This is a genomic window from Nocardia jiangxiensis NBRC 101359 (assembly GCF_000308615.1).
Lineage (GTDB): Bacteria > Actinomycetota > Actinomycetes > Mycobacteriales > Mycobacteriaceae > Nocardia > Nocardia jiangxiensis.
On record NZ_BAGB01000061.1, the window covers coordinates 1 to 57671 of the forward strand.

Below are 57671 nucleotides of genomic sequence, written 5' to 3' on the forward strand. Positions count from 1 at the left end.
ATCTTCCGCCGACTCGATGACCGAGGTGCCGACCCCGGTGTGCACTCGCAGCCCCAGATCGGTGACCAGCTTCTCCAGGATCGCGCCGCCACCCTGGTCGACCTGCACCGGCATCAGCCGCGGCGCGAATTCGACCACGTGCGGGGTCACCCCCATCAGACGCAGCGCGTTGGCCGCCTCGAGCCCCAGCAGGCCGCCACCGACCACGACACCCACCGCTCCCGGCCCGGCACCCTGCGCCGCCGCCCGGATGCCGTCGAGATCCTCGATGGTGCGGTACACGAAACATTCCGGCCGATCGTGCCCCGGCACCGGCGGGACGAAGGCGTACGAGCCGGTCGCCAGCACCACCGCGTCATAGGCGATGGCATCGCCGTCGGAGGTGAAGACCTTGCCCGCGCCGCGATCGATCGACTCGGCACGCACACCCAGCCGCAGATCCACCAGCTCGTCACCGGCGTACTCGTTACCGGGCAGTGCCAGCCTCGCCGGATCCCAGACGCCCACGTAGGAGGACAGGGCGACGCGGTCGTACGCGGCGCGCGGCTCCTCGCTCAGCACCACGATCTGCCACTGGTTCTCGGCGTCACGCGACCGCAGCGCCTCGACGAAGCGATGGCCGACCATGCCATGGCCGACGACCACAACGGTGCGCTGGGCGGGGATGCGCGGCATGCTCACGGGGAACCTCCTGAATTCCGGATGTCCCCACGGTAGGAAACGGGTATTGCGGCGATGCTGCGCGAAATGACCGTCAAATCAACGGTTGCTCACGTGCGTGGCGATCAGCCCGTGAGATACCGCTCCGTCAGCTCCAGGTGTCCTCGAGCATCCGCGGCTTGCACGCCTGCCAGGCGCCGGCCAGCATCACCAGCACCGCCAGGGCCAGCAGGGCGAACGGCACGGTCCAGCCGCCGGTCACGGTGTGCAGCACGCCGAACAGCAGCGGCCCCACACAGGCGGCGCTGTACCCGACGCCCTGGCCGAATCCGGACAACGCCGCCGAACCCGCCTGCGTACGACTGCGCAGATTGATCAGCGTCAACGACATCGGGAAGGTACTGGGCCCCAGGCCCAGCAGCAGCACCCACAGCACCGGCGCACTCATCGGAGCCCACAGCAGTCCGGCGAACGCCACGAAATAGCAAACGGCACAACCGATCACGATCGGGAACGGATTGCGCACCCGGGCGGTCACACTCGGCGCCGCCAGCGCCGCGCCCAATCCGATGAACGAGAACACCCCGACCATGGTGCCGCCGAAGGCCGGACTCGCCCCGGCGTCGGTGAAGATCTTGGGCAGCCAGGTGAACATGGCATAGGTGGTCAGCGAGGTCATCCCGAACATTCCGGCCATCCCCCACGCCACCGGCGACTTCCACGCCTTACCGTCCGCCTGCTCGGGTATCGCGGTCCGATCGACGACGTCGCGGCCGCGGCGATCGCGCAACACCCACAGCCACGGCACCGCGGCGACCAGGGGCAACAGCGCCCACACGCCCAGCGAGACGCGCCAGCCGTCCGCATCCGCGACCGGCACCGCGATCAGGGCGGGCACCACGGTGCCCAACTGCACCATCGTGATGTACACGGCGCTGAGCGTCGCGAGACGATCGGAGAAATACCGTTTCACCAGCGGCGGAACGACGACGTTGCCGATACCCATACCGGCCAGTGCCAGCGCCGAGAACACCAGCAGCTCCCAGGTCGCCGGAACCAGCGCACGCACCGCCTGCCCGACCGCGGCCGCCAGCATGGCCACCAGCGCGGTGCGCTCGAGCCCGAGCCGACGCACCAGAATCGGGGTGAGCACGCCCGCGGCGGCGAACATCACGGTCGGAATCATGCCGAAGACGCCCACGACGGTCGTCGAATAGCCGACATCCGCGCCGATCCGCTCGGCCAGCGGGGTGAACGCCGTCACCGCCAGTCGCAACGTGAACGCCGAGACGGCGATCGCGGCGAACACCAGCAGCCGCCCTTCCAGCAGGGAGCGGCGACGTTCGGCGGTGGTGCGGACGTCCACGTCCGGCAGTTCGGCGGACGCGATGGACGTGGTGGGCGAGATATCGGCGGGGGCGGTCGGTGACACGCCGTGAATCATAGGATGACCGGATGATGGGAGGCAATGGATTACTCCCGGGGTACTCTGTTGTGCGTGCAACAAGTCCGGCGCACCAGCCTCATCGCTCAGGTCACCGACCAGCTCCGTTCCGAAATTCGTTCCGGCCGGTGGCCCGTCGGCTCCCGCATCCCGACCGAACCGGAGTTGACCGAACTCACAGGAACCGGCCGCAACACCGTGCGCGAGGCGGTGCAGGCGCTGGTCCACGCCGGCATGCTGGAGCGTCGACAGGGCTCGGGCACCTATGTGATCGCGATCTCCGATCTCGGCGGCACGCTGGCGAAATATTTCGCCGACGCCGTCGAACGCGACATCCTCGAACTGCGTCAGGCGCTGGACACCCAGGCCGCGCGCCTGGCCGCGCAACGTCGCGACGACAACGACATCGCCACCCTGCGCCATCTGCTCGACGAACGCCGAAAAGCCTGGGACGACGACGATCCCGGCGCCATCCACGCCGACGTCCAACTGCACCGCGGCATCGTGGTCGCCAGCCACAACACGGTCTACCTCGAGTTCTACGATTCACTGCTGCCGGTGATGGAACAGGGAATCCGTTCTCGCACATCCAAATCCGGCGGTTCCTATCACACCGAACACGCCGAGTTGGTGAACGCGGTGATCGCGGGCGACCCCGAACGCGCCGCGCGAGCGGCGAATTGCTTCCTCGGTTCGCTCATCGCCGAATTCCCGAGCCGCTGAGCGTCCGCGGCGTCGAACCTCAGAGCTGCAGCCGGACCATATCGGCCGTATGCGCCAGTCCGGGAAACGCTTCGGGCGTCGAACGCGGATGCAGCGCATGCACGGCGAGCCGGAACATGACCGCGCGCAACATCATCTGCGGCCATTCCGGCAGATCCGCCCACCGGTGCAGCAGCCCCTCGTCCGCGCCGCCCCATGACAGCGCGTCGACCACGATCACCGCGGCAGCCCAGGACGCGGGCCGCCAGTAAGGGGTGATATCGGTCAGGCCCGGGGTGGCCGTCCCGGAGAACAGCACCGTGCCGAACAGGTCGCCGTGCACCAGCTGCGAGGCCGCCTGCACCGGCTTACGCAGGGTGGACAGCTGAGTCAGGATTTCGAGGCTGCGCTGCCCGTCCGGCGAGGTCACCGGCGTCATGCCACCGGCCTTGAGACTGCGCAGCGGCACCGCTTCCCAGGCCGCACGGTCGGCGGCGACGAAGACGTCCACGTCCATCCACGGCGCGATGGGCTGCTGGGCCAGGAAACGCGGACGCTCCAGCCTGGCGGTGGCCCGATGCAGCCGCAGCGAGACCGAGACCACCTCGTCGTGCCGGGGCTCGGGCGTGCCTTCGAGGAATGTGTCCGCGCGCCAACCGGATACGACGTACCGTCCATCGGTCGCGCGGACGGGATGCGCCAGACGCAGCCCGTCCACCGACAACGTCTCGCGGACATTCGCCGACCACGCGGCACGCGCGTGATCGGCGACCGGTGACAGCACCACATCTCCGCACCGCCAACCGCCGTCCCAGTCCCCCAGCGCGATCGGCGTCACCTCGCGGAGACCGAATGTGGCCCGCACATGCTCGGGGGGTTCCACAGAAGTCACGGCCGTACCGTACTCCCGCCGGGTGAACCACCCCGCGCGCCGCGCTGTACCGCCTCCCCGCAACTTCAGCGTGTCGTCGGGTGCCCCGGAACTTTCGCCTCGGGCCGACGGTCGGGCGGGCAGCCGGGTTTCGGGCGTACCCCGGAAGTTACCGATGTACTCACGAAATCAGTCGCCCTGCCGGTGCGGTGGCGGTTGTGCTGCACCGGCGGCGCTCACCAGCTCAGTAGACCGGCAGCGAGGGGTCGATCTGCTTGGCCCAGGCGATGATTCCCCCCTGCAGGTGCGTGGCGTCGGCGAATCCGGCCTGCTTCAGCGCCGCGAGCGCCTCGGCCGAGCGGATACCGGTCTTGCAATGCAGGACGATCGGGCGGTTCTGCGGCAGCTCGGCGAGTGCCGCACCGGACAGGATGCGGTCCTTCGGGATCAGCTGCGCGCCCTCGATGCGCACGATGTCCCACTCGACGGGCTCGCGCACGTCCACGATGGCGACATCCTTACCGGCATCGAGCATGTCCTTGAGTTCACGCGCGGTGATCGTGGAACCCGCGGCCGCGGCCTGGCCCTCCTCGGACACCACACCGCAGAACGCGTCGTAGTCGATCAGTTCGGTGATCGGCTGACGTTCGGGATCGCGACGCAGCTTGATGGTCCGGTAGCTCATGTCCAGTGCGTCGTACACCATCAGCCGGCCCAGCAGCGGCTCGCCGATGCCGGTGATCACCTTGATGGCCTCGGTCACCATGATCGAGCCGATCGACGCGCACAGCACGCCCAGCACGCCGCCCTCGGCGCAGGAGGGGACCATGCCCGGCGGCGGGGCCTCGGGGTACAGGTCGCGGTAGTTGATGCCGCGGTCGTCGGGGGCGTCCTCCCAGAACACCGACACCTGGCCTTCGAACCGGTAGATCGAGCCCCACACATACGGTTTGCGGGCCAGCACCGCGGCATCGTTGACCAGGTAGCGGGTGGCGAAATTGTCGGTGCCGTCGACGATCAGGTCGTAACCGGAGAACAGTTCGACCGCATTGTCGTTGTCCAGGCGGAACTTGTGCAGCACCACGTCGATTCCGGAATTGATCTCCAGAATCGAATCGCGCGCACTGTCGGCCTTGCTGCGGCCGATATCGGATTCGCCGTGAATGATCTGGCGCTGCAGATTCGACGAATCCACCTCGTCGAATTCCACGATGCCCAGCGTGCCGACTCCGGCGGCGGCCAGATAGAGCAGCGCCGGTGAGCCCAGCCCGCCCGCACCGATCACCAGCACCTTGGCGTTGCGCAGCCGTTTCTGCCCGTCCACGCCCAGATCCGGAATGATCAGGTGGCGGCTGTAGCGGGCAACCTCCTCCCGGCTCAGCTCACCGGTCGGCTCGACCAGCGGCGGCAGGGGCTTCGGTGATGACACGTCCTGGACTCCTTGTATCGAATTCGCAGTAACGAAGTATGCAACACCGTCGACGGGGTCACTGTTCCCCGGGTGAGCTCGCTACCCGCGAGGGTAGGGCCACGGGTTGAAACGGCATTTCTTGCCGTCCTTGGGGACCACGCCCTGCGGGTCGAGGGCGGCGATGTCGTCGTTGCGGGTACCGAAGGTCTGCTGCATCATCACCGGGGCCAGGCCGCCGTCCACCGCGCAGGGCTGATGTTCGTGATAGCCGATGGCGTGGCCGACCTCGTGATTGATCTGGTACTGGCGGTACGAGCCGATATCGCCCTCGAAGGCCGGCGCGCCGCGCACCCAGCGCACCTCCGACAGGACCACGCGGCCCAGATCGGAGTTGTAGCAGGAGGAGTCGATGGGGATGTCGAATCCGCAGTCGGCCTCGGTGGTCTTGCGCGAGGTCACCGAGATGCGGAAATCCGGTTCGCCCGCATCGATCCGGCGGAATCCGAATCGGGTGTCCTGAATCCAGCTCTTCGGATTGGACAACGTCGCATCGACCATGTGCGCGACCGACTCGTCGCCGCCGTACCCGGCCGTGTCCACCCCGTTCTCGATCTCGACCGTGTAGGTGAACAGGTGTTCCTGCGCCGTGCCCACCTTGGCCGATGTGCCGGACACGATATGCCAGTTGCCCGTACCGGCCTCGGTGAACGAGCCGCCCGCGGGCAGCGCGCCGGTCGGCAGGTCCGCCGCGAACTTGCCGTCGCCCTTGGGCGGTACGCCGATGATGCCGCCCCGATCCGATCGCGGACTCAGCCGCCCAACCCCGGGCACCCCGGAGCCGCCGGAGTTCCCGCTGTCGCGCACGGCGTTCACCACGACCAGAATCGTCACCACGATCAGCACGGGCAGCGCGTAGGCGCGCCAGCCGTAGGTGGAGACGAAGCGGCGCGCGGCGGCCCGCTTACTCTTCTTCGCGCGTCCGGGCGCGGACGCACCGCCCCGTACGTCGTCGGGCTCCCACTCGTGGGAATTGTGATCCGGAGAATTCGTCGGATCCCACCGCGCCTGCAACGGTTGCCGATCGCGGTCCGTGGCGGAAATATCCGTATCGTCCGCGACGCCCGGATCAGGTCCTACCGTGCCGACGCGACCGCGCGGGGCACTGCCGTCGAATGATCCGTCCTCTTGGTCGGTCACGACCATCAGACTCTCACAACCGCGACGCACACAGTGCAGGACCGGGAACAGTGGATCGGTTGCGAGATATCTCACCACTGTGCGAGATTGCTTATGTAGACCATTTACTGACAAGTTGCCAATAGCTAGCGGGATCGGCTGCGCGTACCGACCTCCGAGTTGGCCCGAGCCCAGCGAGGGACAATCGGAGCGAGTATCGTTCGTGGGATACCCGTGCACACCTTTTCCGCCGGGAATTGATTGGGAGATGCCGAAATGACAGACCTCGTGGACCGGATGACGTCGTCTCGACTGTCGTCCGAGACCATGGTGCCGAACAAGCGTGGAACTCGCCTGCCCCGCGACGCCCGCCGGGCGCAACTACTCGCGGCGGCGAGTGAGGTCTTCGTGCTACGCGGTTATCACGCGGCGGGCATGGACGAGATCTCCCAGTGCGCAGGTGTCTCCAAACCCGTTCTCTACCAGCACTTCTCGAGTAAGCTCGAACTGTATCTGGCGGTGCTGCAGAACTACATCGACGCACTGGTGTCCAGCGTGCGCCAGGCGCTGCGCTCCACCACCGACAACAAGCAGCGCGTGCGCGCCGCGGTCGCCGCGTACTTCGACTTCGTCGACCACGACACCCAGGGCTTCCGCCTGGTCTTCGAATCCGATCTGACCAGCGAGCCGCAGGTGCAGCGCCGCGTCGAGCAGGCCACCGAGGCCTGCGTGGACGCGGTCTTCGACCTGGTCGCCCACGACTCCGGTCTGGATCCCTACCGCGCCCGCATCCTGGCCGTCGGCCTGGTCGGCGCCAGCCAGATCACCGCCCGCTACTGGCTCGAGGCCGACCGCCCCATCCCGAAGGAAGAGGCCGTCGACACCACCGTCTCGCTGTGCTGGGGTGGCCTGAAGCACGTGCCCCGGCTGCCGGGAAGTTCGGCGTAACCAGGACACGGACTCATACATTTCGGGCCCCGGCAGTATCTGCCGGGGCCCGAAAACGTATGTAGCCGCTCAGACCGCGGCGAAGCCCACCCGGCCGGTGGCGGCGGTGCCGATCTCCACATAGGCCACCTTGGCCGCCTGGATCAGGTACTTGCGGCCCTTCTCGTCGGTCAGCGATATCACGGCGTCCTTGCCGGTCAACGCACCGGACACCAGCGCCTCGACCTCTTCCGGGGTCTGCGAGCTGCTGATCACGAGCTCACGCGGGCTATCCGAGATACCGATCTTGACCTCCACGGCCAACCTCCTAAAAATGCTCGCCCGCCTCTCCGCGCCTTCAGCGTGCCGTTGAGAGCGGGGAGACGCCCGCTTCGGGCCGACGGTTCGGAGGCAGGTCACCTTGTGGACGTACCCGGTGAGTTACCGATGTACTTGCGAAATCACTTGTTACGCTGGCATTTCATCCTAGACCAAGCATGCGCATGCGCTCGGCGTGGCTGGTCTGCATGTGCTCGAACAGCGCGGCCACACCGTTCAGATCGCCGGTGGCCATCAGAACCAGCTCGGTCAGCTCGTCGCGCTGGGCCATCACCCACTGCGCCTGGGTGATCGCCTCGCCGAGCAGCCGGCGGCCCCACAGGGTCAGCCGATCGCGCTCGGAACGACTCTCGGCGACCGCACCGCGAACCTCCTCGACGACGAACTGCGAATGGTCGGTCTCGGCCAGCACGTCGCGCACGACCGCGGCCACCTCGGGGGCCAGCGCAGTGGCCAGCACGGTGTAGAAGTCCGCGGCGATGCCGTCGCCGACGTAGAACTTCACCATCGACTCGAGCCAGGTCGAGGGGTCGGTCGAATTGTGGTACGCGTCCAGGGCGCGCACGAACGGCGCCATCGCGTCGAACACCTCGACACCGCGATCGGCCAGGGCCCGGTTCAAGGTCTCGAAATGGCCCATCTCGGCGGCGGCCATCGTCGCGACGGACACCTTGCCCCGCAGCGAGGGCGACAGCTTCGCCTCCTCGGCGAGCCGGTAGAACGCCGAGATCTCGCCGTAGGCGAGGACGGCGAACAGGTCGGTGACGCCGGGATGATCGGCGGGAATGCGAACAGTGGATTCGGTCGAATCGTCCAGCGCGGCAGGCGGGTTTGCTCCCATGCCCTACACCCTAGTATCGCGCCCGGTGCGGTTGTGACCAGGTCACCGGGATTTCACGGTACCGCTCACGCCGAGGCATCCGCCAGAAACTTCTCCAGGTACATCCACGTCGTCGTGCGGGCGGCCGGGCCGGTGAGGATGCCGAGGTGGCTGCCCGGTGCGGTCTCGAAGCGAACCTCGGCGGCACCGGTGAGGGTGCGGGTGCCGTGTTCGACGGCCGCGGCCGGGGTGATCACGTCGTCGGGGCCGCCCACCAGCAGCACCGGTGCGGTCACCTCGGACAGCTCGATCCGGCGCACACCGAGCCGGAACTCACCCTTGCCGAGGTCGTTGGCCAGCATGCAGCGGCCCCACAGCTGGTTGTAGAGCCGCCCCGGATATCCCGGCATGCTGGCCTGGAAACGGTCGATGGTCTCCATCCGGCCGAGCGTGGCGGCATCGGTGAGGTGCGCGGCGACGAACAGCGGACGCCGCAGTTCGCGCTCCCAGGACGTCGCCCGGTAGGCCAGCCGGGTCAGCGTCGCGGGAACGCCGCCCGCGAGCCTGATCAGCGTGGACGCGCCGATCCCTCCGGTGAGCCGGGCCGCCGCGCGCACCTGCGGCACGAAGGGCACCCGGTCGTAGTCCAGCGGCGCACCGATCGCGGTGATCGAACGGATCGGCAGGGCCACGTCGGCGGCCGCGGTGAGCAGTGCGAGCACACCACCCAGCGACCAGCCGACCAGATCCACCGGCGCACCGTCACGATCGGCGGACACCCGGCGGATCGCCTCGGGCAGGATGTCCTCGATCCAGTCCTCGAATCCCATCCGCCGGTCGGCGAAGGTGATCTCGCCGTAGTCGACCAGGTACGGCTGATGCCCGGAGTCGAGCAGGAAGCGCGCCAGGCTCTGATCGGGACGCAGGTCGAAACAGGTGGCCGGGGCCGCCAGCGGCGGAACGAGCAGCACCGCGGAACCGGTGTCGCCCGCGCCCGCCTCACCGATGCGCTCGAAGCGCTGTAGTCGCCGGTGCGGCTGGTCCCACAGGATCGTGTACGGCGTCGGGGCGGGCCGCTCGATACCGTCGCCGAGGGTCAGCGCCCAGGCGTTGCGCGCGGCGAGGGTCACGGTGTCTGCCAAACTCACAGGCAGCAAGCTATCGTGTGACACGGCGTCACACATATGTGGGATAGGCCACTCTCGCTGCGTCGCGGCCCGATCGTGGCAGCGGTACGCGAATTCACCGCGATTCGTGAATTATCCTGTGCCACACCGCACGCCATGCGGTAACACAATAAATCCGGCGAACTTCCGCTCAGCCGAACCGCGCATTTCCCACGGCACATCTCGAGCGGCGGAAGATATCACGCTACAATCTGCATGGGCAACGGAAATTTCTACTCGTGACATCATGCGTGGCCGGCACGCGTGGCCGAGCAGAAGTACCGCAGCCCAAACGGAAAATGTGCGCGCACCAGATCCGCAACACCGATGCGCCGCGCCAGGTTGATGCCGCCACCGGCATCCCGCAGCGGCCGAGGTGGGAAACACCGCCGGATATGTGGCCGAGAGCGGACCAACCGCCCCACACCTCGTGCGCGCGAGATGCGATACCGCGAGGAAGGCAAGAACCTGAGCAAGATCACCGTGGAACAGGAACCCGGGTTGAGCGACAACCTGGTGACAGCAGAGCTCGATCCCACACACACCGCCCCCACATTCACCGAATTGGGAGTTCGCCCGGAAATCGTCCGCGCACTCTCCGAGATCGGAATCGAACGTACTTTCGCAATCCAGGAACTCACCCTGCCGCTCGCACTGGCCGGTGAAGACCTGATCGGCCAGGCACGAACCGGTATGGGTAAGACCTTCGGATTCGGCGTGCCGCTGTTGCACCGCATTTCCAGTGGCGATTCGGGCACCACCGCACTGGACGGCACACCGCGCGCACTTGTCATCGTGCCGACGCGGGAATTGTGCATCCAGGTCACCCAGGATCTGGAGAATGCCGGTAAATACCTGACCAATCACCAGGGTCCGCTGAAGGTCACCTCGATCTACGGCGGCCGCCCCTACGAGACCCAGATCGCGGCGCTGCGCTCGGGCGTCGACGTGGTGGTCGGCACCCCGGGCCGCCTGCTGGATCTGGCCGAACAGCAGCATCTGATCCTGGGCAAGGTCGGCGTGCTGGTGCTGGACGAGGCCGACGAGATGCTCGATCTGGGCTTCCTGCCCGATATCGAGCGCATCCTGAACATGGTGCCGGACAAGCGCCAGACGATGCTGTTCTCCGCGACCATGCCCGGCCCGATCATCACCCTGGCGCGCACCTTCCTGCACAAGCCGACCCATATCCGGGCCGAGGAGCCGCACGATTCCGCGGTGCACGATCGCACCGCCCAGTTCGTCTACCGGGCGCACGCGCTGGACAAGAGCGAACTCGTGGCCCGCATCCTGCAGGCGTCCGGACGCGGCGCGACCATGATCTTCACCCGCACCAAGCGGACCGCGCAGAAGGTCTCCGACGATCTGGCCGAGCGCGGATTCGCCGTCGGCGCGGTGCACGGCGATCTGGGCCAGGTGCAGCGCGAGAAGGCCCTGGACAAGTTCCGCAAGGGCCGGATCGACGTCCTGGTCGCCACCGACGTCGCCGCCCGCGGCATCGATATCGACGATGTCACGCACGTCATCAACTACCAGTGCCCCGAGGACGAGAAGACCTACGTGCACCGCATCGGCCGCACCGGTCGCGCGGGCCGCACCGGCGTCGCGGTCACCCTGGTGGACTGGGACGAGTTGAACCGCTGGTCTACCATCGATTCCGCACTCGGACTGGGCATTCCGGAGCCGGTGGAGACCTATTCCCGCTCCCCGCACCTGTTCTCGGACCTCGACATCCCCGAGGGCGTGACAGGTACGTTGCGCCGCAAGGTGGAACGCGATGACGACGCGGTCGTGGTGGAGCGTGAGGCGCGCACTCCGCGCAAGCGCAACCGTCGTCGCACCCGGGCCGGCCAGCCGACTGAGGGCGTCGAAAGTGCCGAGGTGGCAACCGAAGCCGGTGAATCGTCCGCCGATTCGTCTGCGGGCGAACAGGATTCGACCGCGTCGGACGACGCCGCGAAGCCCGCGCGGCGCCGTCGGCGGCGTCGGTCCTCCGGCGAGAGCGCCGCGGCCGAGAACGACGCACAGAGCACCCCCGGCGAGTCGGCCGACTCCTCGGACGAACCGGCGGCCGAATCGGACGAGCAAGCCGACAAACCGGCCCGTCGCCGTCGTCGCCGCCGCAGGCCCGCCAACGCGGATTCCGCCGAGGCCACCGACGCGCCGATCTCCGCGACGGCCTGAGCGCCGTAACGACATCCACGGACCGAGGGGTCCCGCTGCCGACCGGCGCGGGGCCCCTCGGTCCGTCCGGGCACCGCACACACGCGCACGGTCTCCGGCCGCCACCGCGCGGTCCCATCGCGGCCGAAATGCGTAGTCGCCGAGGGTGAATCCGGTGGTCGGGCCGGACGCCGCGATGTCACCATCGGGCGGGCCCGGCGGATCGACTACGCTCGCTGACGTGCTCGCACCTGAGCGGCGGACGCGCGCCGATCTCCTTGCCGCAGTCGCGATCGCCGTCGTGGTGGTGATCGCGATAGCCGTCGTGTGGTGGATCAGTGATGCACGCGGCACGATTTCCGAGCCCGCCGCGCACGCTGCCGAACAGCCCGCCGCCGCCGACCAGCTGCCGCAATCCCTGCACGAGCTGTGGCACGCGCCCGACGGGGCCGCGCTGCGGGCGCTGACCGTGGCCGGGGTGGCGGTCGCCGCCGACGGCGGCACGGTCACCGGATACGACCCGGCGACCGGTAAGCAGGTGTGGAAATACCAGCGCGATATGCCGCTGTGCGGAGTGGAGGCGCAGTACGGCACCGTCGTGGCCACCTATCGCGATCAGCGCGGCTGCAGCCAGACCACGATGCTCTCGGCCGACAGCGGCGCCCGCCGTACCGCGCGCAGCAGTTATATGGACCACGCGATCACGTTGACCGCGGACGGCACCTATTTCCTGGCCCAGGGTTCGGATCGGCTCGAGATGTGGCGTTCTGATCTGGTGCGCACCCTCGAATACGGCTACGTGGACGCGCCGGTGAACATCAAGACCCAGCCGCGCGTCGGCTGCACGCTGCTGTCCTCGGTCTCCAGCAGCAGCCGTCTCGCGGTGCTCGAACACTGCCCCGGCGACGGCGCGGACCGGCTCAGCGTGCTCAACCCGGCTCCCAAGGACAGCACCGTGCCCGAGGAGTACGGCTCGCATGTGCTCACGAACCCCGGTGCGAACGTGGACGGCGCGCGGGTCCTCGCGGTGGCGGACAACCGGGTTCTGCTGTATCTGCCCGGAACCGCCACCACCGCACCGGAATTGGCGATCTTCGACGGCACCGCGAACATGCTCTCCACAGAGCGCCTGAACGCTCCCCTCCCGCCGACGGCGACCACCACCCGCATCGGCTCGGCCTATCTGATCTACTCCGGCAACAGCGTGATCGCGCTGAACGCCACCACGTTCGACCCGCTCTGGACCGCCCCCGACGCCCTCGGCTCCCCGGTCCTCATGGCCGGTCGGATTCTCATCCCGGTCGACGGCGCCATCGCCGCACTCGACCCCGAGACCGGCGCGGAGACCACCCGAATCCCCTTGCAGCGCAGCGACTATCACAACGGCCCCATATCCCTCGCCGTTGTCGGGTCGACCATTCTGGAACAGCGCGACGGTCGCGTCTACGGCGTCGGCCAGTAACCGATCGAATCGCCACACCGGCCATCAGGACGTTCGAAACCTTTGCGCCCGTTCACCTTACGCAGTCGGACAGTACGCGATACCGCGAACGCCGAGCTACGACGAACCGACCGAACGCCCGCGGGGCAGGTCGTCGACGTGCCCCGCGGGCGTTCGGAAACTGTTGCGCTGTAACCCTTTCAGGTCAGCCCAGGTGGGCGGACAGGAGCCAGGCCGGTACCGACTTGCGACCCGGACCTTCGTCCTTGATGTCGGCCCCGGCGAAATTGCGGAAGCCCGGGAAGTCGTCGGGGACATTGGCGTGGATACGGGCCGGGCGGATCTCGTCGATGGTCCAGTACGGGGCGACGGCCTCGCGCAACTCGTCCTCGCTCACGGCGTTGACCGGGCCCGCGGGCATGGTCGCGCGATCGAAGACGAGAACGAAATACGACGCGCCGGGCGCGGCCGCGCGCACGATCGACTCCTGGTAACCCTTGCGCAATTCCACCGGCATCGAGTGGAACAGGGTGCTGTCGACGATGGTGCCGAACCGGCCGTCGTAGCCGGTGAACGCGCTGATGTCGGCGACCTCGAAGCTGGCGGCGGCGTTCAGGCCGCGCTCGGCGGCCGCGGCGCGGGCGAGGTCGATCGCGGTGGGTGACTGGTCCAGGCCGACGGCGGTGAAACCTCGTTCGGCGAGATACAGCGAGGTCTCGGCCTCGCCACAGCCGGCGTCGAGGACTTCGCCATGGAATTTGTCGGCGTCGATGAGTGCGGCGATCTCGGGCTGCGGCTCGCCGATACTCCACGGCGGCCGATTTCCCTGCCCCATCTCGGGGGCCTCACCACGGTAGGCGGATTCGAACATCGCGTCATTCGATGAACTCGTCATGGCCCCATTCTATGTCAACCTGGTTGATATATGTCAATATAGTTGACATGGAAGGTCTCGAGGAAAGGCCTCTCGGATACCTTCTGTACCGGGTTGCCGCGGCGTTGCGCTCCGAGGTGGTCGCCACCGCACTGGATCCGCTGGAACTCACGTTCCCGCAATACCTCTGCATGCGCCTGCTGTCCCAGTCGCCCGGTCGGTCCAATGCACAACTGGCCCGCGACGCCACCGTCTCGCCCCAGGCGATGAACAAGGTGATCCGCGAATTACAGGACCGCGCCCTGGTGACGCGGCCGACGTCGGTGCCGACGGGCCGATCACTGCCCGCCACCCTGACGCGCGAGGGCCTCGCCCTGCTCGAACGGCTCGATCCGCTGGTGCTCGCGGCCGAATCGCATGTCCTGGCCAAGCTCAGTGCCGAGGATCGCCGCGAGTTCCGTCGCCTGCTGGCCGCGGTCGGCTGACCTGCAACCAGATCATCGACGGGCGTGGATCCGTGATCAGCGACCCACGTGAAGTAATTTAGCTATCGCCCAGCAATCACCTGGGCGGTGTTCCCGTACGCCAGGCGAAGCTCTGTCCGAGATATGAGTCTGCTGTGTATCTGCTCCAGGTCGTTGCATCCCTGACCAGCGGAGCATGCAATGACATCCGAGGTCGGGAACCCCACTTCCTACGAGAGGTCAACATGAAGAGGACACTGTCCGCATCGTTCGTCGCCATCGCCGCGGGCGCGCTGCTCGTCGGCCCCGTCATCGGCTCGGCCGCCGCCAACCCGGTGTTCCCGGGGCTCTCGCACCAGAACAACGACTGGGGTGGGTTCAACCGCCCCGGCTACCACGATCCGAAGGATCCGTTCCGCAACGACTGGCACTGCGACCGGCACGGCAACTGGCACAACAACGAGCACGACAACCAGGGCCACCACGATCAGCGCTGCCGCACCTGGTAAATCCTCGGCAATCCCCCGGTTCCGGCCGGTTCGCCGGAACCGGGGGGACTGTCAGCTCGAACCGCCGCTCGCACCCGCGATGAGCAGCAGGCGTCGACGACGGCGAGCGCGCTGCACCGCCTGCTCGGCCGCGGCACTCGCATCCTCGGCCGATGCGCCCGCACCGACGGCCTCGTCGTAGGCCGCGGTGCTGACCTTCTCCTCGCGTGCCTCCTGGCGTCGCCGCCGAGCTTCGAGAAATCCCATCTCACCCTCCTGTTCGCCGAAAAGCCCCGACCCCCGGACATTCAGCCTGCCGGACAGCGCATTCGCGGCACATCACCCCGCAGGATGATTCCCCGACCTCCCCGCATACCGCTCACGGGCGACCCGAGTCAGCCCGGCGCACGACCGCAGCGATCCACCTCCACCGCCACGAGACAACCACCACGACACGGGTTTTCGAGGCCCCGCTCACCTCTCGACGATGCCCAACCACACGTAATCGCGCGCCCGGGTGACCGCGACGAAATGCTGATTGGCCTCCAACTCCGCATGGTCACGCTCGGCGTCGCTGCCATCGCGCTCACCCTTCGCGTAAAGGTCCGCGCCGCTGCGGATGAAACACGGATGTAGGACGGCCCGGAAATCGAGTCCCTTGGCTCGAAATACCGTTCCGATCTTGATCAGCTCCTCGTCCGCGCCCGTGTACTCCTCCAGGTCCCGGAACTTGATCCCCCAGCGACGGAGCGCACTCTTGAACCGATCTGCCTCGTTGTTGGTGCGCGTGACCAGAGCCGTTGCCCCGAGCGGGATTCCGCGCTCCCGAATACTGCGCAACCGACGACGCAGCTCGTCCTCGATCTCGGCATCGGGACCGGTCCACGTGATCGCCACACCGCCCGGCAAGGCCGCCTCCACACGCCCCAGCGGCACCGCGGCAACTCCGTCCAGGTCATCGACGGTGTTCCGCTGCTCGAGTGAGGTCGCCAGCTGGAGGATGTCGCGGCGGTTCCGATAGTTCACCCGCAGGATTTCGCCGCGCCCGACGATACCGATACCGGCATCGGAGATTCGCCAGCCACCGGCGTAAATCTTCTGCTGCGCATCCCCGACGAGCAGCAATCCGTTGGCCTGGTCGCCGACGATGGCGTGTGCCAGCCGTAGCCCTTGCAGGGACATGTCCTGCATCTCGTCGACGACGACCATGTCGTACCGCTCGGCGAGCGGTACCCGGGCCAATTCTTCGAGCGCCGCGGTGATCAGATCGTTGGCGTCGAGAAAGCCGCGTTCCAGCCGGATCTGCTCGTATTCCCGGTAGAGCTTCCAGACCTCGGCTCGGGCCCCCTGGTGGAGCCGACCACGCCGTCCTCGACGCACCAGCTTCGCGTACCAGGTGAAATCCCCGACCCCGAAACCTCGCCCCTTGATCACCCGATCGATCTCTTCGCGCCAGTAGCGACTGTCGATCTCGATCTTCGCCAAGGGGCCGTGCTGCCCGACCCTCGACCAGGCCAGACCGAAGGCGTTGTCCGCCTGTTTCAGGTCCATCCGGTAGGGCGAACCGCGTCGGGAGAGCAATTCTCCCGCCCAGGAGTGCATCGTCACGAATCGCGCACGATGCGCCGCGAACGGCGCGAGTTCCGCGAACGCCCGCTCCTGGCAGGGCGGCAGATTGCGCACGAAGGTGGTGAACAGCAGACGGCCGGTTGTGACGCGCGCGCGGCGGGCCATACGGTGTAGTGCCACAACGGTTTTCCCGGTTCCGGCCGGGCCCGCGATGCGCGCGGGCCCGTGGTGGTTCCGGCCGACGAGGCCGTGCTGCTCAGGGTCCAGGAAGGACATCCAGGTCGGCAGCGGGGCCCGCAACGCGCGCAGACGATCGCGGTCGAGCAGATCCTCGCGGTCGACCAGAGCGTCATCGATCACCGGGACCGGTTCGTCGTCGACGGATACCGATCGATAGATCGGATCTCGTTGTGCGGCAGCCTGTGCCAAGCTTTCCGCTGTCCGCCGGCTCATCCGTGCCACACCGGCCGTGAGAACCCGATGGTCGAGTTCGCTCACCACCTGGTATCGCCCATCGCCGACGAATCCGCTGTGCGGCGCGGCGACCAGTACGACCTCGACGGTTTCCGGCACGAAGACATCACGCCCGTTCGCTGCGGACAATCCGGCGAACAGCTCTTCCAGGTGCACGCGCAGCCTCCTCGACGCGCTGCCCTGGAGCGGCTGGTCACCGAAGACCAGACCGAATGCACCGGCGGGACCGATCAACAGGGCGTCCACTCGATCCTCGCCCTGTTGATGCCGGTCCCGGACCAGTAGACGCCAGGCATTCCTGCTCTCGACCAGCAAGCCGCACAACATATTCCGCTGTCTCGACGACATCGGCCCCAGCGACGCGAGCGCCTGCTGTGCGCGCAAGCGCCGACGTTCCCCGTCCGAACCGCCTGTCCGTGCCATCGCGCGCCCCTCGATGCCGAAAATCCGGTAGACCGATGAATACCAGAGTGGCGCAACGGATTCAGGTCCGCAAGTACCGACCGGTAGGGATATCAGCGCAGGCCGTACAGGACGGCGATGGCGGCGGAGACCAGTTCGGAGAGCAGGGGGAGGGATTCGTCGCGGCGGGGTGGGCGGGCCCACCAGCGGCCTTCGGGGGTGTAGCGGCCGAAACCTGTGGGTAGCACGACATTTCCGCGGTGCGGGCCGATGTCGATGCCGCGACGTTCCAGGCGGGTCAGATGGTCGGGAGTCGGGTGACGGTCGGCCACCACCAGGAAGGTCCGGCGCGGCGGGCGGGTGCGCACCAGGACCGGGCCGGGAATGCCTCGGTCGATCAGTTCGCCGAGGATCGAAACACCCAGTGGCTCAGGTGTATTGACTGCGGCGATGGAGTCGGTGAGGGGTAGTACGACGAAACCCGGTGCGGTGACGTGCACTCGGGGCAGGCCGAACAGGGATCGGTAGGACGCGGCCCAATCCTGAGGTGTCACAACCTCTCCCGAAGCCGCCATGGCACAGTCCGGGTCGTGCGGGAGGCCGCGGGGACGGCACGGCATACCGCCGTCCCCCGGGCCGTTCACGACGACCGCGTTCGGTCGCCGTTCCATCCCGCCGCACCGCACCCGGAACGTCCCACCCGCACCCATCTGTCCACCTCGGCACCCCACCTTCACGAGATTTCACGAGACGTATACCTCTGAACAGACTTCGAAGACCGATGGTATGTCGCTCGATACCCTCGTGGTGAGGATTCGAGCGAACGAGACCACCCCTACGACACCACTCAGGTCCTGGCCGTCCCGGTCGCCGACGCGCACCCCGGCTACCGCCAGTGGGTCCTGGATGCCACACCCCACCCCGGTCCGGCATGATCGAGCCCATGAGTGGTTCCGCGAGTGAGTTCCGGTTGGTGGTGCTGCGACACGGGGAGACCGAGTGGTCCAAGGCGCACAAGCACACGGGACGGACCGATATCGCACTGACGGCAACCGGTGAGCAACAGGCAGCGGCGGCGCGGCAGGTGCTCGCGGGGCTCGGGCTGGTGGATCCGCTGGTGCTGTGCAGCCCGCGGCAGCGAGCGGTGCGGACCGCCGAGCTGGCCGGGCTGACGGATGTGCGGATCGACGACGACCTGGTCGAGTGGGACTACGGCGACTACGAGGGGTTGACCACACCGCAGATCCGGGAGTCCGTACCGGGCTGGACGATCTTCACCGATCCGGTGCCGGGCGGCGAATCGGCCGAGCAGGTGCAGGCCAGGGCCGATCGGGTGCTGGCGAAGGTGGCGCCGGAACTGCAGGTGCGCGATGCGGTGCTGGTCGGGCACGGGCATTTCTCGCGATGCCTGATCGCGCGGTGGGCGGAATTCGAGGTGCGTGAGGCCCGTCGGTTCTACCTGTCCACCGCCGGGATCAGCGTGCTGGGCCACGAGCACGGCACGCGCACGATCCTCGCGCACAACCTCGTCCCGACCACTCCGGAAGGAGCCCGATGATCCGCCCCGCCACACCCGAGGACGTGCCCGCACTGGTCGGGCTCGTCTACGACCTGGCCGAGTACGAGAAGGCCCGGCACGAATGCGCCCTCACCGACGAGCAACTGCACGCCTCGTTGTTCGGCTCCGATCCGAAGGTTTTCGCCCATGTGGCGCAACGCGATTCGGGCGGCGAGGTGCTCGGCTGCGCGATCTGGTTCCTGAACTACAGCACCTGGACGGGCACCCACGGGATCTACCTCGAGGACCTCTACGTCAAACCGGAGGCGCGGGGCCTGGGGCTGGGCAAGGCGCTGATCACCGAACTCGCCCGCGAGGCCGTCGCCAACGGCTACCGGCGCGTGGACTGGTCGGTCCTGGACTGGAACACCCCCTCGATCGAGTTCTACGACGCGCTGGGCGCGAATCCCCAGGACGAGTGGACCGGTTACCGCCTGACCGGCGAGGCGCTCACCCGCCTGGCCGCTCGCTGAAATTTTTTTCGCGGCGTTGTCGATTTCGCCGGAGACCGTCCGTCGAAGAGTTGAATGGTCCGAAAGGCGGGCCACACTGTTCGAAGGACGATCACCATGTCGCAGTATCTGGTCCTGATCTACCAGGACGAACGTCAGGTCACCGAACCCGCGCCGGGCAACCCGACGATGGCCAGCCATCAGCGGTTCATGCAGGCCAACGAGTCGGCGCTGCGGGGCGGTAACGCCCTCGCGCACAGCCACAGCGCGACCAGCATCCGCCCCGACGGCGCGGGCGGTTTCACCGTCACCGACGGGCCGTTCGCCGAGACGAAGGAGCAACTCGGCGGCTACTACCTGATCGAAGCGGACGATCTGGACGCCGCGCTCGAGGTCGCCAAGCAGGTTCCGATGGCCGAGGGCGGCGTCGAGGTGCGCCCGCTGCTCGTGTTGAGCTGAGTCGGCCGAGGCGACACACCGATCCCGAATTATGTTGCCCTGTCACATGATTCACCGAGTTCCCGGGAGGTCCCGCAGATGACGCAGTCGCGGGACCACTCGGGGACCGAATCCGGCGTGACCGCGGAGACGACCGATTCACGCACGCCCCACGTTCAGGTCGCGGCGGCGGTCGCCGAGGCGCATCGCCGCGAGTGGGCCTTCGTCCTCGCGACGACGGTCCGGGTCACCCGCGATCTGGACCTGGCGCAGGAGTGCGTGCAGGACGCCTACGCCCAGGCCCTCGGTCACTGGACCCGAGACGGCGTCCCGGCGCGCCCGGTCGCCTGGTTGACGACGGTGGCGCGCAATCGAGCCCTCGATCTGCTGCGCCACCACTCGACGATGCGCCGGACACTGCCGCTGCTGATCGAGGACGATCACACCGAGGACATCGCCGATTCCGCGGTCACGGCGTTGACGCAGATCCCCGACGACCGATTGCGGTTGATCTGCACCTGCTGCCATCCGGCCCTGTCCCTCGAGGCGCAGGTGGCGCTGACCCTGCGACTGGTCTGCGGTCTGAGCACCGCCGAGGTCGCCCGCGCCTTCCTGGTCGGCGAGCCGACCATGGCCGCCCGCATCACGCGGGCGAAGAAGAAGATCGCCGCGGCCCGCATCCCGTATCGGGTGCCCGGACCGGCCGAACTCCCCGACCGCATCGATGCGGTGCTGACGGTGGTCCATCTGCTGTTCACCACCGGTCACACCGCCCCCGCGGGCGCGGACCTGATCCGCCGCGACCTGACCGAACGGGCCACCGACCTGGCCCGGATGCTGCACACCCTGCTGCCCGAAAATCCAGATGTGACAGGACTTCTCGCGCTCATCCTGCTCACCGACGCACGCCGCGCCGCGCGCACCGGGGCGGACGGGACGATGCTGCGGCTGTCCGAGCAGGATCGCACCCGATGGGATCGCGCGCAGATCACCGAGGGCATCGCACTGGTGCGGGCCGCCCTGAACGGCACTCCGGGCCGTTATGCGCTGCAGGCCGCCATCGCGGCGGTGCACGCCGAGGCAGCCGGATACGCGGACACCGATTGGCCCGAGATCGCCGGACTGTACGACGTGCTGATCCAGGTCTGGCCCTCTCCGGTGGTGGCGCTGAATCGGGCGGTGGCGGTCGGGATGGCCGAGGGGCCCGAGGCGGGGCTGAGCGCGCTGGCGGAGTTGTCCGCCGAACCGCAGCTCGCGGGATACGGCTATCTGCCCGCCGCCCGCGCGCACTTCCTGGCCGAACTGGGCCGCACCCGCGAGGCCCGGCTCGCCTACGAGGAGGCGCTGCTGCTCACCGAGAACGCCGCTGAGCGCGCCTTCCTCACCGCCCGCGCAGCTGAACTGGGCGAGTGACCAAAAGTGCGCCCACGAGGCGCTCAGGGGTCATTACGGCCCGGCTGAGCACGGCGGTCCTATCGTGAACGAATGACGATCACCGTTCGCCCGGCGACCGCGTCCGACGTCCCCGAACTGGCACGCGTCCTGGGCGTCGCATTCGCCGACGATCCGATCATCAGCTGGCTGATTCCGGATTCGCGCGTCCGGCCCCGGCGCGCGGGATACATGTTCACCACGATGATCCGGCACCAGTTCCTGCCCGGCGGCGCGGTGGACGCGGCGTTCGACGAGACCGGCCGGATGCTCGGCGCCGCGGTGTGGGCGCCGCCGGGCGGCCGGCGGACCTCCGGAGCCGCCCAGCTGCGCATGCTGCCCGGAATCGTGCGCGCGTTCCGCGGGCGGCTGCGGGCGGGCGGCGAGATGGCCGACCAGATGGCCCGGCATCACCCCACCGAGCCGCACTGGTATCTCGCGTTCATCGGCACCCATCCCGACGCCCGCGGACGCGGTTTCGGCCACGCCCTGCTCGCCCCGCGTTTGGCGCACTGCGACGAGACCGGCAGCCCGGCCTACCTGGAATCGAGCAAATCCGAGAACATCGCCTACTACGAGCGTTTCGGCTTCGACCTCACCGGCGAACTGAACATCACCGACGGCGGCCCGCCGATGTGGCCCATGTGGCGCACTCCGCGCTGAGCGGCGATCAGTCCGCCGAACCGATCGAGGAGTCGTACCCCTGCGCCATCCAGCGCGAGGACGACGGCGCGAACAGCAGGACCAGTCCGGCCAGCGCGACCAATCCGAGCGGAATGCCGAACTGCAACTGGTCGCCCTTGATCATGTACCAGGACACCGGCAGCAGCAGGATCTGCGCGATCACCGCGATCGCCCGGCCCCAGCGACGTCCCAGGAACAACCCGATCCCGGCCGCCAACACCGCGCCGCCCAGGATCAGGAACCACGCCGCGGTCCCGTACGCACTCACCTTGCTCTGATCCGCCCCCGACAGACCGCGCACGACCAGCACGATCGCGACGATCACGCCGACCGCGCCCTCCAGCGCCGCCAGCGCGCCCGCACCGCGCACGGTGCCCGGCACCGCCGGCCGCGCGTCACCCTGCTCGACGACCGGGTCGTCGTCGTGCCCGTCCGAGTTCTGGTTCGCCACGGGCCCAGCCTACGACCCGGCCGAGATGGACCACGACCAGGGAATCCGACCGGACGCACGGCCGGGGCACAGATTTCGGACCGGCGGTCAGTAGGCTCTTCGCGTGCGGACGTTGCTGATCGTGAATCCGAATGCCACCTCCACCACATCGGCCACCCGCGATCTGCTGGCCCATGCGTTGGAGAGCCGGACCCAGCTGACCGTCGCGCACACCCAGCACCGCGGACACGCCGCCGAACTCGCACAGTGGGCGGCCACCAACGAGATGGACCTGATCGTCGTGCACGGCGGCGACGGGACGGTCAATGAAACGATCAACGGATTCCTGCCGCTGCCGCAGATCGATGACGGGCAGGCGTGGAAACCGCGTCTGGGTGTCATCCCCGGCGGGTCCGCCAACGTCTTCGCCCGTTCGCTGGGCATCAAGCCCGATCCGGTCGCGGCGACCAACCAGCTCATCGATCTGGTGTCGCTGGACAAGGATCGCCGGATCGGTCTGGGCCTGGCCGACGATCGCTGGTTCACCTTCACCTCCGGCGTCGGCCTGGACGCCGACGTATGTGAGGCGATCGACGAGAGCCGCGCCAAGGGCCACTCGGCGACCCCGGCCCGCTATGTCCGCACGACGGTGCGGGAGTTCTTCCGGCACCGGCGTGCCCAGCCGTCGGTGACATTGCACATTCCCGGGCACGAACCCGTCAGTGAGGTTTATTACGCGTTCGTGACCAATACGACTCCGTGGACCTACCTCGATTCCACCCCGGTACACACCAACCCCGGTACGACGTTCGAAACGGGTCTCGGAGTGTTTGCCATGCGGACCATGGGAGTGCTGCCGACCCTGCTGATCACCCGGCAGCTGTTGGCGGCCGAAGGAAACCCGCAGGCCCGCAGCCTGTTCCGGGACGACGATGTGCCGTCTGTCCGGATCGAAGCCGACACGCCCATCGGCCTGCAAATCGATGGCGATTTCATCGGCCGGCGCAACGTGGTGGATTTCACGGCCGTACCGCAGGTCCTCGATGTCGTGGCGCCGCAGCCACGTGTGACTCGACACAACTGAGAATCATCCCGGTTGTGCTGCGAAAACCGGGTCGAGCGGGTAGAAAGGACTCCGCAGTCCCCGTTACCGGGGTCTTAGGCGTGAGCTTCCCCACGGTGCACCACAAAGCTATTGACATCTACGGTGTTCGTGAAAGCATTCACAAGCAACCGTGCGGAAACATTCGAGTCGCACAAGTGAACGAACCACAAACTCACGGCGCCTTGCGGCGCCCAGCAAAGGAGCAGAGGAATGGACTGGCGCCACAAGGCCATCTGTCGCGATGAGGACCCCGAGCTGTTCTTCCCGGTGGGTAACAGCGGTCCCGCGCTCGCGCAGATTGCCGATGCCAAGCTGGTCTGCGCCCGCTGCCCCGTCACTGCTGACTGCCTGTCCTGGGCCCTTCAGTCCGGGCAGGATGCCGGCGTATGGGGCGGTATGAGCGAAGACGAGCGGCGCGCGCTCAAGCGTCGTAATGCGCGGACGCGTACCCGGGCCGTCGTCTGAGGACGACGGTCGGCGTTACGGCCATCGCGATCGCTCGCATCAGCCCCGGCACGTAGCGCACTTCGGCCCGGCACCCGTGAGGTGCCGGGCTTCATTGTCTCCGGAACGGATATCGCCGGTCCGGACACACATCCGGATGCCCATTCGACAGGCTCCGGCGACACACCAATCCGTACATTTCGACCAGGTATGCACCGGAATGGAGGATTCCGTGCCGCACAAAACAACCAGGTGGAAATTCCGCTCGGCAATGCGTCAATGCGAAAAGCATCACGCTATGTGACGCACGACAAGCCCGGTAAACACGAAATGCCCTGTGACCACCCCAAGCGCACGCCGAGCAACCCCTCGACGTGCCCGACACACCCGGCCCCGGGGAGCGCGACAGCTCGCCCACACCCGGCAACGCCAACTCCAAGGTTTTCGGCGCGGGCGAAGCGGAGGCCAGAATTACCGCGTGCGGCGGCCCAGGGGGACTCGTAGCACTGCGTCGGTGCCGACATCGGCACCCGGATGCAGACCGATGGAACCACCGAGTTCGGCGGTGACGAGCGTACGGACGATCTGCAGCCCCAGCCGGTCCGAACCCTCGAGGCTGAAACCGTCGGGCAACCCACGACCGTCGTCGCCGATGATCACATCCAGCCAGCGCGCCGAACGTTCGGAGCGGATCGTCACCGTGCCGTTCTCCCCGGCGTCGAAGGCGTGCTCGATGGCGTTCTGCACCAGTTCGGTCAGCACCATGACCAACGGCGTGGCTCGTTCGGCGGAGAACACGCCCAGGGAGCCTTCCCGGCGCACCTTGATCCGCGCGGTGTTGACCGTGGCGACGTCGGCCATGATCGGCAGCAGGCGGTCCACGACCTCGTCGAGATCGACCTCCTCGTCCACCGACATGGACAGCATCTCGTGCACCGACGCGATCGAGGTGACCCGGCGCACCGATTCGGTCAGCGCCAGCCGCGCCTCCTCGTTCTCGGTGCGACGCGCCTGCAGCCGCAGCAGCGCGGCCACGGTCTGCAGGTTGTTCTTCACCCGGTGGTGGATCTCACGGATCGTGGCGTCCTTGGACAGCAGCGCGCGATCGCGGCGCTTGACCTCGGTGACGTCGCGCACCAGGACCGCGGCTCCGGCCAACTCGCCGTGCGGGCGCAGCACCAGGGTGCGCAGCAGGACCGTCGCCCCGCGCGCCTCGACCTCCATCCGGCGCCCGGATTTGCCCGCCAGCGCGGCCTGGATATCGCTGACGACCTCCTGGGCATCGAACGGGTCGGTGATCAGCGAGCGCGTCGTCTGGGCCAGATCCTGACCGTCCAGATCGGCTTGCAGACCCATGCGGTGGTAGGCGGACAGCGCATTGGGACTGGCGTATCGCACGATGCCGTCGGTGTCGAGCCGGATGAAACCGTCCCCGGCGCGCGGGCTCGAGTGCGATCCGGTGCGATCCTCCAGGGTCGGGAAGGTGCCGTCGGCGATCATCTGGCACAGATCGTCCGCGCAGGCCATGTAGGCGATTTCGAGATTGCCGCGAATCTTGGTGCGCTGCACCTCGATATCGCGTCCGAGCACCGCGATGACGTCCTCGCCGACGCGCACCGGAATCGCCTCGTGGATCACGTGCACCGGGTTCGGGTGGTAGACGCCGGTCTGTTCGTCGTCGGTCTCGACCCGCACGATCGCGCCGCTGCGCAGCGCCTGGAAGATCTGGGCATGATCGGCGCGGGAGGCCAGCGAGCCGACCAGATCCTCCGGGTGCACGGTCGGCGCGGTGGTCGGGCGGCACTGGGCCACGCACACCACGTCGGCGCCTTCCGCGACCGGGCCCACGCCCACCCACAGTTGCAGGTCCGCGAACGACAGATCGGCCAGCAGCTGCCAGTCGCCCACGACGCGCTGCAGGTGGTCGACGGCCGCACCCGGTAGGTCGGTGTGTTCGGCGAGCAGATCACTCAGAGTGGACATGGCGGAACTACGAGATCACTGCGATCAGGTCGCCCTTTTGCAGGACATCACCCGGTTTGACGTTGATCGAGGTGACCGTCCCGGGCCCCTCGGCGACGACGGGGATCTCCATCTTCATCGACTCCAGCAGCACCAGGGTGTCGCCCTCGACCACGGCCGCGCCCTCCTGCGCGACGATCTGGAAGACGGTGGAGACCATCTCCGCGAGCACTTCCTCAGCCATGGCACCCTTCCGGAGTTCGACGTGACGACCAGCTGACGATATAGCCAACCACACGTGGAACAATGTCTTTCGATCAGAAGGGAGAAATCATGGGAAAGCGTGGTCGTAAGAAGCGCAGCCGCAAGGGCAACGCCGCCAATCACGGCAAGCGTCCGAACAGCTGAGCTGTTCGCAGCTTCGCCCGGCGCCGCGTGCCGATAACCTGCGCGCCGATGAAATGCACTGAGCGGCACGCCTTTTCGTCAAGGCGTGCCGCTCTGCTGTCACGGGTTGTCGATCGTGCTCTCGGTCACGGTGATCGAACGCCGGATCTCCACGGTCAATCGCTCGCGCAGGGAATCCGGGGCCCGGTCGCCGCCGCACTTGCGATTGAGCAGCCGCTTGAGCTTCTCCTCGAGGCCGTACGCGTCGATACACGGCGAGCAGGTCTCCAGATGGTGCTGCAACCGCTCGCGGGTGGCCTGATCGCATTCGCCGTCCAGCATCAGCCAGACATCGGCCAGCACCGCCGTGCAGTCCAGCTTCATATCCGCATCCCCTTCGGTCTCCCGCTCGCTGTGCTGGTGCCCACTCACTGGGTGACCTCCTGACGCGCCCCGTCCCCCGCCTGGTTTCGATCGAACCCCCGCTCGTGGGCCACATCGGCCAGCAGCCCCTTGAGCTGCTTGCGACCGCGATGCAGCCGGGACATGACCGTCCCGATCGGAGTGCCCATGATCTCGGCGATCTCCTTGTAGGGGAAGCCCTCCACGTCGGCGTAGTACACCGCCATCCGGAACTCCTCCGGAAGTTCCTGCAGCGCGGCCTTGATGTCGTCGTCGGGCAGCGCCTCGAGCGCTTCCATCTCCGCCGAACGCAGACCCGTCGAGGTGTGCTCGGCCGTGGCGGCCAGCTGCCAGTCGGTGATCTCGTCGGTCGGGTACTGGGCGGGCTGCCGCTGCTTCTTGCGGTAGGAGTTGATGTAGGTGTTGGTCAGGATCCGGTACAGCCAGGCCCGCAGGTTGGTGCCCTCGCGGAAGGACCGGAAGCCCTGGTACGCCTTGGCGAAGGTCTCCTGCACCAGATCCTCGGCATCGGCGGGGTTGCGGGTCATCCGCAGCGCCGCACCGTAGAGCTGGTCGAGCAGCGGGAGCGCATCACGCTCGAACCGCTGCGCCAACTCGGCGGGATCCGCGGCCGATTCCTGCGCCGCGGCGTCACCGCCGGAATCCCCGTTCTCGGCCGCACCGTCCAGGCGATCGGCCGCCAAATCGTCGTCGCTCGTCACGCCCATCCCTTCGATCGCCGTAGTCACAGAATCTACCGTGAGCGATGTGGGCAGCGGGAATCCGGTGACGGGAGGCACCGAGGTCGGGGCGAACTCCGCGGACGACGCGGTGCGCACTGGGCGTTCGTCGATCAGAACCGTCACCGGCAGACTCCTTCGATTCTCACAGAATGGGATGCGTGGCGTATGGCGTGCAACATGCGCCGGGGCCGCTGTGTTCCCGCAGCGCCGGGCACAGCGCTTGGCCGGGCCCCGGAGCCCGTCCTAGGGTGACCGGCATGGCTGCCCCGACCCCCGCGATCCGCGCTGCGACCCAGGCCGAGGTGGCCCATCGCGTCCACACCTATCCACACGACCCGCGCAACGACTCGTTCGGCGCCGAGGCGGTCTCCGCGCTGGCGGAACGGCTGGGCGTGCAGGCCGGGCAGATCTTCAAGACACTGGTGATCGAGTTGTCGGGCGGGTCGGGCGCGCACGGGTTGGCGGTCGCGGTGTTGCCGGTCCCCGCGACGCTCTCGCTCAAGGCCGCCGCCGCGGCGCTGAGTGCGTCGAAGGCGGTCATGGCCGACAAGACCAAGGCCGAACGGACCACCGGCTACGTGCTGGGCGGAATCTCTCCGCTGGGCCAGAAGCGCGCGCTGCCGACGGTGATCGATGCCTCGGCCCTGGAGTGGGATCGGATGCTGTGCAGCGCCGGACGACGCGGTCTGGAGATCGAACTCGCCCCGCAGGATCTGGTGCGGCTCACCTCTGCCGTCACTGCTCCGGTCACCGCCGCCTGAGACCCGAAATCCGGACATCTCGGACATCGACTACATTGACCTGCGGCGACAGAACGTCGCCTCGGCCGCCTTGCATACCCCCACATCCTGACACATACTTGCCAAGTACAACTAGTTGGAAAACTCAAGCAATTGACTGCGTGACCAGTGTTGCGGTTCCCCGAGGAGGGTGTGTCCATGGACCACGACGAGGCGATCGACGTGATCGCCCTGCAGTTGATCCGTCTGGGCCGAATCCGGGAGCGCACCAACGCTCAGATCGCGGCGGCATCCGGGGGCGAGATCGAGGCTGCATCTTACTCGATCATCTTCCGGCTGCTCTACGACGGGCCGATGCGCTCGGGCGCACTGGCCGAACTGCTCTACTCCGACGCCTCCACCATCAGCCGCCAGGCCGCCGCACTGGTCAAACGCGGACTCATCGAACGCCGCGCCGATCCGGCCGACGGCCGGGCCAGCGTCCTGGCCGTCACAGACGCCGGACGAGAACTGGCCACCGCGCTGCGGCAGCGCCGCAACGCGATGCTGGACAACGTCCTGCAACACTGGAGCGAATCGGAGCGTGCTGAACTCGGCCAGATGATGCGCCGCTTCGTCGACGACTACGAACAGGCGCGCGAGACCATCCTCACCCTGCATCCGAAGGACCCCGCGCCGGAGAAGCCTCGGTAACCACCGCGTCCGCTCGAGAACTCCTCGAGAACACGCTGAGCTACGAGCGCGAATACTCAAATCACGTGCGGCACTCCCAGGTGTGCGTTTACTTGACGGGGCCCGTTCCGTCGATCCGAGGATGTGATGCGCATGTTCCACCGGCAGTCCGTTCGCACCATGATCATCGCCCTGTGCGGCGGCGTGATCCTCACCTTCGGCGCCGCCACCGCCGCAGCCGAGCCGCACGGAAATCCCGATTATCCACTCGGCGGCACACAGAACGAAGCCCCCGGCCATTCCGACCCCAACGATCTCAACGAGCAGGCCGAGAGGGTGCAGGACCGCGGCGGCGATATCGTCACGCGGATCATCGATATGAGCGCGGAACTCACCAAATGCGGGCTCAACCTCATTGCCCCGAGCGTCCGCTGCGAGTAGCCCGCACCACCGAGGCCCGAATCACGCCCATTTCGCCACCCTCGAGTTTGCGGCGCGGCTCGCCGCCCGGACGCGTGGCGGGTGCGAAACCACGGGGCCGGGCGGTGAGCCTCAGGGCGCCACGAATCCGCCGTAGCGAAGCGGAGCCGTAGTCACAGCAGACGGGTCTGTCCGGGCTGGTCCGCAACCCGGCTCAGCAGTTCGGGGCCGTTGTTGCGGACGCTGTTCACCAGCGACGGGACCTCCCGCACCACGATGTCCGAAACCCGTTCCAGCCCAGGGGTTTCCAGAAGCTCATGCGGTGCGGGGTGGTCCGGGTCGAGCCAGGCCGCCCACTGCTCGCGCGGCATCATCAGCGGCATCCGGTCGTGGATCGCGGTCAGGTCACCGATCGCATCGGTGGTCAGGATCGTGCAGGACAGCAGCGGATCCATCTCGCGCTGGTCGCGATCGCGCCAGATCGACCAGAGACCGGCCATGTAGAGCGGCGAGCCGTCGGCCCGGGACATGTAGTAGGGACGTTTGACGGCCTTGCCCTTGACCGTCGAGTCCCCCTCCACGACCCACTCGTACCAGCCGTCCATCGGCACCAGGCAGCGGCGTTTCTTCACCGCATCGCGGAATGAGGGCGCCTCGGCGGCGCGATCGGCGCGCGCGTTGAACAGTGGCTTTCCCTTCACCGGCACACCGGGTTCGGCCGCCTTGGTCCACACCGGGATCAAGCCCCAGCGCATGCGCCGGATCCGCAGCCGCGCGTCGTCGTCGGGATGGTCACGATCGTGTCGCTCGACCACCGTCAGCACCTGATTCGTCGGTGCGACGTTGTAATCGGGCTCGACGGGCGCATCACCCGTCTCATCGATCGCATCGAGCTCGGCCGCCAAACGGCCCGGATTCACCGTGGTCGCATATCTGCCGCACATGTGAACCATGCTAAAGAGCTGCCGCAACGGATGTTCAGATTGGCCGGAATTCCATGTGATGGCGGGTGACTTCATATCTAAGCTGTTCATATCTAAGCTATGAGAACTTCATGCAATCACTTTCTCACTAGGGGTCGCCGAAACCATGTCCACCACCGAGCCGACAACCGCCCGACGGACCGTGCTGACCTCGGTCAACCCGGCCACGGGCGAGGTCATCGACACGCATCCGATCGCCGATGAGGAGGCGGTGGCCGCGGCCGTCGCCAAGGCCCGCACCGCCGCCGGGAGCTGGGGTGCGCTGAGCTATGCCGACCGCAAGCGGTATCTGCTGCGGTGGGCCACCCGGCTGGTCGAGAAATCCGACGAGCTCTGCGATCTGATCCACGCCGAGAACGGCAAAACCCGCGACGACGCATTCCTCGAACTGCTGCTGACCCTCGAACACATCTCCTGGGCCGCCAAGAACGCCGAGAAAGTGCTCCAGACCAAGAAGGTCTCCCCCGGCGCGCTGATGTCCAACTTCGGCGCGTACATCGAACAGCGCCCGCTCGGCGTGATCGGCGTGATCGGCCCCTGGAACTACCCGATCTACACCCCCAACGGCTCGATCGCCTACGCCCTGGCCGCGGGCAACGCCGTGGTTTACAAGCCGAGCGAATTCTCCACCGGCATCGGCAATTTCGTCGCCCAGGCATTCGCCGAGGCAAATCCCGAACTGCCCGATGGGATCTTCACCACCATCAACGGCTACGGGGAGACCGGCGCGGCGCTGGTGCGCGCCGATATCGACAAGATCGCGTTCACCGGATCCGCGGCCACCGGCAAGAAGATCATGGCCTCCGCGGCCGAGCGGCTCACCCCGGTGCTGCTCGAATGCGGCGGTAAGGATGCGGTGATCGTCGCGGCCGACGCCGACGTCACCGCCGCGGCCGACGCGGTCGCCTACGGCGCGACGATGAACAGCGGCCAGACCTGCGCGGGCGTCGAGCGCGTCTACGTGGACGCCTCGATCCGCGACAAGTTCGTCGCCGAGGTCAAGCGGATCCTGTCCGACGTGCACCCGGGCTCGGACGGCAAGGCCGCCTACGGCCCGATGACCATGCCCAGCCAGATCGACATCGTGCGCCGCCACATCGAGGACGCGCTGAACCACGGCGGCACCGCGGTGCTCGGCGGCCTCGACTCGATCAAGGGCGCGTTCATCGAGCCGGTGGTGCTGGTCGACGTGGACGAGGACTCGGCGGCTGTGCGCGAGGAGACCTTCGGCCCGACGGTCACGATCCGCACCGTGAACAACATCGACGAGGCGATCGAGCTCGCCAACAACTCGACCTACTCGCTGGGTTCGACGGTGTTCTCCCGCAAGCACGGCCTCGAGATCGCCCGCCGGATCAAGGCCGGAGCCACCTCGGTCAACGCGGTGCTCGGCTTCGCGGCGATCTCCGCACTGCCCTTCGGCGGCGGGCGGGACTCGGGTATCGGCCGGATCCACGGCGCGCCCGGCATGCTGGAGTTCACCGTGCCGCATTCGATCGCGGTGCAGCGCTTCACAATTCCGGGTATGGCGTTGCTGAGCTACTCGCGCACCGCGAGCACCATGAAGCTGTTGCGCCGGGTCGTGCCGATCCTGCACGGACGGCACAAGTAGCAGCGTCGGGCGGCCGGTGGAAAATCACCGGCCACCTGGTGAAGTCTCATAAGCCCGCGACGAATTCCACGTCGCGGGCTTGTGCGTTTACTGCGAGTTCATGACCATGCGCATCCCGAATCAGTCGATAGGCGAAGATGGTGGGGTGAGTCTCTGGCCAGCGCCCCATACCGAGCACCCCGTCCACGCGACCGTGACCCTGCCCGGGTCCAAATCCATCACCAATCGGGCCCTGATCCTCGCCGCGCTCGCCGATCGCCCCTCGACGATCACCGGGGCGCTGCGCAGCCGCGACACCGACCTGATGATCGCGGCGCTGCGCTCGATGGGCGCCGAGATCAGCGGTGACGCCGACACCCTCGCCGTCACCCCGGCCTCCCTGACCGGTGCGACCGTCGACTGCGGGCTCGCCGGAACCGTGATGCGCTTCCTGCCGCCGGTGGCTGCGCTGGCCCGCGGCGACGTCGCGTTCTTCGGCGACGATCAGGCCGCGCTGCGGCCGCTGCACACCATTCTGGACGCGCTGCGCGGACTCGGCGCCGACATCGACGGCGACACCCTGCCGTTCACGGTGCACGGCGGGGGTGCGCTGCGCGGCGGATCGGTGACCATCGATGCGTCGGGCTCCTCGCAGTTCGTCTCCGGGCTGCTGCTGTCCGCGGCCCGTTTCACCGACGGACTGACCGTGCATCACAAGGGTGCGCCGCTGCCCTCGATGCCGCATATCGAGATGACCGTGCAGATGTTGCGCCAGGCCGACGTCGAGGTCACCGCGCCCACCGATCCCCGCCGGGAGCAGGTCTGGACGGTCGCGCCGGGGCCGATCCACGGCGTGGACTGGGAGGTCGAACCCGATCTGTCCAATGCGACGCCGTTCCTGGCCGCTGCCGCGGTGACCGGCGGTGAGGTGACCATTCCGCACTGGCCGCAGCTGACCACGCAGCCGGGGGACGTCATCCGGGAGATCCTGGTGCGCATGGGCGCCGAGGCGCGCCGCGCACACGGCAAACTCGTCGTGCGCGGGCCCGATCGGCTGGCCGGGATCGATATCGACCTGCACGACGTCGGCGAACTCACCCCGACGGTGGCCGCCCTTGCGGCACTTGCCGATTCGCCGTCACGGCTGCGCGGCATCGCACATCTGCGCGGGCACGAGACCGACCGGCTGGCGGCGCTGTCCACCGAGATCAACCGGCTCGGCGGCAAGGTCACCGAGACCGAGGACGGGCTGCTCATCGTGCCCACACCGTTGCAGGGCGGGCCGTGGCACTCCTACGCGGACCATCGGATGGCCACCGCCGGGGCGATTCTGGGGCTGCGCGTGCCGGGCGTGCACGTCGAGGATATCGGCACCACCGCGAAGACCCTGCCGGATTTCGTATCCCTGTGGGAGACGATGCTTTCCGGTGACGGTGTGCTTCCTGCCGACGACGCGGCGGAGTCGGCACACTGAAGCGGCGCGAGTACGACGAGTCCGACGTCCGGGTGCGTCCGGGCAGGGGCTCGCGTCCGCGCACCAAGAATCGCCCCGAACACCGGGACGCGCGCACGGCGATGGTCATCTCGGTCGATCGCGGGCGATGGAGTTGTGTGCTGGACGGGGATCCGGATCAGCCCATCGTCGCGATGCGGGCGCGCGAGTTGGGCCGCACGCCGATCGTGGTGGGCGATCAGGTCGACGTGGTCGGCGATCTGTCCGGCAAACCCGACACCCTGGCCCGCATCGTGCGGGTGGCCGATCGCGCAACGGTGTTGCGCCGCACCGCCGATGACACCGATCCGTTCGAGCGGATCGTGGTCGCCAACGCCGAACAGCTGTTCATCGTCGTCGCCCTGGCCGATCCCCCGCCGCGCACCGGTTTCGTCGAACGCGCCATGGCCGCTGCGTATGCCGGTGGGCTGCAACCGATCCTGTGCCTGACCAAGCACGATCTGGCCGCCGAATCCGAATTCGCCGCCGCCTTCGACGATCTGGACCTGACCATCGTCTACGGGGGCCGCGACGACCCCCTCGACGCGGTGCACGACCTCCTGCACGACAAACTCACCTGCCTGCTCGGCCACTCCGGCGTGGGTAAGTCCACCTTGGTCAATCGTGTTGTCCCACAAGCAGATCGAGCCGTAGGCGACGTCTCCGGCGTAGGCAAGGGACGGCACACCTCCACCCAGTCCCTGGCCCTGCCGCTCACCGACGGCGGCTGGATCATCGACACCCCCGGCATCCGCTCCTTCGGCCTGGCCCACATCACCCCCGACGACGTCATCCAAGCCTTCGCCGACCTGGCCGAAGCCATCGAGGACTGCCCCCGAGGCTGCACCCACCTCGGCCCACCCGCCGACCCCGAATGCGCCCTGGACGAACTCCCCGGCAAGGAACGCCGAGTAGCCGCCATCCGGCTCCTACTGGTAGCCCTCAACTCCAACGACCCGTGGGTCGTGGGCAACGGCTGACCGACCGGCGAGCACGTCCCCCGAATCCGTCGGCTCGCAACCCGATTCCGGCCCAGTGCAGCACATTCCGTCAGTGCGACACCGTGCACTGCGCTGCCGCCTCGCGGCGATCAGCGGTCGCCCCTGGCCGCCCACTCAGGATGCGAACGGGGTGACGTCCGGGGTGCAGTGGGTTCCGGGGGGGGCGGGAGTTGGCCTGATACAAGGTAATTCGATGCGGCTCGGAGTGCGCAGATGGATTTGTCGGTGACCATGTGGCCCCAGCCTTCGTTGATCAGGAGGCGACTGCCGGGTAGGTGGGCGGCCAGATCGATTGCGCCGGGCAAGGGGGTGGCGGGGTCGAAGCGGTTGTTGAGCAGGAGGATCGGGGTCGCGGTGTGGGTATTCCAGGGGCCGGTGTAGCGGTCGGTGGATGATGCTTGCCAGAAGGCGCAGGGGCTGGTTTCGTAGGCGCGGAGGGCGGCGAAATCCGGTGCGAGCGTTGCTCGTCGGGCGCTCGCTGCCCACCACGCGGGAGCGAAGTGGGGCAGTGCGGTGTCGTTGCAGGTGAACGCGTAGAAGGGCGGTGCGACACTTCCCGAGTACGGAGTGCCGAAATCAGTGTCGGCAGCAGCGGCGATGGGGGCCGTCGCGGGCCGTTCGGCCAGCTGAGCCCGGTATATCTCGTGCAACCCGGCAGCCAGTAACGGCCACAGCGCCGGTTGATACACGAACTCGCCGAGCCCGTAGATGTACTCCTCGTAGGTCACCGAGAGGGAGGTGCCGTTCGGACCGGCCACCGTGACAGGTTTCGCACGCAACGAAGCCAATACCGCCGGAAACGCCTTCCACGGGTCGTCCTGGGCGAAAGCACAGTTCTTGCCCCGGGCGCACAGCCGGAGGAATTCGTGCACGACCTCCTGGCTCCCGACATCGGATCCCATCCGCTCCGACAACGTCGAACCGGCCGGGGCATTCGTCGTCTGCACCGGATCCTCGATACTGTCCAGCACGAACGACCCCACCCGCTGCGGGAACATCGCGGCATAGACCGCCCCGAGTGCGGTGCCGTAGGACTGCCCCAGGTAGTTGAGCCTCGGCTCCCCCAGCGCGGCGCGCACGGTATCGAGATCGCGGGCCACGGTCGCCGTCGAGAGATGGTCCAGCAGATTGCCGCTGTGCGCTCGGCAGTCGGCGGCGAATTCCGCATCCTTCGCCGTGCGCTGCGCGATCTCCGCCGGATTGTCCGGCACCAGCGGCACACCGGCACCGAACGCGGCGGCGGCCTGATCGGAATCGAAGCACGTGACCGCGGGCGTCGCCCTGCCGACACCTCGCTGATCCACCGCGACGACGTCGTACCGGTCCCGCACCCGCTCGTCCCACGGTGCCCGAACTTGCCCGGCCACAATCTGATTCAGGTACTCGATCGAGGAGTAGCCCGGTCCCCCACGATTGATCACCAACGTCCCGACCCGTTCACCAGGCTCACGGGCCGACAGCTTCGCCAGCGCGATACCGATCCGCGGACCGCCCGGATCCCGGTAATCGAGCGGCACATCGAGCGTGGCACACGAGAGCCGCGAATCATCCACGCACTGTTGCCATTCCATTGCCGACACCGGTCCGGCAACAGCCGTCGCAGCCGAAACGACCGACCAGAAGATCACTGCGACAACGGCGATACACGCACCACGGCGTGCCCCCCTGAACCTCGACACCTCGCGGAGCCTACCGGAACCCGGAGCTCTCGGCGGGGATACCGCATCGAGACGAGCACTCCCCCAACTCGTTTCACATCCCGTTCGAAGCCGCACAACAAGCGCTCCCGAGGCGTCCACCGCCCGAGACGACTCGTCGAGGAGTCCGCTCCGAGAAACGAAAACGCCCGCTCCATACCGGAGCGGGCGTCTGCGAGATGCGCGAAACTAGCGGCGGCGCTTGGACTTCGGTCCGCGATCGGTGCGGCCCTCGTTGCGGGCGGCCTCGCGACGTTCGCGTCGGGTCATACCGGTGTCCTCGGCGGTGCCGTACTCCTGGGCATCGCTGCGGCGGGCGGCGTGGCCGTCCTCGTCCGGACCCGAGTAGCTCAGGCCGCGAGGGCTGGAGTTGTCGATTCCCCTGGCGCGCAAGGGAGCCGGAGCCGCGGTGCCGTTGGTCTGCGGAGCGTCGACCAGAGCGCCGACCGGGGAACGCAGGCCCTGATCGATCGCGGCGGAGCCCTCCGGCTGCTGCGGTGCCTCGAACTCGAACTTCGCGTTGAACAGGTAGTGGACCGACTCCTCCTTCAGACCCTCGAGCATCGCGGAGAACATGTCGTAACCCTCTCGCTGATACTCCACGAGCGGGTCGCGCTGCGCCATCGCGCGCAGGCCGATGCCCTCCTTGAGATAGTCCATCTCGTAGAGGTGTTCACGCCATTTGCGATCGAGCACCTGCAGCAGCACCTGATGTTCGAGGGTGCGGGTACTGCCCTCGCCGACCAGGTCGTCGATCTCCTTCTCGCGCTGCTCGTAGGCGGTGTGCGCATCATCGAGCACGGCGTCGAGCAGTTCCTCGCGGCCCAGCTCACCGATCTCGTCGTGCTCGTTCTCGCCGGTCAGATCCTTGTAGTCGAGGGTGATCGGATACAGCGACTTCAACGCCGTCCACAACTTGTCCAGATCCCAGTCCTCGACGTAGCCGTCGGCGGTGGCGCCGTTGACGTAGGCGGTGACCACATCGGTGATCATCTCCTGGACCTGGCCGTCCATATCCTCGTCGCCCAGGATGCGCTGACGCTCGTCGTAGATGATGGTGCGCTGCTGGTTCATCACCTCGTCGTACTTCAGCACGTTCTTGCGGATCTCGAAGTTCTGCTGCTCGACCTGGGTCTGCGCACTCTTGATCGCGCGCGAGACCATCTTGGCCTCGATCGGCACGTCGTCGGGCAGATTCAGGCGGGTCATGATCGACTCGAGCGTCGCGCCGTTGAACCGCCGCATCAACTCATCCCCCAGCGACAGATAGAACCGCGACTCGCCCGGATCGCCCTGACGGCCGGACCGGCCACGCAGCTGATTGTCGATACGCCGCGACTCGTGCCGCTCGGTGCCCAGCACGTACAGACCGCCGGCCTCGCGCACCGCCTCGGCGTCCTCGTCGACCTCCTGCTTGACCTGCTGGAGCGCGGAGTGCCAGTGCGCCTCGTACTCCTGCGCGGTCTCCACCGGATCCAGCCCCTGCCGACGCAGCAGCAGGTCGGCCAGGATGTCCGGGTTGCCGCCGAGCACGATGTCGGTACCACGACCGGCCATATTCGTCGCGACGGTGACCGCACCCGGCCGGCCCGCCTCGGCGACGATCTCGGCCTCCTTCTCGTGGAACTTGGCGTTCAGCACGTTGTGCGGGATACCGCGCTTGGTCAGCAGCTCGGACAGATACTCCGACCGCTCCACCGAGGTGGTACCGATCAGCACCGGCTGGCCCTTCTCGTACCGCTCGGTGATGTCGTCGGCGACCGCGGAGAACTTGCCCTCCTCGGTCTTGTAGATCAGATCCGCCTGATCCTTGCGGACCATCGGCTTGTTGGTCGGAATCGGCACCACACCGAGCGAGTAGGTCTGGTGCAGCTCGGCCGCCTCGGTCTCGGCGGTGCCGGTCATACCGGCCAGCTTGTCGTACAGGCGGAAGTAGTTCTGCAGCGTGATGGTGGCCAGCGTCTGGTTCTCGGGCTGGATCTCCACGCCCTCCTTGGCCTCGATGGCCTGGTGCATGCCCTCGTTGTAGCGGCGACCCACCAGGATTCGGCCGGTGAACTCGTCGACGATGATGACCTCGCCGTTGCGGACGATGTAGTCCTTGTCCCGGACGAACAGGTCCTTGGCCTTGAGGGCGTTGTTCAGGTAGCTGATCAGGGGCGAGTTCGCCGCCTCGTACAGATTGTCGATGCCCAGCTGATCCTCGACGTACGCGACGCCGGTGGTGCTCACACCGACGGTGCGCTTCTTCAGATCGAACTCGTAGTGGTACCGCCCCTCGATCTCCGCCGCGCGGCTCTGCCGCTCCTGGCTGGTCATCGCGGTGGTGTCGATGCCCTTCATCTCCGGCGCCATGCGCGCGAACTCGGTGTACCACTTGGACGCGGTGACGTCGGCCGGGCCGGAGATGATCAGCGGCGTGCGGGCCTCGTCGATGAGGATGGAGTCGACCTCGTCGACGACGGCGAAGTAGTGCCCGCGCTGGACCAGATCGTCCTTCGAGTGCGTCATGTTGTCGCGCAGGTAGTCGAAGCCGAACTCGTTGTTGGTGCCGTAGGTGATGTCGGCCGCGTAGGCCTCCTTGCGCTCGGCCGGGGTCATGCCGGACAGGATCACCCCGACCTCGAGGCCGAGGAACCGGTGCACGCGGCCCATCCACTCCGAGTCGCGCTTGGCCAGATAGTCGTTGACGGTGACGACGTGCACGCCGTCGCCGACGAGGGCGTTGAGGTAGGCGGGCAGCACACAGGTCAGGGTCTTGCCCTCACCGGTCTTCATCTCCGCGACGTTGCCGATGTGCAGGGCGGCACCGCCCATCACCTGCACCTTGTAGTGCTTCTGGTTCAGCACCCGCGAGGACGCCTCGCGGGCCACCGCGAACGCCTCCAGCAGAGTCTGATCCAGGAAGTCCTGCTTGACCCGCTCGACGATGCGTTCCTGCTGCTCCTCGTCCTCGACGCCGTCGAGGGCGTCGGTGATGTCGTCGGCGAGGCGGTCGCGGAACTCGTCGGTCTTGGCCTGCAGCTCGGCGTCGCTGAGATCGGCGAACTCCTCTTCCAGCGCCAGGACCTCGTCTGCCAACTTGGAGAGCCGCTTGACGGTGCGACCCTCACCAAAACGTAGCAACCTCGTCAGTGTCAGCGCAGGCACGGGTCTCGTCAGTCCTCTGGTCGGTGTTGTCGTCTTGCGTTGCTTACATCCTGTAGTACCCCGCGCGGGCGGGATCCCCGATGCGCGGATGCGCAGCAAGGTTCATGGTAATGCGCGGCCCATGGTATGCGTCGCGCGGCGGAGTGGAGAGGACCCGCCGGTCCGGGACGTGCGCCCCGGAGTGTGAGATGTCAGCGCAGCCGCAGCGCCGTCAGCCGGCGGTCGCCGCGTTTCACGCCGATCCGGGCCGCGACAGCGAATCGGCGACCACCGCGCTCGTAACCGCCGAAGACCTCCGCCGCACCCGTTCCATCGAGGACGACGCGCACGTTGACCAGCACGGCCGCACCCAGTCGACGATCGCCGCCGCCGGTGCGCACCAGCGTCTGCACCGCCGCGATCACGGCGGGTTCGGCCAGCGGACGCAGCTGTGTCGCACTGCGGCGGCCGTCCAGCACCTCGAGTACCGAACGCAGCGCTCGCTCGGCGAATTGCTTTGCCGCCGAATGATTTTCATCCACACGAACCGGCGCGGCGGACCGCCCGTCGTGCGGGGAGCGACGAGCTGCGCCGTACCGGCGGGCCCCACCCGCGCACGGCGCCGCCACCCGTCCGGCCGAACCGCCGGACCGCGCCGGAATGCCCCCTGCGCACTCCAGCGGCGGCTCGAAGGCCGGCGCCTTCGCCAGTGACCGGCCCGAACCGGCCGGATCGGCGTCGTTCCGAGATCCGAGCATTCCGCTTCCCCCTGCTTGTCGGGTCCCCTGGACACGGATCGAAACAGCATGCCACGCGCCCCGCCCCCGGTACAGGATTTCCTCTCGGTATCGCGACATGTCCCACACACGGCCACGAAAGATTGGGTGCGGATCACAATGGAGCGAGCATCGAAAGGGGTATCGGTCAGCGTGATCACGAGACTGTCACCGCAGGACGCGGCGTTCTACCGACTCGAGACGAGCAGCAACCCGATGCACATCGGCTCGCTCGCGATCCTGCGCGCGGGCGAGGGGCCGTGCGGACGGCTGGACTACGACCGGCTGCTGGACCTGGTGGCCAGCCGCCTGCCGCTGGTGCCGCGCTACCGGCGCAAGGTGCGTGAGGTCCCCTTCGAACTCGGCCGTCCGGTCTGGGTGCAGGACAGCCGATTCGACCCGACCTATCACGTGCGACGCGCGCGACTGCCCGAACCGGGCTCGAACGCGCAATTGCTGGAACTGGTCGCGCAGCTGTCCTCGCGCCCGCTGGATCAGACCCGTCCCCTGTGGGAGATGTACCTGATCGAGGGCCTGGCGCAGGACCGCTGCGCCATCTTCACCAAAACCCATTCGGCGCTGGTGGACGGCAGTTCGGCGCTCGAGATCGGGCACGTCATCCTGGACAACTCCCCCTCGCCGCGGGAGATCGCCACCGAGGCGTGGGTCACCCGGCACGAGCCGGGCGATGCCGAACTGCTGGCCATGGCGGTGATCGATCTGGCCACCCAGCCCGCCGAGGCGCTGGACGTGCTGCGCCGCGCCGGAACCGACGCCTTCTCGTTCATCGATGCCGCGGGCAAGGCGGCCGGCCGGGTGGTCACCGCCGTGCGCACCGCCGCGAGCGGAACGCCCGACAGCGCGTTCAACGCGCCCACCTCCCGCGATCGGCGCTTCGAGGTGGTGTCCACCGATCTCGACGACTACCGCACCATCCGCAGGAGCTTCGACTGCTCCATCAACGACGCCATCCTGGCGGTGGTCACCGGCGCACTGCGCATCTTCATCCAGTCCCGGGGCGATGTGCTCATCGAATCGGCGGCGCTGCGGGCGGTGGTGCCGATGTCGGTCTACGTCGAAGGGCAGTACGGGGATCGGCCGCCGTCGACCAGCGAGGTCTCCTCGTTCCTGGTCGATCTGCCGGTGGGCGAGCCGAATCCGGTGATCCGGCTCTCGCACATCGCGCACGCCAACGAGCCGAATTCCCGGCACCGGCGCGGAGTGCAGGCGCGTACGCTCGTGCACATGGCGGGCTTCGCCCCGGCGAGCCTGCACGCGATGAGCGTGCGATCGGCGAGTACGTTCGCCGAACACACGTTCAATCTGGTGATCACCAATGCACCGGGTCCACAGCAGCCGATGTACATCGGCGGCGCGCGGATGCTGGAGATGTATCCGGTGTCGCCACTGCTGCGCAACCAGGCCATGAGTATCGGAATCACCTCGTACGACGGACGGGTGTTCTACGGTCTCAACGCCGACCGCGATGCGATGGCCGACATCGGCGTACTGTCCGCGGCGGTGCACGAATCCATGGAGGAGATGCTCGGTGCCTGCGTCCAGTGAAGCCGCGGCCGGAAAAGGCAAACTGCGGGTCTACATCCCGGCGACCGTCCCGATGCTGCGAGAGCTGGTGGCCGACCGCGAGATCCGGGCGATCAACGACACCGCGTTCGCCGTCACACCGGCGTTGCGCGAGGCGTACGCCTCGGGCGACGACGAGGAACTGGCCGAGGTCGCGATGATCGAGGCGGGCCGCGCCGCACTGCGCCTGCTCGCCCAGGAGCGCGAGGCCGCACTGCTGGCCGACGAGGCCGCCCCGGACGCGGACGGCTCGACCCCCGGCGACGACACGGATGGCGACGACGTGGGCGACTATTCCGCCCCGGTCTACCGCCGCGCGGTGATCGCCGCCGACGTCACCGGCGCGACCCTGCGCCCCGACCTGGACGACGCCGTGGTCCGCCTGTCCGCCCCGGTCACCTACAGCCAGATCGCCTCGGTGCACGTCGATCTGGCCGAGGCCGAACCGGCGATCGCCAAAGCGGTGGACGTCATCGACGCCGCCGACATCGGCGACGAGGACGCCGAATTCGTCCTCGGCGACGCCGAGGACCACCAGCTCGCCTGGTACGCCGCCCAGGAACTCCCGTTCCTGCTCGATTTGTTGTAAACCGCGATCCGAGGCCAACCCTGAAGTTTGCGGCGCGGGCTCGTCGTTCAGCCCCCGAAGCGCATGGCCGAAGGCCGAGTCTCGAGGGCTGAACGACCAGCCTTACAGCGCCGAAAACCCGCCGCGGCGAAGCGGAGGCCAAAAATACAGCCCTAACCTACGATGCCGTAACCTTGCCTCGACGGATGCGTTCCGCAGGCGCGACGATGCCCTCGCGGGGCGCATGATCACCATGACCACAGGGAAATGAGCATTCGCACGATGGTCTCGAAATCGGTACAGGGCGTTCGGGCATGGCTGGAGGCCCCGGTCGCCGAGGCGAAGATGGCCGGTCGCACCCGGCTCAACGCGCTGCGCGGCGTGGCCGCCCGCGTCACCACGCCGCTGCTGCCGGACGACTATCTGCATCTGATCAATCCGCTGTGGTCCGCGCGCGAGCTGCGCGGCCGCATCGTGGACGTGCGCAAGGAGACCGCCGATTCGGTCACGCTGGTGATCAAGCCGGGCTGGGGATTCGATTTCAAATTCACCCCGGGCCAGTACATCGGCATCGGGGTCCTGGTCGAGGGCCGCTGGCACTGGCGGTCCTACTCGCTGACCTGCCCGCCCGACTGGAGCGACGCTCCCGCCGACGGTCGCGGCCCGCGCGGACGGCTGATCTCCATCGCGGTGAAGGCGATGCCCGAGGGGTTCCTGTCCAGTCATCTGGTCAACGGCGTTCCCGAGGGCACGATCGTGCGGCTGGCCGCACCGCAGGGCGGTTTCGTGCTGCCCGAGCCGCTCCCGCCGAAGGTGTTGTTCCTCACCGCGGGCAGCGGCATCACCCCGGTGATGGCGATGTTGCGCACGATGGATCGGCGCGGCGCCGTTCCCGACCTGGTACACATCCATTCCGCGCGCACGGCCGAGGATGTGATGTTCGGCGAGGAACTGCACCGGATGCACGACCAGCACCCGGGTTTCACCTCGCACGTGAACCTGACCGGCGCACAGGGCAAGTTCGATCTGGCCTCGCTGGACCAGCTGTACCCGGATTGGCGCGAGCGGCAGACCTGGGCGTGCGGCCCGCTGCAGATGCTCAACGACATCGAAAGTCATTGGGCGGCAGCGAATGTCAGCGACAACCTGCATATCGAGCGGTTCGAGGTGGAACGTTCGGCGGTCGGCGAGGGCGGCTCGGTCACCTTCGCGCGCACCGGCCGCACCGTCGAGGTCGACGGGGCCACCACGCTGATGCAGGCCGGTGAGGACGCGGGCGTGCAGATGCCGTTCGGCTGCCGGATGGGCATCTGCCAGACCTGCGTGGTCGCGATCACCGACGGACATGCGCGCGATCTGCGCAACGGCACCGAACATCAGGCCGGGGAGAAAATCCAGACCTGTATTTCCGTGGCGGCAGGCGACTGCACACTCGACGTGTAAACACTATTCACCGAAACCGGATACCCTCGGTGACGGCATCCCGGTGCACCGCGCACCCCCACACATGACGCGTGGAGCGAATCGAGGCAACTCAGCACAGTGGCAATCACCGACATCAAGGCGTTCGCCCATCTGACGGAGACGGATATCGAGGCTCTGGGCCAGGAGCTCGACAGTATCCGGCGCACCGTCGAAACATCGCTGGGCGAGAACGATGCGAAGTACATCCGGCGGTCCATTCGCGCGCAGCGCATCCTGGAGACCGCGGGACGGGTCACGCTGTTCGCGGGTAAGCGGCGCACGGCATGGCTGGCCGGTACGGCCATGCTGACGATTGCCAAGATCATCGAGAACATGGAGCTCGGGCACAACATCAGCCACGGGCAATGGGATTGGATGAACGACCCGGAGATCCACTCCACCACCTGGGAGTGGGATATGACGGGCACCTCGGGTCAGTGGAAGCGCGCGCACAACTATTCCCACCACACCTACACCAATGTGCTGGGCCGCGACGACGATCTGGGTTTCGGCATCCTGCGGATGACCCGCGACGAGCAGTGGCGTCCGATCCATCTCATCCAGCCGCTGGCGAATCTGCTGCTGGCCGCCACCTTCGAGTGGGGCATCGCGTTGCACGACCTCAAGGCGGAGAAGTTTCAGCTCGGCGTGCGGCCGACGCGCCTGCTGTCCGAGCCGAACAAGGCGTTCTTCCGCAAAGCCGGGCGGCAGGTGGCCAAAGATTTCGTGATCTATCCCGCATTGACCGGCCCGGGATGGAAACGCACCCTGCAGGCCAATGCGACCGCGAATCTGATCCGCAACCTGTGGGCGTACGCGGTGATCTTCTGCGGCCATTTCCCGGATGGTGCGGAGAAATTCACCGAGGAACAGTTCGCCAACGAGACTCGCGGCGAATGGTATCTGCGGCAGATGCTGGGCAGCGCGAATTTCACCGCGGGCCCCGCGATGGCGTTCATGAGCGGCAACCTCTGCTACCAGATCGAACACCATCTGTTCCCGGACATTCCGAGCAGCCGCTATCCGGAGATCTCGGTCCAGGTGCGCGAACTCTGCGATAAATACGATCTGCCCTATACGACCGGCTCGCTGGGCAAACAGTATCTGCTGGCCTTCCGGACCATTCACAAGCTGGCCCTGCCGGACCGATATCTGCGCCGTACCGCCGACGACGCACCGGAAACCTCGTCCGAGCGCAAATTCGCCGTACTGTCCCTGCATTGGCCCAGTGCCGAGGCCGTCGTCGATCCGGAGACGGGTGAGCGCCGCGGTCTGCGATCGGCGATGGCCGAAGCGAAGGTGGCGTTGCGCGAGCGGGCCCGGCAGGAGAAGCAGGCCCTGCGCGAGGCCAAGCTGGCCCTGCAGGACAAGGCCCGCCAGGAACAACAGGCATTGCGCGAGGCCACGCGGGCCTGGCAGGACAAGGCACGCACCGAGCAGCAGGCGTTGCGCGAGGCCACCCACGCTCTGCAGGACAAGGCCCGCGATGAACGGCGGCAGTTGCGGCGACGCGCGTTGCGCGAGCGCGCGCTGTGGCGGGTACGTCGTCGGCAGCGGTCGCAACGGGGTCAGTAAGCATATCCTGGCCTTGTTCACAATGCGGCGTACGCCACAGTTGTGAATGAATCCCGAGATAACCTACGGACCCGTAACCTACGGTAGTGTAACCGGCATGGCGATCTCGGATGTCAAGGAATACGCGCACCTCACCCCGGAGGACGTAGAAGCGATCGGTGTCGAGCTGGATACCATCCGGCGTGAAATCGAAGCCTCCCGCGGACAGCGCGATGCCCGCTACATCCGCAATGTGATCCGGCTCCAGCGCGCGCTGGAGATCAGCGGACGCGCGGTGCTGTTCGCGAGTTTCCTCCCGCCCGCGTGGCTCGCCGGTGTGGCCCTGCTGGGCACGGCCAAGATCATCGAGAACATGGAGATCGGCCACAACGTCATGCACGGCCAGTGGGACTGGATGAACGATCCGGAAATCCACTCCGCGTCGTGGGAATGGGACAACGTCGGCCCGTCCGAGCACTGGAAGATCACGCACAACTTCCTGCACCACAAGTACACCAACGTCCTGGGTATGGACGACGACATCGGCTACGGTCTGCTGCGCGTCACGCGCGACCAGCGCTGGTCGCCGTTCTATCTCGGCCAGCCGGTGTACAACCTGCTGCTGCAGATGTTCTTCGAATACGGCGTAGCGATCCAGCATCTGGAACTGGGCAAGGTCGCGAAGAAGAAATGGGCCGCCGACAGCCCCGAGCGCAAGCAGTTCGAAGAGGACCGGCGCACGGTGCTGCAGAAGGTCGGTAAGCAGGTCGCCAAGGATTATCTGATCTTCCCGCTGCTGACCGGCCCGGCATTCCTGTCCACCCTCTCGGCCAATGTCGCGGCCAACATCATCCGCAATGTGTGGACCAATGCGGTGATCTTCTGCGGCCACTTTCCCGACGGCGCCGAGAAATTCACCAAGGCCGATATCGACGGTGAGACCCAGGGCCAGTGGTATCTGCGTCAGATGCTGGGCAGCGCCAATATCTCCGGCGGCCCGGTGCTGCATTTCATGAGCGGTAACCTCTCGCACCAGATCGAGCACCACCTGTTCCCGGATCTGCCGAGCAACCGGCTCGCCTCGATCGCGGTGCGGGTCCGCGCGCTGTGCGACAAATACGATCTGCCCTACACCACCGGTTCGCTGCCGGTGCAGTACGGCAAGTCGTGGCGCACCATCATCAAGCTCTCGCTGCCGAACAAATACCTGCGCCGTTCCACCGACGACGCCCCCGAGACCAGGTCCGAGCGCGTCTTCGGCGGCGTCGCCGAGATCGATCCGGTCACCGGACGTCGCCAGGGTCTGCGCACGGCTCTGAAGCAGGGCCGCCGCCGCCTCGCCGAAGCGCGGCGAGCCGTGCCCATCGGCTGAGTTCGCCCCTGTAGAACCCCGAGTGCACCCCGTCCGACATCCCGGGCGGGGTGCACTTGTGCATCGGTGTGGGCGCGTCGGGCAAGGGTTCGGCGCTGGGGGATTATTTACCTCTGGTTGACTGGTGCCGACTCGGATTGACGCGGGCAAGATTGGCGATGGTGTGGTTACTGAGCACGATATTTACGAAGTGATCCGGCGGCGGCGCGATGTGCGCGCCGAGTTCACCGGCGAACTCCTCGACGACGCCGCGCTGATGCGGATCCTCGATGCGGCGCATCGCGCGCCGAGCGTCGGCAATTCGCAGCCATGGGATTTCATCGTCGTGCGCGACCCGGCCACACTGACCAGCTTCGCCGCGCACGTCGCGGACAAGCGCATCGAATTCCGGGAGTCGCTGCCGCCCGAACGCGCCCGCACCTTCGAGCCGATCAAGATCGAGGGCATCACCGAGAGCCGCACCGGCATCGTGGTCACCCACGACGACAGCCGCGGCGGCCCGCACATCCTGGGCCGGGCCACCGTGCCCGAAACCGGGCTCTACTCCACCATTCTCGCGATCCAGAACCTGTGGTTGGCCGCGACCGCCGAAGGGGTGGGCGTCGGCTGGGTCAGTTTCTATGACGCCCCCTTCCTCACCGACCTGATGCAGCTGCCGCCCGGGATCCGCCCGGTCGCCTGGCTGTGCGTGGGCCCGGTACACGAATTCCAGGCGACCCCCGACCTGGAACGCTTCGGCTGGCGCGATCGCCGCCCGCTGAGCGAGGCCGTGCACTGGGAGAAGTTCCCCGGCTGAACCGGCCTCGCCCGGCCTACACCCGCTCGAGCACCGCGGAGGCTCCGATGCCACCGGCCGCGCAGATCCCCAGCAGCGCAGCGCTCTTGCCCGAGCGGGCCAGCTCGTTGGCCATCGTGGTGACCATGCGCGCGCCGGTCGCGCCGAAGGGGTGTCCGAGCGAGACCGATCCGCCGTGCACATTCAGTACGTCCGGGTCGATCTCCCCGACGGCGCTGTCGCGGTCGAGCCGGGTCTTGGCCCACTCGTCACTGCCCAGCGCCGCGAGCACCGACAGGGTCTGCGCGGCGAACGCCTCGTGGACATCGACGAAATCCACATCGCCCAAAGACATCCGAGGTAAGAAGAAAAGCGATACGCGATGTCACAGAAAAATTCGCGACCGGACATGGTGAGGGGCCGACGACTCGAGGTCGTCGGCCCCTGGCAACCACCGTCGGGGGACCCGCCCGTTATGCGAGTCTGATCAGTCCGTAGTCGAAGGCGTGACGGCGGTACACCACCGAGGGTCGGTCGGACTCCCGGTCGTGGAAGAGGAAGAAATCGTGGCCGACGAGTTCCATCTGGTAGAGGGCGTCGTCCACGGACATCGGAGCGGCGGGGTGCACCTTGGTCCGCACGATATGACCGGGACCGGCGTAATCACCCGGGTCCATCTCCTGATCGCGGACTGCGGCGCCGTTCGCGGCCGCCCGGCTCAGCGATTCGTCCACGAGATCCGCGGTCGCCTCGGCCACCGAGAGGGGGGTCTTCTCCCCGTAGTGCACCCGACGACGATCCTTGCTGCGACGCAGTCGGCTCTCCAGCTTTTCGGCCGCCTGTTCCAGGGCGGCGTAGAAACTTTCCGCACATGCCTCCGCGCGCACGATCGGCCCCTTGCCGCGTGCAGTGATCTCGATCCGCTGACAGCTCTTGCGCTGCCGACGATTGCGTTCGTGGAATAGTTCGACATCGAACAGATAGATCGACGGGTCGAAACGCTCGAGCCGGGAGAGCCTGTCCGCCACATGAATTCGGAAGTGATCGGGAACCTCGACGTTGCGGCCCTTCACCACGACGTCGGCACTGGGGACTTTGGCCTGTTCCTCGGGTTCGGCTCGGTCGAAAGCGGTGGAGTCAGCTGTCGCGCCATAGCGAGCCGAGGCGTCTGCTTCTTTCACTGAAGGTCGTGAAGTCGTCACGCGTACCTCCCGGATCTGGCCACACACACGAGTCGTGTGCGGCGGGTAATAACCGTGTCGAGAGGTGCGTGCGGCAGGCGATCAGCTGACACTGGCGGCGTCGCGAGAATGGTTGCACACACTGGAGAACTCGACACGAAAGTCGCTCGAGGCGCCACCTCCAACCTCTGGTACGGGGTGTCAGATCGCTCTGATGGCCACGCTATTACGCCAGCGACCTGTCCGCCAGTGTTCACGCAAATTTCGCCCACTCACGCGGCGCAAGTCACCATGACAGCCCGGACCCCGATGCCCGCGGCCGCCAGCGCACGGACCGACTCACCCGCCGTCGCTCCTGTCGTGAGAACGTCATCGACCAGTACTACCTCGGCATTTGCCATCGAGACGGCAGCAGGCAACGACTCGGCACGGGCCGTGATCCGCCCGTGCAGATTGGCTCTGCGCTCCCTCGGGCCCAGGCCGACCGAATCCCGTACAGCACGGTGCATTCGCAACGCCGCAGCGGCGCGGCAATCGGGTAGCAAACCCGCAGCGATCCTGGTGACCCGGGCTACCGGATCACCTCCGCGACGGCGTGCGGCCGACCGTTTGGTCGGCGCCGGAATCAGAACCAGCGACCGCCGTGGATCCCGAAGTGTAGCCAGCCCCCTGGCCAATGCCAACCCCAACGGTGGCGCCAGATCCCGGCGTCCATGCTCCTTGACGGCGATCACCGCCCGGCGTCCCGCGCCGGCGTACCCACCGAGCGCCCAGCACGGCACGCCCGGATCGGTGCGCGGCCGTACCCGCACCGGCATACCGGACAGGCTCCGCGCGCATCCGGCGCACCACACATCCCCGTGCGCCCCGCATCCCCCGCACGTTCGCGGCAGGATCAGATCCAGCAGCATCCGCATCGGCCCAGTGTGCCGGTCATCTCCAGCGGCGCCAACAGGTTCGGCGTTCGCGCATGTGCAACGGGTGCGGCGGGCCGCCGGAGATCGTTCGACACTCAGCCCGGCAGCACCGGTAGCACATTCGTGCCCAATCCCTGCACCTCGCGCCAGAATCGGTCCGCGGCCGGATCGGTGGACTGCAGTTGCATGACCGCACGCGAATCCGCGACGTAGAACGTGTCGGACGCGACGCTCACCAGCCGCACCGGCGGGGTCAGGTTCTGACTCGACAACTGGGTCAGATCCGAACCGTCGATGTACACCGACTCCACCGGGTTCACATCGCCCTCCCGGGCGATGACCAACGTGTCGGGACTGGACCAGTCGATGGACACCGCGGTCGTACTCAGATCGACCGCGACCGGCTGCGGCGAGACCAGCGAGTACTTACCGTCCGGATGGGCCACCACGACAGCCAGGTACACCTTGCCGCCGGCGATGATCGCCGCACGGGTGCCGTCCCGGGAGATCCGCAGATCGGTGATGGGCAGACGCGGCACCGGATCGGTGCTGTTCGGCTCGCCCACCGTCAACGTGGAACTGTCGACATCCTGCCGCGAGACGTTGCCGGTCGCGCGATCGTGCACCACCCGAACGACCTTGGTGCCGTTGATGACGGTCCACACCGCCCCGCCGTCGGACGTCCACGACGGCCGGGTGAAGGTGTCGCCCTGCACCACCGAGAACGTGGTGGAACCGTCGTAACTGCCGATGACCAGGGTGCGTTCGGGCTTGGGAGCGGGCTCGCCGCTGTCGGCGACCGCGGCGACCAGTTGCCCGTCATCGGACAGGCCGACGGACTGCAGATTGTGTGCCGTACCGAAATATCCGGGTGTGGGAGTGACGTGTCCCTTGGCGGTATCCACCGTGACCAGCGTGCCGTCCCGCAGCGCGTGCAGACCGGTGCGATCGGCGGTGGGCGTCTTCGGATTCATCGCGTTGACGTCGTCCAGCGACCAGCCGGTGTTCGCGTATCGGTCGTCGAGCGGCTTCCCATCCGCGAGCAGGACGTACGGACCGAGGATGTCCGCACCCGCCAGCGTCAACACGACCTGCGCGGCCAGCAGCTCCTTACTTCGCGCATCGAGCGTCGAGGCGCCGGTGAAGTCGATCCGCACCCCGCCCAGGCCCATGCCGACCCCGTCGGCCGACCCGTTGGCCTTGGTGATGCCGCCGCGCAGGCTGATCGGCGCGGCCAGCACATTGTGCACGGCCGGTGCGAGGGACGGCTGCGCCCCCTCGGACAGCAGCGCCAACAACCGCTGCGTCAGCTGGTCCTTACTCGTGGAGATCCAGCGCAGATCCGGAACCATGCTGGTACCGGGGGTGTTCGCGAAATACAGCGAATAACGGCGATACGCCTTGTAGAACGCGGCACTGTCCACGACGACGCCCGGCTCCACCTGATTGATCCGCCACTCGTCGCCGACCTTGGTCAGCTCGACCCTGGTCTCGTAGGTGTTGTCCTGCGCCCGGAACGACCCGTCCGCACCCAGCTCGCCGAGTTTGCGCGCGCGGATCCGGTAGGTGGCAGTGTCACCGGTCAGGGATTCGCGCAGCGTGTCCGGTGACTCCACGATCGCGGTCCCGGCGCTGTCATCCCAGTTCAACGACGCGGCCGGGGACAGATACTCCCGCGCCTGCTGATGCCGGTTGGCCGGATTCGCGGTGGCGGTCAGGAAATTGCGGACCAGCAGATCCGGATCGTGCCCGGCGACCGGTGTCACCGGACCGACGCTGGTGGGCGCGTGATCGATGGTCCCGAGTGCCTGCGGCGCCGAAGAATCCGGCAGATTCGCACATCCGCTCAACGCCAGTACCGACACCAGCAACAGACCGATCACCACACGTAATCGACTCACCCCGGCGCGCTGCCAGGTGCGAGGACCTCGACTCATTTCGTCCCGTCTCCGGTATCGCTCAGTACGGTTTCCTCCCCCGCCCCCGAGCTCTCACCGGCCCCCTGCGACGACCGCTCATCCGAATTCTTCCCCGCCCCAACCGCATTCGACTCGTCGTCGGAGGAATCTGCCGCCGCCTCCGAGCCCGATGCCGTGGAATCCGGCTCGTCCGCCTCGGCTGCGCTCGCGCTCGGCCCGGTCACATCCGTCTCGTCGGCAGCCGAATTCGCGCCGCCCGCAGGAACATCCGTTCCTGCCGCGAGCGAATCACGCTCGGCCTCGGAAACATCCGCCGACGCGAGCGCCGAACTCGATTCCTCCTCGGACACACTCGGCTCGGTCTCGGCCATCTCCGCCTCGGCGGCGGAGAGTTCCGCTTCGGTGACGGGTGCATCCACTCCGGCGGCAAAGGAATCCGCTTCGATCACCTCGGCCGGATCCGTCCGGCCTCCGGTATCGGAAAGCCCGTCCGACCCCTCGGCGACCGATTCGGCCGTCGTCTCGGACTGCGGCACATCCTGCGCCGCATCGGAAGGTGCGGCGAGCAGTTCACGCGGTGCGCCGCGCCGCCGCGGCGGCTCCAGCGACAACGGGCTCGGCCCCAGTTTGCGCCCGCGCACCAGCGGCAAGGTCAGCCGGAAGCTGGCGCCCGCACCGAGTTCACCCCATGCCTCGAGCTTGCCGTCGTGCAGATTCGCGTCCTCGACGCTGATCGACAGGCCCAGACCGGTCCCGCCCGAACGCCGCATCCGCGAGGGATCCGAGCGCCAGAACCGGTTGAACACCAGCTTCTCCTCGCCCGGCCGCAAACCGACGCCCTGATCGCGCACCACGATCGCGACGGCATTGGCGTCGACGTCGCCGCGCATCCGGATCAGCACCGGTTTGCCTTCGCTGTGGTCGATGGCGTTGGCGAGCAGGTTGCGCAGCACGCGTTCCACGCGTCGCGGATCGACCTCGGCGACCAGCGGCTCCTCCGGCAGATCCACGACCAGCTCGACGTTGGATTCCTTGGCCAGATGACGCACCGTGGAGATCGCGGCCCGCGCGCACATCCGCACGTCCAGCGATTCGACCTGCAGTTCGGCCACACCGGCATCGTGACGGCTGATCTCCAGCAGATCGTTGAGCAGACCCTCGAATCGGTCCAACTCGGTGACCAGGAGTTCGGCGCTTCGGGCCAGCGCGGAATCCAGTTCGTCACTGGAACCGTGAATCAGATCCGCGGCCATGCGTACGGTCGTGAGCGGTGTGCGTAGCTCGTGGCTGACGTCGGAGGTGAAGCGGCGCTGTAGATTACCGAATTCCTCGAGCTGGGTGATCTGGTTCGACAGGCTCTCGGCCATCGCGTTGAACGATATGGCCAGTTTCGCCATATCGTCCTCACCGCGCACGAGCATGCGTTCCCGGAGCCGCCCGTCGGCGAATCGGCCCGCGATCCGGGCCGCCGACCGGATCGGCAGCACGACCTGCCTGGTCACCAGCGCGGTGATCGCCGCGAGCAGCACCAGCAGTACCGCGCCGCCGATGAACATGGTCCCGCGCATCAGTCCGAGGCTGCGATCCTCGTTGGTCAGCGGGAAGATCAGGTAGACCTCGAGCGTCGGCACCTGCGTGCTGGGACTGCCGATGACCAGCGCCCGGCCGCGATAGCCGTCCGGGTCCGACACCGTGGCGAACTGGTAGCTGACCTGGTTCTGCTGTACGAAGCGCCGCAGCTCGGCCGGCACCTCCTGCACCGGCCCGACGGAGATGTCCTGCATGTTCTCGCCGACCATCTCCAGCGCGGAGTTGAAATTACCGGCCGTACCGCCGGACTGGCCGCTGTTACCGCTCGACAGCGCGTTGCGCGCGGCCTGCAGACTGGTCAGCTGGCTGCCCGAATCATGCGCTCCCGCCAGCTGATTCTCGACCGTCGCGCGGGCGCGACCCATTTCCTCGACGGCCGCGGCGATCTTGCCGTCGAGGAGACGATCGGTGATCTGACTGGTCAGCACCACCCCGAGGATGGTGATCACGATCAGCGACAACGTCAGCGTGGACACGACGACGCGCAATTGGAGCGAGCGCCGCCACACATGTCCCAGCGACTCGCCGACGGATTTGAACCACGCCATCATCGCTGCCAGTAACCGCTCGATGCGGTTTCTGGAGCGATCGATCACGGCGGTCCGGCCTTGTAACCCACACCGCGGACGGTCAGCACGATCTCAGGATTCTCCGGATCCTTCTCGACCTTGGCGCGCAACCGCTGCACATGCACGTTGACCAGTCGGGTGTCGGCGGCGTGCCGATATCCCCAGACCTGCTCCAGCAGAACCTCGCGGGTGAACACCTGACGCGGCTTGCGGGCCAGCGCCACCAGCAGGTCGAATTCGAGCGGGGTCAGCGAGATCTGCGCTCCGGCGCGGGTGACCTTGTGCGCCGGGACGTCGATCACGATGTCGGCGATGGACAACAGCTCCGCGGGCTCCTCCTCGGTGCGCCGCAGCCGGGCGCGCACTCGCGCGACGAGCTCCTTCGGCTTGAAGGGCTTGACGATGTAGTCGTCCGCACCGGACTCCAACCCCAGTACGACGTCGACCGTGTCGGTCTTCGCCGTCAGCATGACGATCGGCACACCGGAATCGGCTCGCAGCACACGGCATACGTCGATGCCGTTCATGCCGGGCAGCATCAGATCCAGCAACACCAGGTCCGGGCGTAGCTCCCGGACCGCGGTCAGCGCCTGTGTGCCGTCGCCGACGGTGTGAGGGTCGAAACCCTCGCCGCGCAAGACGATCGTGAGCATCTCCGCGAGCGCCATATCGTCGTCGACGACCAGAATCTTCGGCTTCATAACTACTATGGTGTCATCTCTCCGGCTCGGAACGGGCAACCACGCCAACACTGGTACGTATCCGACGCACATCCAACCCTATCGGCCAATAATTTTCGACAGACGCGCGGTCAGTTTCGCCGGATCGTCGTGCGGTGCATAGCGCCACCACGGACCGTGCCAGTGTGATTCGGCCATCACACGATAGACCTCGCCGGTGCGTTCCTGCAGCCCTTTGTCGCGCTCGTACGCGTCGAGCGCGCGATCGCTGTCGAGTTCACCGCGGCGGCGGGCACGTTCGGCGGCGAGCTCGACCGGCACGGCGAGCAGCACATGTTCGTCGGGCACCGGCAGCTCGAAGCGCCCGAACTCCAATTCCTCGATCCAGGAGGCGATCTCACCGTCCGCGGACTGGCCGGTCCGTGCCGCACTGTAGGCGATATTCGACGCGACGTACCGATCGAGCAGCACGACATCGTTGTCCGCCAACAACTTCGACAACTCATCGCGCGCCTCGGCCCGATCCAGCGCGAACAACAACGCCATCGCATTCACCGACCCCGCCACATCACCGTGCCGCCCCCGCAACGCCTCCGCCGCCAGATCCGCATGCACCGACTTCCCGTACCGCGGAAAGGCCATAGTGCCCACCCGGACCCCACCCCCGACCAACTCACCGACCACCGCATCGATGAGCGTGCGCTTTCCGGCCCCATCCAGGCCCTCAACCGCCACCAGAACACCCATAAGCAGCAGATTACCGCGCCTCACCACCGAAAAATCCCCACCCCACCCAAGCACCTCAGCGAGCCACCTCGCCCAGCAGCTCCCACTCGATCTCACCCACCGCCAACGCGCCCAGCGGCGAAGCGTCTCTGTCCGCCGGAAGCCGCCCGCGAAGCGAAAGGCTCAACAAGGCCAACCCCAAGGTTTTCGGCGCGGGCTCGTCGCTGCGCCCTCGAAGCGCATGGCCGAAGGCCGAGTCTCGAGGGCGCAGCGACGAGCCTTACAGCGCCGAAAACCCGCCGGAGCGAAGCGGAGGCCAAAAAATCAGTAGCGGTAGTGCTCCGGCTTGTACGGCCCTTCCACGTCGACGCCGATGTATTCGGCCTGGTCCTTGGTGAGCTTGGTCAGCTGACCACCCAGGGCCTCGACGTGGATACGAGCCACCTTCTCGTCCAGATGCTTGGGCAGGCGGTAGACCTCGTTGTCGTACTGCTCCGGCTTGGTCCACAGCTCGATCTGGGCGATGACCTGGTTGGAGAAGCTGTTGGACATGACGAACGAGGGGTGCCCGGTGGCGTTGCCCAGGTTGAGCAGGCGGCCTTCGGACAGCACGATGATGGACTTGCCCGATTCGCCGAACGTCCACTGGTCGACCTGCGGCTTGATGTTCAGGCGGGTCGCGCCCGAACGCTCCAGCGCGGCCATGTCGATCTCGTTGTCGAAGTGGCCGATGTTGCCCAGGATGGCCTGGTCCTTCATGGCCTTCATGTGGTCGAGCAGGATGATGTCCTTGTTGCCCGTGGAGGTGATCACGATGTCGGCGTTGCCGATCGCCTCGTCCACGGTGACCACGTCGAAGCCGTCCATCAGCGCCTGCAGGGCGTTGATCGGGTCGATCTCGGTGACCTGCACGCGCGCGCCCTGACCGGCCAGCGACTCGGCGCAACCCTTGCCGACGTCGCCGTAACCGCAGATCAGCACCTTCTTGCCGCCGATCAGCACGTCGGTGCCGCGGTTGATGCCGTCGATCAGCGAGTGGCGGGTGCCGTACTTGTTGTCGAACTTGGACTTGGTGACCGAGTCGTTGACGTTGATCGCCGGGAACACCAGCTCACCCGCGGCGGCGAACTGGTACAGCCGCAGCACGCCGGTGGTGGTCTCCTCGGTGACGCCGCGCACGCTGTCCGCGATCACGCCCCACTTGTGCTTCTCGCTCTCGAACCGGTCGCGCAGCAGGTTCAGGAACACGGTGAATTCGGCCGAGTGCTCCTCGTCCGCCGGCGGGACCAGGCCCGCCTTCTCGAACTGCGCGCCGCGCAGTACGAGCATGGTGGCGTCGCCACCGTCGTCGAGGATCATGTTCGCGGGCTCGCCGGGCCAGGTGAGCATCTGCTCCGCGGCCCACCAGTACTCCTCGAGGCTCTCGCCCTTCCACGCGAACACCGGCACGCCCTGCGGCTCGTCGACAGTGCCGTGCGGGCCGACTACCACGGCGGCGGCCGCGTGGTCCTGGGTGGAGAAGATATTGCACGAAGCCCAGCGCACCTGCGCGCCGAGCGATACCAGCGTCTCGATCAGCACTGCGGTCTGCACCGTCATGTGCAGCGACCCGGAGATGCGCGCACCCTTCAGCGGTTGCACCTCCGCGTATTCGCGACGCAGTGCCATCAGGCCGGGCATCTCGTGCTCGGCGAGTCGAATCTCCTTGCGGCCGAACTCGGCCAGCGACAGGTCCGCGACCTTGTAATCGATCCCGTTGCGGCTGTCGGCAGTCATCATGCTGCTCACTGCGGTCGTCATCTGCCTCTCCTGGTCGGCGTGTACGCAGAAGAGACTAGTACGAATCCTGCGTACACGGTACGCATGGTCGTTCACCTGCGAAATCGAGAGTCGGAGCGGTCCTCAGGCCGCGGCCGCGCGACCGTGGTGGGCGGCCAGGATCCGCTTGCGCTTGCGCGGGGCGATATTGGCCCGGCCGACGTCACCACCGTAGTGCGCCAACACCTTCGGATCCATCACGCGCCGCCACAGCGGCGGCACCGCGGCCAGCAGGATCATCCCCGCATAGCCCGCGGGCAGCTGCGGGGCCTCCTGGGAACTGCGCAGCGTCTGGTAGCGGCGTCCCGGATTGGCGTGGTGGTCGCTGTGCCGCTGCAGATGGAACAGGAAGATGTTGGTGACCAGCCGGTCGCTGTTCCAGCTGTCGGCGGCCGAACAGCGGGCCCACGTCCCGTTGGGGCGCTTACCGCGCAGCAGGCCGTAGTGCTCGACGTAGTTGACCGTCTCCAGCAGTCCGGCCCCGATCACCGCCTGCAGGAACAGGTACGGCAGCATCTTCGGGCCGAACGCCGCGACCAGACCGAGGTAGAGCACCAGCGTCATCGACCACGCCTGCAGGATGTTGTTCTGCCAACTCCACCAACGCAATCCCTTGCGCTGCAAACGTTCTGCTTCGATGCGCACGGCCGAGCGGAAACCACCGAGGACACTGCGCGGCAGGAATTCCCACAGCGACTCCCCCAGCCGGGCGCTGGCGGGATCCTCCGGGGTGGCCACCCGGGCGTGGTGCCCCTTGTTGTGCTCGACGTAGAAGTGGCCGTACCCCGACTGCGCCAGCGCGACCTTCGCCAGGAACCGCTCGGCCCGTTCGACCCGATGTCCGAGCTCGTGCGCGGCGTTGATGCCGATCCCGCTGACCAGACCCAATGTGGTTGCCAGCCCGAGCTTGTCGACGACACCGAGCTCGTCGCGAGACCACAGATACGCCGCGATCCCCAGCCCGAACAGCTGGATCGGCAGGAACATGTAGGTGCACCAGCGGTAGTAGCGGTCCTTGGACAGGAC

At 67.2% G+C, this 57671-nt stretch carries 55 protein-coding genes and 2 pseudogenes (1 of these 57 running past the window's edge); 27 read left to right on the forward strand and 30 right to left on the reverse strand.

Annotated elements, in window-relative coordinates:
- Nucleotides 1–675: FAD-dependent oxidoreductase (locus tag ON40_RS26290; protein WP_040827241.1), on the reverse strand; the 675-nt coding region annotated here is incomplete at its 3' end.
- A 133-nt stretch (nt 676–808) separates the two neighbouring features.
- Nucleotides 809–2026 carry an MFS transporter gene (locus ON40_RS26295; RefSeq protein ID WP_040827454.1) on the reverse strand — a complete coding sequence of 406 codons (1218 nt, stop codon included), beginning with the start codon at nt 2024–2026 and terminating at the stop codon, nt 809–811.
- 132 nt (nt 2027–2158) lie between these two features.
- On the opposite strand from ON40_RS26295, the gene ON40_RS26300 reads away from it, so the two are divergent.
- Nucleotides 2159–2827 (forward strand): FadR/GntR family transcriptional regulator, encoded by a 669-nt coding sequence (locus ON40_RS26300; RefSeq protein WP_040827456.1) that lies wholly within the window; start codon nt 2159–2161, stop codon nt 2825–2827.
- A 19-nt stretch (nt 2828–2846) separates the two neighbouring features.
- Here the strand turns inward: ON40_RS26300 and ON40_RS26305 are convergent, their stop codons facing one another.
- The 3 genes from ON40_RS26305 to ON40_RS26315 all read right to left on the reverse strand — a co-directional run bounded on the left by ON40_RS26305 (nt 2847) and on the right by ON40_RS26315 (nt 6291).
- Entirely contained in the window at nt 2847–3698 is an 852-nt protein-coding gene (locus ON40_RS26305) for a TIGR02569 family protein (RefSeq protein ID WP_040827243.1), read from the reverse strand.
- Nucleotides 3699–3921: 223 nt separating this feature from the next.
- Entirely contained in the window at nt 3922–5106 is a 1185-nt protein-coding gene (gene moeZ / locus ON40_RS26310; RefSeq protein ID WP_040827245.1) for an adenylyltransferase/sulfurtransferase MoeZ, read from the reverse strand.
- A gap of 81 nt (nt 5107–5187) precedes the next feature.
- A complete protein-coding gene (locus ON40_RS26315) occupies nt 5188–6291 on the reverse strand; it encodes a DUF3152 domain-containing protein (RefSeq protein ID WP_083895958.1) in 1104 nt (367 codons plus the stop codon).
- A gap of 249 nt (nt 6292–6540) precedes the next feature.
- On the opposite strand from ON40_RS26315, the gene fasR reads away from it, so the two are divergent.
- Nucleotides 6541–7212 (forward strand): HTH-type transcriptional activator FasR, encoded by a 672-nt coding sequence (fasR, locus tag ON40_RS26320; protein WP_040827247.1) that lies wholly within the window; start codon nt 6541–6543, stop codon nt 7210–7212.
- Between the two features lie 69 nt (nt 7213–7281).
- On the opposite strand, the gene ON40_RS26325 is transcribed toward fasR, so the two are convergent.
- The 3 genes from ON40_RS26325 to ON40_RS26335 form a co-directional block, all read right to left on the reverse strand.
- Complete coding sequence (locus ON40_RS26325) at nt 7282–7509, reverse strand: DUF3107 domain-containing protein (protein WP_040827460.1); 228 nt, start codon at nt 7507–7509, stop codon at nt 7282–7284.
- A gap of 163 nt (nt 7510–7672) precedes the next feature.
- The gene (locus ON40_RS26330) at nt 7673–8371 is read right to left on the reverse strand and encodes a ferritin-like fold-containing protein (protein ID WP_040827249.1); all 699 of its coding nucleotides are present in this window, start codon (nt 8369–8371) and stop codon (nt 7673–7675) included.
- 65 nt (nt 8372–8436) lie between these two features.
- A complete protein-coding gene (locus ON40_RS26335; RefSeq protein WP_040827251.1) occupies nt 8437–9498 on the reverse strand; it encodes an alpha/beta fold hydrolase in 1062 nt (353 codons plus the stop codon).
- A gap of 459 nt (nt 9499–9957) precedes the next feature.
- On the opposite strand from ON40_RS26335, the gene ON40_RS26340 reads away from it, so the two are divergent.
- The gene (locus tag ON40_RS26340) at nt 9958–11700 is read left to right on the forward strand and encodes a DEAD/DEAH box helicase (RefSeq protein ID WP_040827253.1); all 1743 of its coding nucleotides are present in this window, start codon (nt 9958–9960) and stop codon (nt 11698–11700) included.
- 220 nt (nt 11701–11920) lie between these two features.
- On the forward strand, nt 11921–13141 hold the full coding sequence (locus tag ON40_RS26345; RefSeq protein WP_040827254.1) for an Rv3212 family protein: 1221 nt from the start codon (nt 11921–11923) through the stop codon (nt 13139–13141).
- A gap of 184 nt (nt 13142–13325) precedes the next feature.
- Here ON40_RS26345 and ON40_RS26350 read toward each other — a convergent pair whose 3' ends face one another.
- Nucleotides 13326–14015 carry a class I SAM-dependent methyltransferase gene (locus tag ON40_RS26350; RefSeq protein WP_174435073.1) on the reverse strand — a complete coding sequence of 230 codons (690 nt, stop codon included), beginning with the start codon at nt 14013–14015 and terminating at the stop codon, nt 13326–13328.
- A 47-nt stretch (nt 14016–14062) separates the two neighbouring features.
- Here ON40_RS26350 and ON40_RS26355 point away from each other — a divergent pair, with 47 nt between their 5' ends.
- Together ON40_RS26355 and ON40_RS26360 are read left to right on the forward strand one after the other, a co-directional pair.
- Entirely contained in the window at nt 14063–14479 is a 417-nt protein-coding gene (locus tag ON40_RS26355; RefSeq protein ID WP_040827258.1) for a MarR family winged helix-turn-helix transcriptional regulator, read from the forward strand.
- Between the two features lie 224 nt (nt 14480–14703).
- Nucleotides 14704–14967, forward strand: coding sequence for a hypothetical protein (locus ON40_RS26360; RefSeq protein ID WP_040827260.1), 264 nt, complete (start codon nt 14704–14706; stop codon nt 14965–14967).
- Nucleotides 14968–15018: 51 nt separating this feature from the next.
- On the opposite strand, the gene ON40_RS26365 is transcribed toward ON40_RS26360, so the two are convergent.
- The 3 genes from ON40_RS26365 to ON40_RS26375 form a co-directional block, all read right to left on the reverse strand.
- Nucleotides 15019–15213 (reverse strand): hypothetical protein, encoded by a 195-nt coding sequence (locus ON40_RS26365; protein ID WP_040827262.1) that lies wholly within the window; start codon nt 15211–15213, stop codon nt 15019–15021.
- 207 nt (nt 15214–15420) lie between these two features.
- Nucleotides 15421–17412, reverse strand: coding sequence for a UvrD-helicase domain-containing protein (locus tag ON40_RS26370; RefSeq protein ID WP_040827264.1), 1992 nt, complete (start codon nt 17410–17412; stop codon nt 15421–15423).
- Nucleotides 17413–17504: 92 nt separating this feature from the next.
- Complete coding sequence (locus ON40_RS26375; RefSeq protein WP_157186428.1) at nt 17505–17945, reverse strand: hypothetical protein; 441 nt, start codon at nt 17943–17945, stop codon at nt 17505–17507.
- A gap of 261 nt (nt 17946–18206) precedes the next feature.
- Between ON40_RS26375 and cutA the strand changes: the two are divergent.
- From cutA to ON40_RS26400, 6 genes and pseudogenes are all read left to right on the forward strand, one after another.
- Nucleotides 18207–18326: pseudogene (gene cutA, locus ON40_RS56130) on the forward strand (divalent cation tolerance protein CutA); the annotation flags it as partial.
- Between the two features lie 8 nt (nt 18327–18334).
- A complete protein-coding gene (locus tag ON40_RS26380; RefSeq protein ID WP_063713088.1) occupies nt 18335–18949 on the forward strand; it encodes an acid phosphatase in 615 nt (204 codons plus the stop codon).
- Entirely contained in the window at nt 18946–19422 is a 477-nt protein-coding gene (locus ON40_RS26385; protein WP_040827266.1) for a GNAT family N-acetyltransferase, read from the forward strand. Before ON40_RS26380 ends, ON40_RS26385 begins: the two co-directional genes overlap by 4 nt.
- A gap of 96 nt (nt 19423–19518) precedes the next feature.
- The gene (locus ON40_RS26390; protein ID WP_040827268.1) at nt 19519–19860 is read left to right on the forward strand and encodes a YciI family protein; all 342 of its coding nucleotides are present in this window, start codon (nt 19519–19521) and stop codon (nt 19858–19860) included.
- A 78-nt stretch (nt 19861–19938) separates the two neighbouring features.
- Entirely contained in the window at nt 19939–21252 is a 1314-nt protein-coding gene (locus tag ON40_RS26395; protein WP_083895942.1) for an RNA polymerase sigma factor, read from the forward strand.
- A gap of 72 nt (nt 21253–21324) precedes the next feature.
- On the forward strand, nt 21325–21933 hold the full coding sequence (locus tag ON40_RS26400) for a GNAT family N-acetyltransferase (RefSeq protein WP_040827270.1): 609 nt from the start codon (nt 21325–21327) through the stop codon (nt 21931–21933).
- Nucleotides 21934–21940: 7 nt separating this feature from the next.
- Here the strand turns inward: ON40_RS26400 and ON40_RS26405 are convergent, their stop codons facing one another.
- Complete coding sequence (locus ON40_RS26405; protein WP_040827468.1) at nt 21941–22336, reverse strand: hypothetical protein; 396 nt, start codon at nt 22334–22336, stop codon at nt 21941–21943.
- 172 nt (nt 22337–22508) lie between these two features.
- On the opposite strand from ON40_RS26405, the gene ON40_RS26410 reads away from it, so the two are divergent.
- The gene (locus ON40_RS26410) at nt 22509–23468 is read left to right on the forward strand and encodes a diacylglycerol/lipid kinase family protein (RefSeq protein ID WP_040827272.1); all 960 of its coding nucleotides are present in this window, start codon (nt 22509–22511) and stop codon (nt 23466–23468) included.
- A 231-nt stretch (nt 23469–23699) separates the two neighbouring features.
- Nucleotides 23700–23954: a WhiB family transcriptional regulator gene (locus tag ON40_RS26415; RefSeq protein ID WP_040827274.1), complete on the forward strand. Its 255-nt coding sequence runs from the start codon at nt 23700–23702 to the stop codon at nt 23952–23954.
- A 450-nt stretch (nt 23955–24404) separates the two neighbouring features.
- Here ON40_RS26415 and ON40_RS26420 read toward each other — a convergent pair whose 3' ends face one another.
- Both ON40_RS26420 and ON40_RS26425 read right to left on the reverse strand, forming a co-directional pair.
- Entirely contained in the window at nt 24405–25916 is a 1512-nt protein-coding gene (locus ON40_RS26420) for a sensor histidine kinase (protein WP_040827276.1), read from the reverse strand.
- 7 nt (nt 25917–25923) lie between these two features.
- Nucleotides 25924–26139, reverse strand: coding sequence for a biotin/lipoyl-binding carrier protein (locus ON40_RS26425; protein ID WP_040827278.1), 216 nt, complete (start codon nt 26137–26139; stop codon nt 25924–25926).
- Nucleotides 26140–26228: 89 nt separating this feature from the next.
- Here ON40_RS26425 and ON40_RS56135 point away from each other — a divergent pair, with 89 nt between their 5' ends.
- Nucleotides 26229–26303 carry a 50S ribosomal protein bL37 gene (locus ON40_RS56135; protein WP_110293457.1) on the forward strand — a complete coding sequence of 25 codons (75 nt, stop codon included), beginning with the start codon at nt 26229–26231 and terminating at the stop codon, nt 26301–26303.
- 99 nt (nt 26304–26402) lie between these two features.
- Here the strand turns inward: ON40_RS56135 and rsrA are convergent, their stop codons facing one another.
- Together rsrA and ON40_RS26435 are read right to left on the reverse strand one after the other, a co-directional pair.
- Complete coding sequence (gene rsrA / locus ON40_RS26430; RefSeq protein ID WP_040827280.1) at nt 26403–26666, reverse strand: mycothiol system anti-sigma-R factor; 264 nt, start codon at nt 26664–26666, stop codon at nt 26403–26405.
- Nucleotides 26667–26710: 44 nt separating this feature from the next.
- Nucleotides 26711–27412, reverse strand: coding sequence for a sigma-70 family RNA polymerase sigma factor (locus ON40_RS26435; RefSeq protein ID WP_040827470.1), 702 nt, complete (start codon nt 27410–27412; stop codon nt 26711–26713).
- 272 nt (nt 27413–27684) lie between these two features.
- Here ON40_RS26435 and ybaK point away from each other — a divergent pair, with 272 nt between their 5' ends.
- From ybaK to ON40_RS26450, 3 genes are all read left to right on the forward strand, one after another.
- On the forward strand, nt 27685–28188 hold the full coding sequence (gene ybaK, locus ON40_RS26440; protein WP_040827282.1) for a Cys-tRNA(Pro) deacylase: 504 nt from the start codon (nt 27685–27687) through the stop codon (nt 28186–28188).
- 177 nt (nt 28189–28365) lie between these two features.
- Entirely contained in the window at nt 28366–28860 is a 495-nt protein-coding gene (locus ON40_RS26445; RefSeq protein ID WP_040827472.1) for a MarR family winged helix-turn-helix transcriptional regulator, read from the forward strand.
- A gap of 132 nt (nt 28861–28992) precedes the next feature.
- On the forward strand, nt 28993–29280 hold the full coding sequence (locus ON40_RS26450; protein WP_157186429.1) for a hypothetical protein: 288 nt from the start codon (nt 28993–28995) through the stop codon (nt 29278–29280).
- A 152-nt stretch (nt 29281–29432) separates the two neighbouring features.
- On the opposite strand, the gene ON40_RS26455 is transcribed toward ON40_RS26450, so the two are convergent.
- A complete protein-coding gene (locus tag ON40_RS26455; protein WP_040827474.1) occupies nt 29433–30203 on the reverse strand; it encodes an SOS response-associated peptidase in 771 nt (256 codons plus the stop codon).
- 145 nt (nt 30204–30348) lie between these two features.
- On the opposite strand from ON40_RS26455, the gene ON40_RS26460 reads away from it, so the two are divergent.
- The 3 genes from ON40_RS26460 (at nt 30349) to rsgA (ending at nt 34305) form a co-directional block, all read left to right on the forward strand.
- Complete coding sequence (locus tag ON40_RS26460) at nt 30349–31854, forward strand: aldehyde dehydrogenase family protein (RefSeq protein ID WP_040827286.1); 1506 nt, start codon at nt 30349–30351, stop codon at nt 31852–31854.
- A 106-nt stretch (nt 31855–31960) separates the two neighbouring features.
- Nucleotides 31961–33307, forward strand: coding sequence for a 3-phosphoshikimate 1-carboxyvinyltransferase (aroA, locus tag ON40_RS26465; RefSeq protein ID WP_051193597.1), 1347 nt, complete (start codon nt 31961–31963; stop codon nt 33305–33307).
- Nucleotides 33304–34305 (forward strand): ribosome small subunit-dependent GTPase A, encoded by a 1002-nt coding sequence (rsgA, locus tag ON40_RS26470; protein WP_040827288.1) that lies wholly within the window; start codon nt 33304–33306, stop codon nt 34303–34305. The genes aroA and rsgA overlap by 4 nt, the downstream gene beginning before the upstream one ends.
- 110 nt (nt 34306–34415) lie before the next feature.
- Here the strand turns inward: rsgA and ON40_RS26475 are convergent, their stop codons facing one another.
- The 3 genes from ON40_RS26475 to ON40_RS48340 all read right to left on the reverse strand — a co-directional run bounded on the left by ON40_RS26475 (nt 34416) and on the right by ON40_RS48340 (nt 39910).
- The gene (locus ON40_RS26475; protein WP_040827291.1) at nt 34416–35897 is read right to left on the reverse strand and encodes an alpha/beta hydrolase; all 1482 of its coding nucleotides are present in this window, start codon (nt 35895–35897) and stop codon (nt 34416–34418) included.
- A gap of 315 nt (nt 35898–36212) precedes the next feature.
- Complete coding sequence (gene secA, locus ON40_RS26480) at nt 36213–39173, reverse strand: preprotein translocase subunit SecA (RefSeq protein WP_040827293.1); 2961 nt, start codon at nt 39171–39173, stop codon at nt 36213–36215.
- Nucleotides 39174–39364: 191 nt separating this feature from the next.
- On the reverse strand, nt 39365–39910 hold the full coding sequence (locus tag ON40_RS48340) for an Rv3235 family protein (RefSeq protein WP_051193577.1): 546 nt from the start codon (nt 39908–39910) through the stop codon (nt 39365–39367).
- A gap of 171 nt (nt 39911–40081) precedes the next feature.
- Here ON40_RS48340 and ON40_RS26490 point away from each other — a divergent pair, with 171 nt between their 5' ends.
- The 6 genes from ON40_RS26490 to bluB all read left to right on the forward strand — a co-directional run bounded on the left by ON40_RS26490 (nt 40082) and on the right by bluB (nt 47266).
- On the forward strand, nt 40082–41494 hold the full coding sequence (locus ON40_RS26490) for a WS/DGAT/MGAT family O-acyltransferase (protein ID WP_040827295.1): 1413 nt from the start codon (nt 40082–40084) through the stop codon (nt 41492–41494).
- 22 nt (nt 41495–41516) lie between these two features.
- Nucleotides 41517–42101, forward strand: a complete 585-nt coding sequence (locus ON40_RS26495) for a DUF6912 family protein (RefSeq protein ID WP_040827486.1) — start codon at nt 41517–41519, stop codon at nt 42099–42101.
- Between the two features lie 246 nt (nt 42102–42347).
- Complete coding sequence (locus ON40_RS26500) at nt 42348–43523, forward strand: ferredoxin reductase (protein ID WP_373281975.1); 1176 nt, start codon at nt 42348–42350, stop codon at nt 43521–43523.
- Nucleotides 43524–43622: 99 nt separating this feature from the next.
- Nucleotides 43623–45119: a fatty acid desaturase gene (locus ON40_RS26505; RefSeq protein ID WP_040827299.1), complete on the forward strand. Its 1497-nt coding sequence runs from the start codon at nt 43623–43625 to the stop codon at nt 45117–45119.
- A 97-nt stretch (nt 45120–45216) separates the two neighbouring features.
- Nucleotides 45217–46470 carry a fatty acid desaturase family protein gene (locus tag ON40_RS26510; RefSeq protein WP_040827301.1) on the forward strand — a complete coding sequence of 418 codons (1254 nt, stop codon included), beginning with the start codon at nt 45217–45219 and terminating at the stop codon, nt 46468–46470.
- Between the two features lie 163 nt (nt 46471–46633).
- Entirely contained in the window at nt 46634–47266 is a 633-nt protein-coding gene (bluB, locus tag ON40_RS26515; RefSeq protein ID WP_040827488.1) for a 5,6-dimethylbenzimidazole synthase, read from the forward strand.
- A gap of 16 nt (nt 47267–47282) precedes the next feature.
- Here bluB and ON40_RS26520 read toward each other — a convergent pair.
- The 9 genes and pseudogenes from ON40_RS26520 to ON40_RS26560 form a co-directional block, all read right to left on the reverse strand.
- Nucleotides 47283–47600 (reverse strand): annotated as a pseudogene (locus ON40_RS26520) (acetyl-CoA C-acyltransferase); the annotation flags it as partial.
- 118 nt (nt 47601–47718) lie between these two features.
- Nucleotides 47719–48321: a ribosome hibernation-promoting factor, HPF/YfiA family gene (gene hpf, locus ON40_RS26525; RefSeq protein WP_245568012.1), complete on the reverse strand. Its 603-nt coding sequence runs from the start codon at nt 48319–48321 to the stop codon at nt 47719–47721.
- A gap of 377 nt (nt 48322–48698) precedes the next feature.
- The gene (locus tag ON40_RS26530; RefSeq protein ID WP_040827305.1) at nt 48699–49343 is read right to left on the reverse strand and encodes a ComF family protein; all 645 of its coding nucleotides are present in this window, start codon (nt 49341–49343) and stop codon (nt 48699–48701) included.
- Nucleotides 49344–49438: 95 nt separating this feature from the next.
- Nucleotides 49439–51280: an MtrAB system accessory lipoprotein LpqB gene (gene lpqB, locus ON40_RS26535; RefSeq protein ID WP_174435074.1), complete on the reverse strand. Its 1842-nt coding sequence runs from the start codon at nt 51278–51280 to the stop codon at nt 49439–49441.
- Nucleotides 51277–53400, reverse strand: coding sequence for an MtrAB system histidine kinase MtrB (gene mtrB / locus ON40_RS26540; RefSeq protein WP_373281979.1), 2124 nt, complete (start codon nt 53398–53400; stop codon nt 51277–51279). Before mtrB ends, lpqB begins: the two co-directional genes overlap by 4 nt.
- Before the next feature lie 44 nt (nt 53401–53444).
- Entirely contained in the window at nt 53445–54122 is a 678-nt protein-coding gene (mtrA, locus tag ON40_RS26545) for an MtrAB system response regulator MtrA (protein ID WP_040827309.1), read from the reverse strand.
- 78 nt (nt 54123–54200) lie between these two features.
- Complete coding sequence (locus ON40_RS26550) at nt 54201–54848, reverse strand: dTMP kinase (RefSeq protein WP_040827311.1); 648 nt, start codon at nt 54846–54848, stop codon at nt 54201–54203.
- Between the two features lie 303 nt (nt 54849–55151).
- Complete coding sequence (gene ahcY / locus ON40_RS26555; protein ID WP_040827313.1) at nt 55152–56627, reverse strand: adenosylhomocysteinase; 1476 nt, start codon at nt 56625–56627, stop codon at nt 55152–55154.
- A 102-nt stretch (nt 56628–56729) separates the two neighbouring features.
- Nucleotides 56730–57671 carry the 3' portion of an alkane 1-monooxygenase gene (locus tag ON40_RS26560; protein ID WP_245568002.1) on the reverse strand. The gene runs 171 nt beyond the window's last position, so 942 of the gene's 1113 nt are visible here — the last part of the coding sequence; its start codon lies beyond the right edge, outside the window; it ends in the stop codon at nt 56730–56732.

Coding starts and splice junctions, on each gene's coding strand:
- ON40_RS26415 (WP_040827274.1), top strand. CDS start 23,700: ATGGACTGGCGCCACAAGGCCATCTGTCGCGATGAGGACCCCGAGCTG.
- ON40_RS26400 (WP_040827270.1), top strand. CDS start 21,325: ATGACGATCACCGTTCGCCCGGCGACCGCGTCCGACGTCCCCGAACTG.
- ON40_RS26420 (WP_040827276.1), bottom strand. CDS start 25,916: ATGTCCACTCTGAGTGATCTGCTCGCCGAACACACCGACCTACCGGGT.
- ON40_RS26380 (WP_063713088.1), top strand. CDS start 18,335: ATGAGTGGTTCCGCGAGTGAGTTCCGGTTGGTGGTGCTGCGACACGGG.
- ON40_RS26445 (WP_040827472.1), top strand. CDS start 28,366: ATGGACCACGACGAGGCGATCGACGTGATCGCCCTGCAGTTGATCCGT.
- ON40_RS26365 (WP_040827262.1), bottom strand. CDS start 15,213: ATGGGATTTCTCGAAGCTCGGCGGCGACGCCAGGAGGCACGCGAGGAG.
- ON40_RS26340 (WP_040827253.1), top strand. CDS start 9,958: ATGCGATACCGCGAGGAAGGCAAGAACCTGAGCAAGATCACCGTGGAA.
- ON40_RS26500 (WP_373281975.1), top strand. CDS start 42,348: ATGAGCATTCGCACGATGGTCTCGAAATCGGTACAGGGCGTTCGGGCA.
- ON40_RS26455 (WP_040827474.1), bottom strand. CDS start 30,203: ATGTGCGGCAGATATGCGACCACGGTGAATCCGGGCCGTTTGGCGGCC.
- ON40_RS26550 (WP_040827311.1), bottom strand. CDS start 54,848: ATGGGTGTTCTGGTGGCGGTTGAGGGCCTGGATGGGGCCGGAAAGCGC.
- ON40_RS26355 (WP_040827258.1), top strand. CDS start 14,063: ATGGAAGGTCTCGAGGAAAGGCCTCTCGGATACCTTCTGTACCGGGTT.
- ahcY (WP_040827313.1), bottom strand. CDS start 56,627: ATGACGACCGCAGTGAGCAGCATGATGACTGCCGACAGCCGCAACGGG.
- ON40_RS26330 (WP_040827249.1), bottom strand. CDS start 8,371: ATGGGAGCAAACCCGCCTGCCGCGCTGGACGATTCGACCGAATCCACT.
- ON40_RS26360 (WP_040827260.1), top strand. CDS start 14,704: ATGAAGAGGACACTGTCCGCATCGTTCGTCGCCATCGCCGCGGGCGCG.
- ON40_RS48340 (WP_051193577.1), bottom strand. CDS start 39,910: ATGCTCGGATCTCGGAACGACGCCGATCCGGCCGGTTCGGGCCGGTCA.
- ON40_RS26395 (WP_083895942.1), top strand. CDS start 19,939: ATGACGCAGTCGCGGGACCACTCGGGGACCGAATCCGGCGTGACCGCG.
- rsrA (WP_040827280.1), bottom strand. CDS start 26,666: ATGAAGCTGGACTGCACGGCGGTGCTGGCCGATGTCTGGCTGATGCTG.
- mtrB (WP_373281979.1), bottom strand. CDS start 53,400: ATGGCGTGGTTCAAATCCGTCGGCGAGTCGCTGGGACATGTGTGGCGG.
- ON40_RS26315 (WP_083895958.1), bottom strand. CDS start 6,291: ATGGTCGTGACCGACCAAGAGGACGGATCATTCGACGGCAGTGCCCCG.
- ON40_RS26390 (WP_040827268.1), top strand. CDS start 19,519: ATGTCGCAGTATCTGGTCCTGATCTACCAGGACGAACGTCAGGTCACC.
- ybaK (WP_040827282.1), top strand. CDS start 27,685: ATGGCTGCCCCGACCCCCGCGATCCGCGCTGCGACCCAGGCCGAGGTG.
- ON40_RS26435 (WP_040827470.1), bottom strand. CDS start 27,412: ATGGGCGTGACGAGCGACGACGATTTGGCGGCCGATCGCCTGGACGGT.
- ON40_RS26425 (WP_040827278.1), bottom strand. CDS start 26,139: ATGGCTGAGGAAGTGCTCGCGGAGATGGTCTCCACCGTCTTCCAGATC.
- ON40_RS26475 (WP_040827291.1), bottom strand. CDS start 35,897: ATGGAATGGCAACAGTGCGTGGATGATTCGCGGCTCTCGTGTGCCACG.
- ON40_RS26350 (WP_174435073.1), bottom strand. CDS start 14,015: ATGACGAGTTCATCGAATGACGCGATGTTCGAATCCGCCTACCGTGGT.
- ON40_RS26370 (WP_040827264.1), bottom strand. CDS start 17,412: ATGGCACGGACAGGCGGTTCGGACGGGGAACGTCGGCGCTTGCGCGCA.
- ON40_RS26460 (WP_040827286.1), top strand. CDS start 30,349: ATGTCCACCACCGAGCCGACAACCGCCCGACGGACCGTGCTGACCTCG.
- fasR (WP_040827247.1), top strand. CDS start 6,541: ATGACAGACCTCGTGGACCGGATGACGTCGTCTCGACTGTCGTCCGAG.
- mtrA (WP_040827309.1), bottom strand. CDS start 54,122: ATGAAGCCGAAGATTCTGGTCGTCGACGACGATATGGCGCTCGCGGAG.
- ON40_RS26530 (WP_040827305.1), bottom strand. CDS start 49,343: ATGCGGATGCTGCTGGATCTGATCCTGCCGCGAACGTGCGGGGGATGC.
- ON40_RS26510 (WP_040827301.1), top strand. CDS start 45,217: ATGGCGATCTCGGATGTCAAGGAATACGCGCACCTCACCCCGGAGGAC.
- lpqB (WP_174435074.1), bottom strand. CDS start 51,280: ATGAGTCGAGGTCCTCGCACCTGGCAGCGCGCCGGGGTGAGTCGATTA.
- ON40_RS26450 (WP_157186429.1), top strand. CDS start 28,993: ATGTTCCACCGGCAGTCCGTTCGCACCATGATCATCGCCCTGTGCGGC.
- aroA (WP_051193597.1), top strand. CDS start 31,961: ATGCGCATCCCGAATCAGTCGATAGGCGAAGATGGTGGGGTGAGTCTC.
- ON40_RS26385 (WP_040827266.1), top strand. CDS start 18,946: ATGATCCGCCCCGCCACACCCGAGGACGTGCCCGCACTGGTCGGGCTC.